Genomic DNA, 56,623 nt, shown 5'->3' with positions numbered 1-56,623 from the left:
GATCAAGAAGGCCAGCCCCTCGAAGGGCCTGATCCGGCCGGACTTCGATCCGCCCGCGCTGGCCCGCGCCTATCAGGCGGGCGGCGCGGCCTGCCTGTCGGTGCTGACCGATGCGCCCTCCTTCCAGGGCGCGCCCGAGTTCCTGATGGCGGCGCGCGAGGCCTGCGAGTTGCCGGTGCTGCGCAAGGACTTCCTGCACGACCCCTACCAGGTCGCCGAGGCGCGTGCCTGGGGGGCGGACTGCATCCTGATCATCATGGCCTCGGTGGACGACACGCTGGCCGCCGAGCTTGAGGATGCAGCGAGCCACTGGGGCATGGATGCGCTGATCGAGGTCCATGACGCGGAGGAACTCGACCGCGCCCTGCGGCTGAGATCGCCCCTGATCGGCATCAACAATCGCAATCTCAAGACCTTCGACGTCGATCTTGAGACGACGCTGAAGCTCGCGCCGCGCATCCCGGCCGAGCGGGAGGTGGTCTGCGAAAGCGGGCTGTTCACCGCCGACGACCTCGGCCGGATGATGAAGGCAGGCGTGCGCCGCTTCCTGATCGGCGAAAGCCTGATGCGGCAGGCGGATGTCACCGCGGCCACCCGTCAGATCCTGGGGGCCGCATGACGCTGACCCATTTCGACGCCGCCGGTCAGGCGCATATGGTGGATGTTTCCGGCAAGGAACCCACCGCGCGCGAGGCCGTGGCCGAGGCGCTGGTTCTCATGTCCCCCGAAACGCTGGCGCTGGCTCAGGGTGGCGCGGCCAAGGGCGACGTGCTGGGCGTGGCGCGGTTGGCCGGGATCATGGGGGCCAAGCGGACGGCCGAGCTGATCCCCCTCTGCCACCCCCTGCCGCTGGACAAGGTGGCGCTGGACCTTGAAGCGGACGCTGCCCTGCCCGGCGTGCGCATCACCGCGACGGCGCGGACCACCGGCCGCACCGGCGTTGAGATGGAGGCGCTGACCGCCGCCACCGTCGCCGCGCTGACCGTCTATGACATGCTCAAGGCCGCGCAGAAGGACATGCGGATCGAGGGCGTGCGTCTGCTGAAGAAGACAGGGGGCAAGTCCGGCAGCTTCGAGGCCGCGCCGTGAGCCTTCTGTCCGTCGATCAGGCGCTGGAACTGGTCCTGGCCCTTGCGCGCCCGCCCTGCCCCGAGGACGTGGATATCCAGGACGCGTTGGGCCGGGTGCTGATGCTGGACGCCGTGTCCGCGATCACCCAGCCGCCCTTCGACGCGGCAGCGATGGATGGCTATGCCGTCCGCAGCGCGGACCTGCCGGGTCCCCTGCGCGTCGTGGGCGAGTCCGCCGCTGGTCGCCCCTGGCAGGGCACCCTCGGCGCGGGCGAGGCGCTGCGCATCTTCACCGGCGCCCCGGTGCCGGCGGGCACCGACCGCGTCGTGATGCAGGAAGACACGGCGCGCGACGGCGATCAGGTCACGATCACGGGGAAGCCGGGCCGCACCCATATCCGGCCGCGCGGCAACGACTTTGCCGAAGGCGAAACGCTGCCCGCCGGACGCAGGCTCTCGGCCGTCGACCTTGGGCTTCTGGCGGCAATGAACGTGCCCCGCGTCACCGTCGCGCGGGCGCCGCGGGTGGCCGTGCTGGCCGGGGGGGATGAGCTGGTGCGGCCGGGAGAGGTTCCGGAACCCGGCCAGATCATCAGCTCGAACGACATCGCGGTCGCGGCACTGGCCCGCGCCGCAGGGGCCGAGGCGCATATCCTGCCGCTGGCACGCGACACCGAGGAGAGCCTGCGTTCCGCCTTCGAGGAAGCGCGGGGCGCGGACCTGATCGTGACCATCGGTGGCGCCTCGGTCGGCGACCACGACCTGGTCGGTCGGGTCGCCGAGGGGCTGGGAATGGAGCGTGCCTTCCATCGCATCGCCATGCGGCCGGGAAAGCCGCTGATGGCGGGACGGCTGGGCACGTCGGCCCTGCTGGGTCTGCCCGGAAACCCGGTATCGGCCATCGTGACGGCGCTGCTGTTCATGCAGCCGCTGATCCGGCGGATGCAGGGGCAGGCCGAGGCAGGCGCGCCGTTGCGGCATGGCGTCCTGGGTCGCAGCCTGCCGCCCGAGGGCGACCGGCAGCATTACCTGCGTGCGCGCCTTGGCGAAGGCGAGCGCGGAGTGGTCGTCGAGCCGTTCGAGGACCAGGACTCGGCCAGGTTGAAGCTGATGGCCGAAGCGGATGCGCTGCTGGTCCGGCCTGCGGGCGATCCCGCGCGCGAGATCGGCGCGCAGGTATGCTACATTCCCCTGAGCCGTTAACCGAATCTTCACCCGAATCAGGTTAGCCGTTGACCTGAAAGGTGAACGTGTCTAGAACAATCAATGAACTAGACCCGTCATTCGAGGGGACGATACGCCGTGCTGACCAAGAAACAGATCCAGTTGCTGGAGTTCATCCAGGCCCGCATGGCGCGTGACGGCGTTCCCCCGTCCTTTGACGAAATGAAGATGGCGCTGGACCTGCGTTCGAAGTCGGGGATCCACCGGCTCGTGACCGCGCTCGAGGAACGGGGCTTCATCCGCCGCCTGCCCCATCGCGCCCGCGCCCTGGAAATCCTGCGCCTGCCCGATGCGCTGATGCGGGGCGAAGGCGAGGAAGGCGGCTTCCGCCCCCGCGTGATCTCGAACGACCGCCCCCTGCCCGCCCCCCGTCCGCGCGGCGCGATGCCGATCGTCGACAGCCCTGCGGTCGAATTGCCGGTGATGGGCCGCATCGCGGCTGGTGTCCCGATCGAGGCGATCTCGGAAGTGTCGCACCACATCGCGGTGCCCGGCTCGATGCTGTCGGGGCGCGAGCATCACTATGCGCTCGAGGTCAAGGGCGACTCGATGATCGAAGCGGGGATCAACGACGGCGACGTGGTGGTGATCCGCGAACAGGACACGGCCGAGAACGGCGACATCATCGTCGCACTGGTCGAGGGTGCCGAAGCCACGCTGAAGCGTTATCGCCGCCGGGGCGGCATGATCGCGCTGGAGGCCGCGAACTCGGCCTATGAGACGCGCGTCCTGCCCGAGGACAAGGTCCGCATCCAGGGCCGCCTGGTCGGGCTGATCCGCAGCTACTGAGGCCATCGTCCCCCCGTTCGCCTGAGGGCACGGCGGGCTGAAGGGCTTACTGCAAGAAGACAAGGCGCTTTCCCGCAACGGACGGGCGCACGGAACTCGCGGCGTAAAGCCCGAAGGCGGAGTCTGCTGCTGTCCTTTCCTTGCGAGGCATCCGATCGCTGCTGAACATCTGCGGACAGACGGACGCGCTGCGACATCCGGCTCGCGAGACGTATCTCGGCGAATGGTAGCCCAACCATTCGCCGAGGCCTTCCTGCGCGTTCAGGCACCGCCACCACCATGTTGTGACATGAGGTTGAGGCGGTCCGCCCGAAGAACAGCGCTGATCAGGCCTCATCTAACCCCGGTTCGAACAGGTCTGAGCTTTTTCGGACCTGCTGAACAGATCAGGTCATCTCGGCTTCTGGCCTCTTGCGACACGGCCGCTTTCCCGTGCGCTGCCGGACTATCCGCCGACCCTCGCTTCTCCCGGCAGGGCGTGCGGGATCATGCCCGGACCCTCGCGGCGGCCCCAAGGGCGATGCTGCTGGGGTCAGGCGATCGCGGGCAACCACAGTACAGCAATCGTTGCAACCGAGATCGCCGCGACGCCGATCATGTCGACTAGAACATCAGGCAGATCAAACATGCGTTTCATGGGAGCCTCCGTGGATGTTGATGCTTTGTTCTCATTTTAAGGCAACCTTGTAAAGAACTTTAAGAGAACATTTGCAGTTCAGGGTACTCCCCTGTCCCTATCGCTCTGGCAGCCACCCCTCAGCCGAAGGAAGCTGTGCAGGGAAACCGACCTCTGTTTCCCAAATGGGCGGCGCGGTCCCATGGGTTGCTCAAACGTCGTGCTTGCTCGCGTGGGCTTGTGCCATTCGGCTGACCGGCTCAGGCCTGTTCGGGCAACGCCGCATCGCTGTCGGATCGCGTCAGGCCCTCCCCATACCTGTCGCCCGGCTGCGGGGTGCCTCGGGTGCGACAAGCGGTCTTCATGGGGCTGCGTCGTGATCGTACCGGACTCTCCGGCGCCCCAGGAAGCTGCCAGAACGCGCCCGGCGATATCCGAGGCCACTGATCAGATGTGGAACGGCGACGCGCAGACTGGCGACTGACGCGCTGCCTTTCGCCATCTGGGAAACGCAGTAGCGACCGCCGACGAGCCAGGGCGCGCGGTTCGAGAACTCCTCGAAACCGCCATCGCGGATTCCATGCGCGCGGAGCCTGCCCTTTCCCAGATCGGCCGAGCCGGGACAGCTTGGTGCAGAAGCATCGCCCTGCCTGACTCGGTCCCGCCCCCTGGACCGCCGGGCCGTCTTGCCACAAGGAAGGCCTCGGCCTAGGCAGCGTTCCCGCCGCGGCCCCCGGGCTGATGACACTATCCGGCCGCCATGAGCCCGATGGCGCGGTCCTGTTCCATCAGCCACAGCAGCAGACGGATCGCCTGGCCGCGCTCGCCCGAAAGCTCGGGGTCCTGGTCCAGCAGCAATCGCGCGTCCTGGCGGGCGGTGGCCAGCAGATCGGCTTGCCGTTCGAGGTCCGCGACCCGGAAGCGCGGCAGGCCGGATTGCGCCGTGCCGATCACGTCGCCCGCGCCGCGCATCGCCAGGTCCTCTTCGGCGATGCGGAAGCCGTCCTCGGTTTCGCGCAGGATCTGCAACCGGCGGCGGGCGGATTCGGACAGCGGCTCGTGGTAAAGCAGCAGGCAGCTCGAGGCGCCCTCGCCCCGGCCCACCCGCCCACGCAACTGGTGAAGCTGCGCGAGGCCGAAGCTTTCGGCGCGCTCGATCACCATGATTGTCGCTTCGGGAACGTTCACCCCGACCTCGATCACGGTCGTGGCGACCAGCAGTTGCGCGCGCCCGGAAGCGAAATCGGCCATGGCCGCATCGCGCGCCTCGGGCGGCATCTGGCCGTGGACCAGCCGGACGCGGTCGCCGAAGCGCGCCCGCAGCATCTGGAAGCGGTCCTCGGCGGCGGTCAGGTCCACCACCTCGCTTTCCTCGACCAGCGGGCAGACCCAATAGGCCCGCGCGCCCCGGTCCATGGCGGTCTGAAGACGGGCCGCCACGTCCTCGATGCGCGAGTCCGGCAGGACGGTCGTGACCACCGGCTTGCGGCCCGGCGGCTTTTCGTCCAGCACCGACAGGTCCATGTCGCCGTATTGCGCAAGCGCGAGGCTGCGCGGGATCGGGGTCGCCGTCATCACCAGCATGTCGGGGCGCAGGCCCTTGGCGGCCAGTTCCAGACGCTGGGCCACGCCGAAGCGGTGCTGTTCGTCGATCACGGCCAGCCGCAGGTCGTGGAAGGTCACGCCCGGCTGGAACACGGCATGCGTCCCGACCAGCACGCCGATGCGGCCTGCCGCAAGATCGGCCAGCACGGTTTCCCGCGCCTCGCCCTTGTCGCGGCCCGTGAGCAGCGCGATGCGGATGCCGGCCGCCTCGGCCAGAGGCGTCAGCGCGGCCAGATGCTGGCGGGCGAGGATCTCGGTCGGCGCCATCAGCACGCCCTGCCCGCCCGCCTCGACGGCGGCGAACAGCGCGAGTGCCGCGACCAGCGTCTTGCCCGAGCCCACGTCGCCCTGAAGCAGGCGGTTCATGCGCTGGGGACTTGCCATGTCGGCGGTGATCTCGGCCACGGCACGTGCCTGCGCGCCGGTCGGCGGCCAAGGCAGCGCCTTCAGGACACGCGCCTGCAGGCGTCCCTCGGCCTGCGTCACGCGGCCAGCCGTGCGGCGGCGGTCGCGGCGCACCAGCGCCAGCGTCATCTGGTGGGCGAGCAGTTCGTCATAGGCCAGCCGTTCGCGCGCAGGCGACAGCAGCGACAGGTCGTCCATGCCCCTGGGATCATGCGCGGCACGGATCGCCGCCGACCAGTCGGGCCAGCCGCGCTGCAGAATCAGCGTCGGCTCGACCCATTCCGGCAGGGACGGGGCGCGGTCGATCGCGGCGGCGGCGGCGCGTGCGACGACGCGCTGCGTCAGGGCGCCCGCCAGCGGATAGACCGGCTCGAAGCCCGAGGGCGGAGGGTCCGAGGGCGACAGGATGTGGTCGGGGTGGACCATCTGGGCGAGGCCGTCGAACAGCTCGACCTTGCCGGAAATCACGCGCGTGGCGCCGATGGGAAGCTGGGATTCTATCCATGGTGCGCGGGCGTGGAAGAAGACCAGCGCGAGGTCGCCCGAATCGTCTGCGCAGATCACACGCCAAGGGCGGCCCTTGCTTGCGGGCTGGTGGTGGCGCAGCACACGGACCGTGACGGTGGCGATCTCGGACGGGCGCAGGTCGGCCAGGCGCGCGACCGTGCGGCGGGCGATCCCGGCCGTGGGTAGATGGAACAGCAGGTCGCGTGGACGGGTGACGTTCAGCGCGGCAAAGGCCTCGGCGGCCTTGGGGCCGACGCCGGGCAGGGTCTCGACGCCCGCGAACAGGGGAAACAGGATTGGCGGGCGGCCCTTCGGCGCGGCCGGGCGGCCGGAGGAAGCGGCGGAGGCCGGATTACGGGACGCGGAAGGTCCCTTGTTCGGGTCGGCGGGCGAGGCCGCCGGGGCGGGCTGGGCGAACAGGTCGTCCTGCCCCGCCCCGCCGCCCTGCGCCCTGTCCAACTGCGAAGGTTCCACCGTCCGCCGGTCGGTGTCGCCCGGCGGACCGGTCCCGCTCAGCCCCGGGCGATTGCCAGCCATTGGTCCTCGTCGATCACGCGGATGCCGAGTTCGGCCGCCTTCGCCGCCTTCGATCCCGCGCCCGGCCCGGCCACCAGCAGGTCGGTGCGCGAGGAAACCGAGCCCGCAACCTTGGCGCCCAGCGCCTCGGCCCGCGCCTTGGCTTCGGCGCGGGTCATCTTTTCCAGCGAGCCGGTGAAGACGACCGTCAGGCCCGCGATGGCGCTGTCGGCCTTGGCCACGGGGGCCGCGGGCTCGATGGTCAGGTGGGCCGCCAGCCGGTCGATCACGGCGCGCTCGGCGGGCTGGGCGAAGCTGGCGGTCAGCGACTCGGCCAGGACGGCGCCGATCCCTTCGATGCCGGTCAGGTCGTTCCAAGCGGCGCGGGATTCTGACGGCACGGGTGGGTTGGCGGCCCAGACGGCGGCACGCACGGCCGACACCGAGGCGCGGCGGCCCTGCGTGGCAGCGGCAGCGCGTTCGGTGGCGACCGCCTCGTCGGCGGCGCGGTGGCGCGAAGCGGCGGGGGCGGCAGCATCCAAGGCCGCGACCAGCGCCTCCCATGTGCCATAGTGGCGGGCGAGCGTGGCGGCGGCGACCTCACCCACGTGGCGGATGCCGAGCGCATAGATCAGGCGGGCCAGCGGAATCGTCCGGCGCTCCTCGATGGCGCGGAACAGGTTTTCCGCCGAGCGTTCGCCCCAGCCCTCCCGGTTCTTCAGCCGCGCCAGCCCCTTCGCGTCGCGGGCGGCGAGGGTGAAGATATCGGCGGGCTCGCGGATGGGCAGGGTCGGGTCGGCGAAGAAGGCCTCGACCTGCTTGACGCCCAGCCCCTCGATGTCGAAGGCGGCGCGGGACACGAAATGGCGCAGGCGCTCGATGGCCTGCGCGGGGCAGCCGAGCCCCCCCGAGCAGCGGCGGACCGAGTCGCCCGGCTCGCGGATCGCCTCGCTGCCGCATTCGGGGCAGGTCGTGGGGAAGGCGTAGGGTTCCGGGTTGGTGCGACGGGACAGGTCCACGTCCGCGATCTTGGGGATCACGTCGCCCGCGCGATAGACCTGCACCCAGTCGCCCTCGCGGATGTCGCGGCCCTCGCGGATGGGCTGCCCGCGCGAGTCGTGGCCGGCGACATAGTCCTCGTTGTGCAGCGTGGCGTTCGAGACGACGACGCCGCCGACCGTGACCGGCGTCAGGCGCGCGACGGGGGACAGCGCGCCGGTCCGTCCGACCTGGATCTCGATGCGGTCAAGGCGGGTCCAGGCAATCTCGGCCGGGAACTTGTGCGCCAGCGCCCAGCGCGGGGTGGTGGCGCGGAAGCCGAGCCGTTCTTGCAGGGCGATGTCGTCCACCTTGTAGACGACACCGTCGATGTCGAAGCCCAGCGTGGCGCGGCGCTGTTCCAGGTCGGACCAGACCGCCATCAGCTCATCGACGCTGTGGCAGAGGCGCGGGTTCGTGGTCGGAAAGCCGAGCCCGGCCAGCCGCGCGACGGCCCCGGACTGGGTGGGGGCCAGCGGCGCGCTGACCTCGCCCCAGCCATAGGCGAAGAAGCGCAAGGGGCGGCGGGCGGTGACCGCCGGGTCAAGCTGGCGCAGCGATCCCGCCGCCGCGTTCCGGGGGTTGGCGAAGGTGCGGTCGGCGCCGCTTTCGTTCAGGCGCGCGAAGTCCTCGTGGCCCATGTAGACCTCGCCCCGCACCTCCAGCACCTCGGGGGCGCCGGTCAGGCTGTGCGGGATGTCGGCGATGGTGCGGGCGTTGGCGGTGACGTTCTCGCCCACCGTGCCGTCGCCGCGCGTGGCGGCCTGCACCAGTTGCCCGCCCTCATAGCGCAGGGACAGCGAGAGGCCGTCGATCTTGGGCTCGGCGGTCATGGGGACGGGCGCGTCGGCGGGCAGGTTCAGGAAGCTGCGGACGCGGGCGACGAACTCGGCCACCTCCTCGCGCGAGAAGGCGTTCCCCAGCGACATCATGCGCTGGGCGTGGCGGACCTTGGCGAAACGCTCCGACGGGGCCGCGCCCACGCTCTGCGTGGGACTGTCGGGCGCGGCAAGCTCGGGATGCGCGGCTTCCAGCGCGGCAAGGCGACGTTTCAGCGCGTCGTATTCGGCGTCCGAGATGATCGGCGCGTCGTCGCGGTGATAGGCGAGGTCGGCCTCGGCCACGCGCGCGCGCAGCGCCCCGATCTCGGCGGCGGGGTCCTGCAAGTGATCCGCCGTGCTGTCCAGCCCTGCCATGTCGTCCCGCCTGCGATGGGGTCCCCACGCGCGGGGACGCCTGCCGGGTTTACCGAGGCGCGGGCGCGCTTGTCCAGCCGGAGGCCCCCGGGGGGCGATGCCTTCACCGTGACGCGAGCGAAACTTGCACGAGGCCCGGGCGCACCCGACATGGCCTTGCATGACATTGACCCGCCGCAGCCTGCTCGCCCTTGGCCTTGCCGCCGCCCCCGCCCTTGCCCTGCCCGTTCGCGGCGGGGCGCAGGAGACGCTGGATGCGATCCTCGACACAGCCGGCGAACATGACCAGTTGCGCGCCATTGCCATCTGGCGGGGTGGCGAAGTGGCAGCGCGGGGCTATGGCGGCTTCACGCCCGACCGTCCGACCAACATCAAGTCGGCCTCGAAGTCGATCGTTTCGGCGCTGGCCGGCATCGCCATCGAGCGCGGCGTGCTGAAGGGCGCAGACCAGCCCGTGGCCGAGGTGCTGCGCGACGACTTTCCCGCCAGCCCCGACCCGAGGCTGTTCCGCGTGACGCTTGGCAACCTCCTGTCGATGCAGGCGGGGCTGGAGCGCCAGTCGGGCCGGAACTACGGCGCATGGGTCAGCAGCCGGAACTGGGTGCGCGCGGCGCTGGCGGCGCCCTTCGTGGCAGAGCCGGGCGGGCGGATGCTGTATTCCACGGCGTCGAGCCATCTCGTCTCGGCCATGCTGACGCGGGCGGCGGGCCGCTCCACGCTGGCGCTGGCGCGCGAGTGGCTGGACATCCCCGGCTTCGAGATCGGCGGGTGGGAACGGGACCCGCAGGGCGTCTATCTGGGCGGCAACGAGATGGCGATGAGCACGCGTTCGCTGCTGGCCTTCGGCGCGGCTTACGCGGAAGGCGGCGCGGGCGTGATCCCGCCGGGCTGGATCGCGGAAAGCTGGCGGCCGAGGACGCAGTCGATGTTCACCGGTTCGGGCTATGGCTACGGCTGGTTCCTGGCGCGGATGGCCGGGCGGCCGGTCAACTATGGCTGGGGCTATGGCGGGCAGATGATCTATGTCGCCCCCACCCTGAGGGGCCGTCCCGCGGTGGCGATCGCGATGACCTCGGACCCCGACCAGCCCTCGGGGCGCACGGGCTACCGCGACGAGCTGCACGGGCTGGCCGCGCGGCTGCTGACGGCGCTTGGTTGACGGGCTGGCGGCACACGGATAGTCGCCCGGACATGGCGCGCGCACCCCTTCTGCAACTCACCGACATTTCTCTGACCTTCGGCGGCAATCCCGTCTTCGAGGGGCTGTCCCTCACCGTCCAGCCCGGCGACCGGGTGGCGCTGGTCGGGCGGAACGGCTCGGGCAAATCCACGCTGATGAAGGTCATGGCCGGGCTGATCGAGCCCGACCGGGGCGAGGTCATCGTCCCCACCGGCACCACCGTCGGCTACATGGAACAGGACCCGGACCTGTCCGGCTTCGCCACGCTGGGCGATTTTGCCGCCGCGGGCCTGCCGCCGGGCGAGGGCTATCGCGTCGAGATGGCCGCCGAGGGGCTGAAGTTCGACCCCCATCGCCCCGTGGCCACCGCGTCGGGCGGCGAGCGGAGGCGGGCGGCGCTGGCGCGGCTGCTGGCCGAGGCGCCGGAACTCATGCTGCTGGACGAGCCCACCAACCACTTGGACATCGAGGCGATCGGCTGGCTGGAACAGCAATTGTCCGAGACGCGGGCGGCTTTCGTGCTGATCTCTCACGACCGCGCGTTCTTGCGGCGGCTGACGCGGGCGACCCTGTGGATCGACCGGGGCGAGGTGCGCCGTCAGGAACGCGGCTTCGACGCCTTCGAGGAATGGCGCGAGGAAACCTGGGCCGCCGAGGACGAGGCGCGCCACAAGCTCGACCGCAAGATCAAGGCCGAGGCACGCTGGGCCGTGGAAGGCATCAGCGCCCGGCGCAAGCGCAACATGGGCCGGGTCCGCGCGCTGCAGGCGATGCGGGCGGAACGCGCGGCCCAGATCCGGCGGCAGGGCACCGCGGCGATGGCGCTCGACTCGGGGACGCAGTCGGGCAAGCGGGTGATCGAGGCGAAGGGGATCTCCAAGGCCTTCGGCGAGCGGGTGATCCTGCGGCCCTTCGACCTGCGCGTGCTGCGGGGCGACCGCGTGGCCTTTGTCGGCCCGAACGGCGCGGGCAAGACCACGCTGATCAAGATGCTGACGGGCGAGATCCCGCCCGATACCGGCACCGTCGCCCACGGCACCAATCTGGAGATCGCCGTCTTCGATCAGGCGCGCGCCTCGATCGACGACAGCGCGACCCTGTGGGAGGCGCTGACGAACGATCCGTCCATGCGGGTCTCGGGGCGGTCCGACCAGGTGATGGTGCGCGGGCAGCCGAAGCATGTCGTGGCCTACCTGAAGGACTTCCTGTTCGACGACGCGCAGGCGCGGGCGCCGGTCGGCAGCCTGTCGGGCGGCGAGAAGGCGCGGCTGCTGCTGGCCCGGATCATGGCGCGGCCCTCGAACCTGCTGGTGCTGGACGAGCCGACCAACGACCTGGACATCGAGACGCTGGACCTGCTGCAGGACATCCTTGGCGAATATGACGGCACGGTGCTGCTGGTCAGCCACGACCGCGACTTCATCGACCGCGTGGCGGACACGACCGTGGCGATGGAGGGCGATGGACGCGCCGTGATCTATGCGGGAGGCTGGAGCGACTATCGCGCCCAGCGCGGCGAGGATGCGCCCGAGCCTGCGGCGGCCGCCCCTGCCCGCCCGGCTTCCGCCCCCGAGGCCCGGAAGTCCGAAGCGCCGCGCCGGAACGGCCTCAGCTTCACCGAGAAGCACCGGCTGGAATCGCTGCCCGCGATCATCGAGCGGCTGGAAGCCGAGATCGCGAAGCTGAACGAATTCCTGGCCCAGCCGGACCTGTTCCAGACTGCCCCCGCCAAGTTCGCCAAGGCGTCCGAAGGGCTGGCCGAGCGGCAGGCGGCGCTGGCGGCGGCCGAGGAGGAGTGGCTGGAACTGGCCGAGCGCGCCGAGGCCTGACGCGCGGCAACCGGGGCTCTGCCCCGGACCCCGGGGTATTTCGGTCAGGAAGAAGAACAAGGGGGGGCAGAAGTCGGAAATCGTTGACTCTGGCGCCCCGACCCGCCATATACCTGCGACCGGCCGGGCTTGCGCCCTTGGCCGGCTGTTCATTTTAACACCACCCCGCAAGGGTGCGCTGTCCGAGGCTGGGGCCGCAAGGCCCGACGAACGCCGGGAAACCGGGGCCACAGGGCGCGGCAAGGGAAAGAGACGAAACGATGTTCGCAGTCCTGAAGACGGGCGGCAAGCAGTACCGGGTCCAGCCCGGTGACGTGCTGCGCGTCGAGAAACTGGCCGCCGAAGCCGGCGACAAGGTCCGGTTCGACGAGATCCTGATGATCGGCTCGACCATCGGCGCGCCCCTGGTCAGCGGCGCGGGCGTGGTGGCCGAGGTCATCGACACCATCAAGGCCGACAAGGTCATCACCTTCCACAAGCGCCGCCGCAAGCACTCGTCGCAGCGCACCCGTGGCCATCGCCAGCAGCTGACCCTGCTGCGCGTGACCGAGCTGCTGGAAACCGGCGCCGACACGTCGGACGTCAAGGCCGCCATCGGCGCGCGTGCCGCCGGCCGTGCGGCTGCCACCACCGCTCAGGAGATCTGATCCATGGCACACAAGAAAGCAGGCGGCTCGTCCCGGAACGGCCGCGACTCCGCCGGTCGCCGTCTTGGCGTCAAGCTGTTCGGTGGCCAGTCGGCGCTGGCCGGCAACATCATCGTGCGTCAGCGCGGCACCCAGTGGTGGCCGGGCCAGAACGTCGGCATGGGCCGCGACCACACCCTGTTCGCCCTGACCGAAGGCACCGTGTCCTTCCGCAAGGGCCTGAAGGGCCGAACCTATATCTCGATCCAGCCCGCGGCCACCGCGGCCGAGTAAGCCGACCGGCGCACAAGCATCGCAACGGGGATCGGCGCAGCCGGTCCCCGTTGTCGTTTCGGAATGCCGCCGCCCGGGAACGCGGCGGCCACAGGGAAGCACTGATGGACCAGTCCAATCTTCTGGCTGACGACAAGACCGAGGCGCTCCGGACGGCGGGCGCCACCCAGTCCGATCCATACGCCCCGATCCCTGCCGGGCGATTCGTGCTGCGACCGCTGCGCGCGTCGGATGCGGGGCTGATCCGGCACTATACCGCGGATCGCCGCGTGGCCGAGGGAACCCGGGCCATCCCCCATCCCCTGCCCCCGGGCGCGGCCGAGCAGTACGTGGCGCGCGCCATGGCGCCGAACCGGACCGAGGATGTCTGGGCAATCGACACCAGCGCCTCGGGCCTTGGTGAACTGCTGGGCGTGGTTTCGCTGACCCGGATCGAGCCCGAGCAGTCCGAGCTTGGCTTCTGGATCGGCTCGGGCTTCTGGAACACGGGTTTTGCGACCGAAGCCGTGCAGGCGTTGGTCAAGGCCAACCCGCACAACTCGCGCACCCTGTTTGCCGAAGCCTTCCAGGACAATCCCGGCTCGGCCAAGGTGCTGACGAACGCGGGCTTCGCCTATCTGGGCGACGCGGAAAGCTGGTCGGTCGCCCGCGACGCGCGGGTGCCGACCTGGACCTACCTGCGCAAGATGACCTGAGGGTCAGACCCCGAGCGAGATCGCGTTCGTGCCGCCGGTGACGGTGACCGAACCAATGTCGCGCAGCGCGGTCGAACTGAGGGGGAAGGCCACGGTCAACGTATCGACGGCAGGCTGCGCGGGCATCCGCGCGGCCGCGCTGTCGGCCGGGGGCGGCGAGCCCACCAGCCGCAGCCGCAGCACCCCGTCGGCATCCGGGCGCACCCGGCCCGCGGGCTGCGGCGTCTCGGCCACCAGCGCGACATCCCACCACCCCTTGGTCGGGGCGACGGCCGTCACGACCAGAAGCCGCCCTTCCGCCGTCTGCTCCCACTGCGCCGAAAGCACCCGTGCGATGGGCAGGCGGGTGTCGGCCTTTTCCTGGTAGCCCTTCGGCGGGGCGAGGGTTTCAGGGGCACGGGGCGCCGGCTCTCCTCCGAACCAGCGCAGGGGGTTGAGGCTGCTGTTGCCGCAAGCCGTCAGGATCAGACAGGCGGCGATCGGCCAGAGTGCACGGTTCATTGATCGCCCTTCCCAAGCTTGCGTCGGGCACTTGATAGGCCATCGCCTCCGGTCCCGGAAGGGGGCGCTTTGACCTGCGCGCGCCAAGGCGCTATCCAGATCCGCCGCACCAGCCCTGCAGGACTTCTCGCCATGGCCACGCCCGCCTTCGAAGACATCGCCGAGACCTTCGAGTTCCTCGACAACTGGGAGGACCGCTACCGCCACGTGATCGAGCTGGGCCGCGCCATGCCGCCCATGGACGCGGCGCTGCAGGTGCCCGCGACCAAGGTCGAGGGATGCGCAAGCCAGGTCTGGATCATGCCGCAGATCGAGCAAGGGCGTTTCGACTTCCAGGGCGACAGCGACGCGCTGATCGTGCGCGGGCTGATCGCCGTGCTGCACGCGCTTTATTCCGGGCTGCCGGTCGAGGAAGTGCCGAAGGTCGACGCCCCGGCCGAACTGGGCCGGCTGGGGCTGGACGCGCATCTTTCGGCGCAGCGCTCGAACGGTCTGCGCGCGATGATCAAGCGCATCCGCGACACGGCGGGCGCCGCGACCTGAGATCTCAGGCCGGCTGCGCCAGCGCGCGGTCGATGGCGGCAACCAGCCGGGGATCGTCCGCCGCCACATCGGGCGCGAAGCGGCCCACCACGGTCCCGTCGCGGCCGATCAGGAACTTCTCGAAGTTCCACTGCACCTCGGGCGCCGGGTTCAGCGCGATCCCGAAGCCTTCCAGCCGGGTCCGCCAGGGACCATCCCCTTCCGCTTGGGGCGCATCGGCGATCAGCCGTGCATAAAGCGCATGCTTCTCGGCCCCGGCCACCGTCGTCTTGGACGCCAGCGGGAAGCTCACGTCATAGCGGGTCTGGCAGAAGTCCAGGATCTCGGCGTCGCTGCCCGGCTCCTGCTGCTTGAAGTCGTTGGCGGGGACGCCCAGGACCACCAGCCCCTTGTCCTTCTTCGCGCGGTACAGCGCCTCGAGCCCCTCGTACTGCCCGGTCAGCCCGCATTTCGAGGCCACGTTCACGACCAGCACGACCTTGCCGCGCCAGTCGGCAAGGCGAGCCTCGTCGCCGTCGTTCATCCTGATCTCGATGTCTGCAAGCTCGGTCATCGGCGGGTTTCCCTTTTGGTGATCCAGCCGCCGCCCAGAACGCGGGTCGAGCCGGCTTCGTAGAAGACGCAGGCCTGGCCGGGGCTGACGCCCTCCTCGGCCTGGGCCAGGACCACCTCGGCGGTGGTGCGCCCGGTGGGGCGCAGGATGGCGGGCGCGGGCGGCCGGGTCGAGCGGATGCGGACCGCGATCTCGCGCTCGGCCATGTCGGTCAAGCCGCCGTCGCCCAGCCAGTTGACCTCGGCCACGGGCACGACCTGCGTCGCCAGCGCCTCGCGCGGGCCCACGACGACATGGCGCGCCTCGGGGTCCAGGCGCACGACATAAAGCGGATCGCCCAGACCGCCGATGCCGAGACCGCGGCGCTGGCCGATGGTGTAGTGGATCACGCCGCGGTGGCGGCCCAAGACGTTGCCCTGCAGGTCCACGATGTCGCCCGGATCGGCGGCGCCGGGGCGCAGCTTCTCGATCACCGCGGCATAGTTGCCCTCGGGAACGAAGCAGATGTCCTGGCTGTCGGGCTTGTCGGCCACGGTCAGCCCGTGCTGCGCGGCCAGCGCCCGCGTTTCCGCCTTGCTGGCCAGCCCGCCCAGCGGAAACCGCAGGAACTCAAGCTGCTCGCGGGTGGTCGAGAACAGGAAATAGCTCTGGTCGCGGTTCGGGTCGGCGGCCATGTGCAGCTCGGCCCCGTCCGGCCCTTCCATCCGCCGGATGTAGTGCCCCGTGGCCATGCAGTCCGCGTCAAGTTCCCGCGCGGTTTCCAGCAGGTCGCGGAACTTCACCCGCTCGTTGCAGCGGATGCAGGGAACGGGTGTCGCGCCGGCAAGATAGGCGTCCGCGAACTCCTCGATCACCGACTCGCGGAAGCGGTTCTCGTAGTCCAGCACGTAATGGGGAATGCCGATGCGTTCGGCCACGCGGCGGGCGTCGTGGATGTCCTGGCCCGCGCAGCAGGCGCCCTTCTTCTTCAGCGCCGCGCCATGGTCGTAAAGCTGCAGGGTGACGCCGATCACGTCATACCCTTCGGACTTCAGCAGGGCGGCCACCGCGGAACTGTCCACGCCGCCCGACATGGCGACCACCACCCGCGTCTCGGCGGGAGGACGGGCGAAACCAAGGCTGTTGAGGACGCGCGTGGCGCCGCGCGGATCGTGCATTGTCACGGAGGGTATCCGTCCAGGGCGGAACATTCGGGAAAGATGGCGGGAACATAGTGAAAATCCGAAATGTTTCAACCCGGCCGTTCACCGCGCCTTAAGCCCGGCCATGGCAAGCAACGCAGGTCATGAACGTCCTGGGGGATCCGACATGTTCGTTCGAAAATCCGCGCGGCCGCGCACCGCAACGCTGGGGGACGGCTCGGTCCTGACGCTGGCCGACCTGCCCTCGGGGACGGAACGCTGGGTCGCGCGCCGCAAGGCCATCGTGGTGGACGCGATCGGCCACGGACTTCTCAGCCGTGACGAGGCGGTGGACCGCTACGGCCTGACCGAGGAGGAACTGGAAGGCTGGATCTCGACTGCATCGCGCCTGGGCTCCGCTGGCCTGAAGATCAAGGCGATCAAAAAAAATCGCCTGGCGGCAACCGCAAGTGGATCAATTCGTGACTCGCTAACCTGATATTAACCTATAGGTCTCATTCGTAGGTCATCACGGGCGGCGAATAGGGAGATCAAGCCATGCGGATCCTGCTGATCGAGGACGATCCGACCACGGCACGCAGCATCGAGCTCATGCTCAGCCACGCGAACTTCAACGTCTATCTGACCGACATGGGCGAGGAAGGCGTGGATCTGGCGAAGCTGTATGACTATGACCTGATCCTGCTGGATCTGGACCTGCCCGACATGAACGGGATGGAGGTTCTGCGCCAGATCCGGCTGTCGCGCGTCGATACCCCGATCCTGATCCTGACCGGCTCGGACGATACCGAGGTCAAGCTGCGCGGCTTCGGCTTCGGGGCCGACGACTACATGACCAAGCCCTTCCACCGCGAGGAACTGGTCGCCCGCATTCAGGCGATCATTCGACGGTCCAAGGGCCACAGCCAGGCGGTGATCCGCACCGGCCGCATGGTGGTCAACATCGACGCCCGCTCGGTCGAGGTCGATGGCCGCGCGGTGAACCTGACGGGCAAGGAATACCAGATCCTGGAGCTGCTCAGCCTGCGCAAGGGGACGACCCTGACCAAGGAGATGTTCCTGAACCATCTTTATGGCGGACTGGACGAGCCGGAACTGAAGATCATCGACGTCTTCATCTGCAAGCTGCGCAAGAAGCTGTCCGAGGCTCTCGGGGGCGAGAATCACATCGAGACGGTCTGGGGCCGCGGCTATGTCCTGCGCGATCCGCAGGAATCGACCAATGCCGAGCGCATCGCGGTGGGGATGTAGGTCCGTTCTCTCACGGGGGTCCTGAGCGGCGGTCCTCGTCCGGAGCAACGGGCCTTGAGGAAGCCGGGCTGATCCGGGCAGGTCTCCTGCCCCTTTCCTGCCACCACAGGGAAAGGGGGGCTTGCACAGGATGGGCCCCTCGGCCATGCGATTGGCCAGGGCCCACGGGCAGGACCAGGGGAAAGGCCGCGCGATGCCGCAGAAGATCATCATCGACACGGACCCGGGGCAGGACGATGCCGTGGCGATCCTGCTGGCCCTGGGCGCGCCCGAGCTGGAGGTGCTGGGCCTTACCGTCGTGGCCGGGAACGTGCCGCTGGACCTCACCCTGGGCAACGCCCTGCGCATCTGCGAACTGGCAGGTCGGACCGACCTTCCCGTCCATGCCGGTTGCGGGGGACCGCTGGAAGGGCAGCTGGTCACGGCCGAGCACGTCCATGGCGCCTCCGGCCTCGACGGCGTGGACCTGCCCGAGCCGACAATGTGCGCCGCCCCGGGCCATGCCGCCGATTTCCTCATCGAGACGTTGCGGCGCGAACCTGCGGGCAGCGTGACGCTTGTGCCCATCGGGCCGCTGACGAACATCGCCGAGGCGTTCCGCCGCGCCCCCGATGTCGTGCAGCGCGTCCAGCGGATCGTGCTGATGGGGGGTGGCACCTTCGGCAACGTCACGCCGGCGGCCGAGTTCAACATCCACGTCGACCCGGTCGCCGCAGGCGAGGTGTTCGCCTCGGGCACGGAACTCGTCGTCCTGCCGCTTGACGCGACGCACAAGGCGCTGACCAGCCCCGACTGGATCGAGGCGATGCGCGCATGCGGCCCCGTCGGCCGGGCCGTCGCAGGCTGGACCTCCTCCTACGAGCGTTTCGACCGCGAGAAATACGGCGCACAGGGCGCTCCGCTGCACGACCCCTGCGCCGTGGCCTGGGTGATCGAGCCGGGGATCTTCTCGGGCCGCCGCATCAATGTCGAGATCGAGACCGAAGGGCGCTGGACCCGCGGCATGACCGTGGCGGACTGGTGGGGCGCCCTGGAGCGCAAGCCCAATGCGTTGTTCATCCGCGACCTGGACCGGGACGCGCTGTTCCGGCTGATGACCGACCGGATCGGGAGGCTGGACAAGCGGTAAGCCACCGAGCGGGTCCGGGGGGCCGCCCCGGGAAGGCCTTCATGGCCGGTCCTGAGGACGTGGCCAGGTTCCCTTGCGGCTTTCCCGTTTGCATGACTTGGCCAGCCCGCTGTTTTCTCGGGCTTGTCAGGACCGCCAACGGCCCCGTCCGGCGGGTCTCACCTCTGGGCTGCTGTGTCCATCGAACCATGCTGCCAAGCTGCATGAACATGCCCTGCGCACCCTTAAGGAAGTCGCCTGATCTGCTAGCGAAATGAGTGACGAACCGGCCGCAGTCGCGGATGCTTTGGACGGCAAACCCTTCGCCAGGAACCTTTGCCTGAAGCTTGGTTACAAGCGCCCCATTCATGGCGATCGTCGAGTTGAGGAGCATGGTACAGTCCGGCGTCGATCAGGAGGTACCACCCATCCCCGCGCCTTGACCTTTCATGGATCTCGCAGGCATTGGCACCGGGCCTGTAAACGGCAAGCTTGTCCCTGGCCCCCCACGGAGAGCCCCCATTTCGCTGGTCAGCAGAAGCAGATGGGTAGCTGAAAAGCGAGGCAGGCCTTGCCGCGATGGTGCTGCCCTTCGCACACAGGATGTTCTCGGGGCTCAGGAACGAGCGGTCGAGTGTGCCGTCCGCAGCGAAGTTCGTCACAACGTCGCGGGTGGGCGGGTTCAGGGACATTATCAACCACGACGATCTCATAAGCGACGTCCCGGGCGAGACGGCGCATCGCCCTGATGGCCAGCCTGACCTGACCCGGCGGGTTACGCGCGAGGATCAGAATGGAAACAAGCGGTGCCTAGCCCTTTCCTTTGGGTCTACTGATTGCCTTGCAGAAGCTGGGAGCCTTCTTCGGCAAAGACAGCCATAAAATCCCGAGATGCCGAACGCGCGCCGATCCGGGCGAAAACAGGTGAACTCATCACGCCGCGCGGTCATGTCACCCGCGCCGCCCCCGACGGTGGCCGCCGGCATTTCGGGCCTTGCAGCCACTGGACAGAACCGCCGCCCTTGTGCATGTCCCCTGGCCATGTCAGCCAGCCCGTCCCCGCCCGCATCCGGCGCCACCGCCCTCCCCCTGCCCGCCCCTCATCGTCACAGCCGACTCGAGGATGCGCAGGGCATCCTGTTCGGCTCGGTCATGGCTGCCTTCGGGGCCATGCTGCTGGGCAGCGCGGGGCTGATCACCGGACAGTTGGCCGGGCTTGCCCTGCTGGTCGCGCAGGCGACGGGATATGGCTTCGGGCCGGTCTACCTCGTCCTCAGCCTGCCCTTCTACGGCTTCGGCTACCGGCGGATGGGTCTGGGCTTCCTGCGCCGCACGATCGCTGCGGTCCTGCTGATGGTGGCGACCTCGATGCTGCTGCCGCGGCTGGTTTCCTTCGACGCGCTGCATCCGGGGGCCGCGGGGGTGCTGGCGGGCTTCGTGTCAGGTGCGGGGCTGCTGGCCCTGTTCCGCCATCGCACCAGTCTTGGCGGGATCGGGGCCGTGGCGCTGGATCTTCAGGACCGGCTGGGGATCAAGGCGGGCTGGGTGCAGATGGGCTTCGACACGGCACTGTTCGCCGTGGCGCTGGCGGTGATGCCCTGGGACCGTGTCGCCTGGTCGGCGCTGGGGGCGGCGGTGCTGAACCTCGTGATCGCCATCAACCACCGCCGCGACCGCTATATCGTCTGACCTCAGGCGGGCAGGCCCAGCGCCCGCTTGACGTTGGCCGTCCAGCCCAGCAGCCGCTGGTCGCCCGCGACGATGGCGGGGCGCTTCATCACCGAGGGGCGCGCGCCCATCATCGCCACCGGCTCCTCGGCGCGCTCGGCCTCGGACATGGCGCGCCAGGTGAGGCTTGCACGGTTGACGAGCTTGTCGCCGAAATCCGCAAGCAGGCTCTCGCGCTCGGCTTGGGACAGGGGCGCATCCTTGACGTCGCGGAACTCCACCGCCCAGCCCGCCTCTTCCAGCGCCGCCTGCGCCTTCTGGCAGGTCGAGCAATGCGAAAGGCCGTACATGGAAAGCCGTCGGTCCGGGTCCGCCATCAGATCACCGGCACGAAGGGCACGCCGCAGGCAGCCAGCGCCAGCAGGGCGGACAGGGCAAGAAGGGTCTTCATCGTCGTTTCTCCGTTTCAAAGATCGCCATGGCCGGCGTGGCTGCCGGCAGAGTCATGCAGCCGCGCGCGCACCCGGCGCATCGCCAGCCAGACAGCCAGGATGACCACCGGCGTCAGCGTCGCGATCACGATGCTGCGCTCGACTCCCGCCGCTTCCGCCAGCGGGTAGACGGCATAGCCCAGAAGGCCCACGGCATAATAGCTGATCGCCACCACCGACAGCCCCTCGACCGTGTGCTGCAGGCGCAGTTGCAGGTCGGCGCGGCGGTCCATCCGTTCCAGCAGCGCCTGGTTCTGGCCCTTGCGCTGGACATCGACGCGGGTGCGCAGCAACTCGCCCGCGCGGGCGGCGCGGTCCACCATCGCGTCCAGCCGCCGTTCGGCCGACTGAACGGTGCGCATGGCGGGCTGGAAGCGGCGCACCATGAACTCGGTCAAGGTCTGGCGGCCCTGGAAGCGGGTTTCGCGCAGGGAGGCGATGCGGTCGTGGACGATGGCCTCGTAGGCGCGGGTCGCGCCGAAGCGGAAGCCGTGCTGCGTGGCCTCGGATTCCAGCCTCAGCGACAGGCTCAGCAACTCGTCCAGCATCGGCTCGGCCGGGCCCCTCTCGTCGCCAAGGCGCTCGACCAGGGCGGTCAGGCGGGTCTCCAATGCGTTCATGGTGGCGTTCAGGGCCCGGACGCGGGGCAGGCCCAGCATCGACATGGCACGGTAGGTTTCCAGTTCCAGCAGCCGCTGGACGATGCGGCCAAGGCGACCTGCCCCGGCGTCCGGCGCGGCGAAGACGGCAAAGCGCATCCAGCCCGAGGGATCGATGCGGAAGTCGGTGGCGATCACCGCCGCTCCGTCCAGCACCTGCACCGCGACCAGCCCGTCGGCGGCGAACCACGCCGCCAGCAGCGGCGCGATCGCCTCGGGATCGTCGGGCATGGGGGCAAGGTGGACCATCGCCGCCGCCACCCGGCGGCCCGGTGCGCGGGCCTGCCAATGCGCCGGGAAAATCTCGGCCAGCGCGGGATCGAACGGCCGGGCGGGCTGGCCCGGGGTGAAACCCGCGTAGCTGACAAACTCGGTATGGCTTTCCCAGCGCAGCTCGTGCCGCCCCAGCTGCGCGGCGTAATGCCCGGCCCCCGCCTGCGGCGCGGGCGCCCCGTGCCGCGTGACAAGCTCGGACAGGTGGGCAAGATCCAGGCTGCGATCCCGGTTCGCGGCGTCGCGCGGTTCCTTGAAGGCGATATAGACCGCCGTGCAGGGCACCGTCAGTCGTGGCGAGGGGCGGGCGTGCAGCTCGTTCACCATCTCGTAGCGCAGCGGATGGTCCAGCAGCGGCGGTGCCGGGTCCGGCTGATGAAGAAGCTGCGGGGGATGGGGCGGAGGCTGGATCATGGCGCGACGAAAGCCGCAAACGGGACCGGCGCGCAAGCCGTCACTTCCGATGAGGCGTTCGTGATCGCCGCCGCCGTTGCGCGAGGGGGACGGTTTAGGCAGAGTCGGCTGAAAAAACGGCGGGACAGGATATGAAACGCACCCTGAAACTGACGATGGCCGCGCTGCTGGTCGCGCTGGCGGCCTCTTGTGCGCCCAGCAAGTTCAAGACCTACAACGGCCCGCCGGTCACGCAGATCGTGGTGAACAAGTCGGCGCGGCAGATGCTGTTCCTCAGCGGGTCGAACATCATCGGCGCCTACAACATCGGCCTCGGGAACGAGCCCATCGGGCACAAGGAGTTCTCGGGCGACGGCAAGACACCGGAAGGGCTTTACTACATCGACCGCAGGAACCCCGACAGCCGCTACCACCTGTCGCTGGGCGTGTCCTATCCGAACCTTCAGGACGCGACCTTCGCGCTGACGCAGGGCAAGGACCCGGGCAAGGACATCTTCATCCATGGCCAGGGCCCCGAGGGCCGCGTGTTGGCGCCCTTGAAGCGGGACTGGACGGCGGGCTGCATCGCCGTGACCGACGACGAGATGGAGGACATCTACGCCATGGTCCGCGACGGCACGCCGATCCTGATCAATCCCTGAGGCGTCCGGCCCGAGGCCGGAAAACGAAGAACCCCCGCGCGATGGCGGGGGTTCTTTTTCTTTCAAGGGGTGCCTCAGTCGATCAGCGGCAGCAGGGCGTCGATGGACTTCTTGGCGTCGCCATAGAACATCCGCGTGTTTTCCTTGTAGAACAGCGGGTTCTCGATGCCCGAATAGCCCGTGCCCTGCCCGCGCTTGCTGACGAACACATGCTTGGCCTTCCAGACCTCCAGCACCGGCATGCCGGCGATGGGGCTGTTGGGATCGTCCTGCGCGGCCGGGTTCACGATGTCGTTCGAGCCGATGACGATCACCACGTCGGTCGAGGGGAAGTCCTCGTTGATCTCGTCCATTTCCAGGACGATGTCATAGGGGACCTTGGCCTCGGCCAGCAGCACGTTCATGTGGCCCGGCAGGCGGCCTGCGACGGGGTGGATGGCGAAGCGGACCTCTTTTCCGGCGGCGCGCAGCTTGCGGGTGAGTTCCGACACCGACTGCTGCGCCTGCGCCACGGCCATGCCGTAGCCCGGAACGATGATGACGCTGTCGGCCTCGTTCAGGGCCGCGGCCACGCCCTCGGCGTCGATGGCGACCTGTTCGCCCTCGATCTCCATCGCAGGACCCGTCTCGCCGCCGAAGCCGCCGAGGATCACGCTGATGAAGCTGCGGTTCATCGCCTTGCACATGATGTAGCTGAGGATCGCACCCGAGGAACCCACCAGCGCGCCGACCACGATCAGCAGGTCGTTGGACAGCGTGAAGCCGATCATCGCCGCGGCCCAGCCCGAGTAGCTGTTCAGCATCGAGACCACGACCGGCATGTCGGCGCCGCCGATCCCCATGATGAGGTGCCAGCCGATGAAGCCCGCGACCAGCGTCAGCAGGATCAGCCACAGCATCGTGGGGCCCCAGCCCGCGACGCAAAGGATGAGCAGCAGCAGAGACAGGATCGCGGCGCCCAGGTTCAGCATGTGCCCGCCGGGCAGCTTCTTCGGCTTGCCGTCGATCTTGCCGGCCAGCTTGCCATAGGCCACGACCGAGCCGGTGAAGGTCACCGCGCCGATGAAGATGCCCAGCGCGACCTCGACCTTGAGCATGGCGATCTCGGCCGGGGACTTGTGCGCCAGCACGGCGGCAAAGCCGGTGAAGACGTCTGTGGCCTCGTTCAGGCGGGCGCGCAGGACGCGGCCCAGCTCGATCTGGGCGTTGAGGCCGATGAACACGGCGGCAAGGCCCACGAGGCTGTGCATCGCCGCGACCAGCTGCGGCATCTCGGTCATCTGCACGCGCGTGGCCAGCACGTAGCCGCCGACGCCGCCCAGCGCGATCATCAGGATCGACAGCCACCAGTTGCCCCAGCCGGGGCCGAACAGGGTGGCCAGAACCGCCAGCGCCATGCCGACGATGCCGTACCAGATCGCGCGCTTGGCGCTTTCCTGGCCCGACAGCCCGCCCAGCGACAGGATGAACAGGACGGCGGCCACGACATAGACCGCGCTGGTGAAGCCATAGGCCGGCAGTGCCTCGACCATCGAGGCGGGTGCCACGACCGGGTCCATGCCGGCGGGCGAGGTGGTGATTACGGTGGTCTCCATCGACGCCCCTTACGACTTCTGGAACATGGCAAGCATCCGGCGCGTGACCAGGAAGCCGCCGAAGATGTTGACGGCCGTCATCAGCACGGCCAGCGCGGCCAGGATGACGATCAGCGCCGAACCCGAGCCGATCTGCAGCAGCGCGCCCAGGATCACGATCGACGAGATCGCGTTGGTGATCGCCATCAGCGGCGTGTGCAGCGAGTGGCTGACGTTCCAGATCACCTGGAAGCCGATGAAGACCGACAGCACGAAGACGATGAAATGCTGCAGGAACGAGGCCGGGGCGAACAGCCCGACCAGCAGCATCAGCACGCCGCCCGTGACCAGCATGCCGATCTGGCTGCGGGTCTGGCGGCGGAAGGCCAGCGCCTCGGCGGCGCGGCGCTCCTCGGGGGTCGGCTCCTTGACCTTGGGCTTGGGCTTGGCCGCGGCGATGGCCTGGACCTTGGGCGGGGGCGGCGGCCAGGTCACGTCGTGATCGCGCGTGACGGTCGCGCCGCGGATCACGTCATCCTCCATGTCGTGGACCAGCGTGCCGTCCTTGGCGGGCGTCAGGTCGGCCAGCATGTGGCGGATGTTGTTGCCGTAAAGCTCGGACGCCTGCGCGCCCATGCGCGACGGGAAATCGGTGTAGCCGATGATCGTGACGCCGTTCTCGGTCACGATCCTGGCGTCGGGCACCGTCAGGTCGCAGTTGCCGCCGCGCTCGGCCGCAAGGTCCACGATGACCGAGCCCGGCTTCATCATCCGGACCATGTCCTCGGTCCAGAGCTTCGGCGCCGGGCGGCCCGGAATCAGCGCCGTGGTGATGACGATGTCCATCTCGGGCGCAAGCTCGCGGAACTTCTCGAGCTGCTTGGCAAGGAACTCGGGCGAGGACGGCTTGGCATAGCCGCCCGTCTCGGCGCCGTCCTGGCTGTCCTGGAAGTCGAGGAAGACGAACTCGGCCCCCATGGACTCGATCTGCTCGGCCACCTCGGGGCGGACGTCGAAGGCATAGACCTGCGCGCCCAGCGACGTCGCGGCGCCGATGGCGGCAAGGCCCGCCACGCCCGCGCCCACGACCAGCACCTTGGCCGGGGGCACCTTGCCCGCGGCGGTCACCTGACCGGTGAAGAAGCGGCCGAAGTTGTTGGCGGCCTCGATCACCGCGCGGTAGCCGGCGATGTTGGCCATGGACGACAGCGCGTCCATCTTCTGCGCGCGGGAAATCCGCGGGACCATGTCCATCGCGATGGCGTTCACGCCCAGGTCGCGCGCGCGTTCCAGCAGCTCGGCGTTCTGGCCGGGATAGAAGAACGAGATGAGCGTCTGCCCTTCCCGCATCCGGGCCAGTTCCTCATCCGTCGGCGGACGGACCTTGACGACGACATCCACCGCCTCGGTCAGCGCGGCGGCGTTCGGATGAACGGTCACCCCGGCCCGTTCATAGGCCGCATCCGAAAAGCCCGCGCGGGCGCCTGCGCCCGTTTCGACATGAACCTCATGCCCGAGCTTCTGCAGATGCCCGGCCGAGGACGGTGTGACAGCGACACGCGCCTCACCGTCGAAAGTTTCCTTCAACCCGCCAATTCTCACCGAGCCGGCCCCCCTCTCGTCCTGTGCTGCGACCGCATTATCATCGCGCAACAATCTTTCACAAGCGGGTGAGGCTTGGGACAAGGTCGGCAATCGGCAGGGCCTGCCGCGAGACAAAAAGAACCGCCGCGCAGTGGCGCGGCGGTCCCGTTTTCCTGCCCGGATGACCGGGGAAGAAGGATCAGTTCGTCGAAGGCGTGGTGACCGGAACGGTGGTCGTGGTCGAGGCAGCGGCATCGGCCGCGTCGCTGGCGGCTTCGGCGGCCGTGTCGGCAGCGGCGTCCGCCGCAGCGCCGGTCGCGGTGGCGGCATCCTGCGCGGCTTCGCCCGCGGTCTCAGCAGCTTCGCCCGCGGCAGTCGCGGCGGCATCGGCCCCGGTCGTGGCGGTGGCAGCGCCCGTGGTGGCGGTGCCGGTCGTCGCCGTGTCGGCGCCCGTGGTCGCAGCCGGAGCGGGGGTGGCCGCCGTGTCGGTCGTGGTGGTGGTCGTGGTGGTCGCCGAGTCGGTGGTGGTCGTCGCAGGCGCCGTGGTGGTGGTGGTCGCCGTTTCGGTATCGACCGCCTCGTCATTGCCCATGAAGCTGGACAGCAGCCACCAGGCAAGCGCCAGGGCCAGCAGGATACCGATGATCAGCGGCAGCGGCGAGGCCTTCTTCTCGACGGGCTCGACATAGGTCTCGGTCACGACGGTGTTGCGACCGCTGGGATCGACGGGGCGATGCGGATCGGTGGCGTCAGTGCGGCGCGGATCGTTCGGGTCGTAGTTGGCCATGACTGGTCTCCTTGAAGCTGCATGATCTTGCGGGATCGCCTTGCCTTCTATCCTCTGCACGCGCAACTGAGGCCTTGGCTTGCGACCCGGTAATCAGGCGCTTAACACTCGGCTTTGACACAAGTTCCGCGCGTGCGGGACTTTTTTGGGACGGGGGATATGATGGCAGAAACCCGCTTTCTTCGCGATTACAGCCCTTATCCGTTCAGGGTCCGGAAAACTCGTCTCGATGTGACATTGGCGCCACAAGGCACGGTTGTTTCTTCGAGGATCGAGTTCGAGCGGGCCGGACCGGGCCCGCTTGTCCTGGACGGTGGCGCGGGACTGCGGACCAGGTCCGTGACGATCGACGGCGCGCCCCTGGATGCCGCGCATCTGATCATGACGGGCGAGACGCTGACCATCGCGGAAGCCGCCTTGCCCGCCCGTTCCTTCACCTTCGGGGCCGAGGTCGAGATCGACCCCGAAGCCAATACGGCGCTGGAGGGGCTGTATCTGTCGGGCGGCATCTTCTGCACCCAGTGCGAGGCCGAGGGCTTCCGCCACATCACCTGGTATCCCGACCGCCCCGACGTGATGGCGCCCTTCCGGGTGACGGTCCGGTCCGACCTGCCGGTGCTGCTGTCGAACGGCAACCCCGTCGCGCAGGGCGAGGGCTGGGCCGAATGGCATGATCCCTGGCCGAAGCCCGCCTATCTGTTCGCACTGGTCGCGGGCGACCTGAAGGCGGTGTCGGACAGCTTCACCACCATGTCGGGGCGCAAGGTTGCCTTGAACGTCTGGGTGCGGCCGGCCGATCTGGATCGCGCGGACTTCGCCATGGAAGCGCTGAAGAAGTCCATGCGCTGGGACGAGACGGCCTATGGCCGCGAATACGACCTGGATGTGTTCAACATCGTGGCCGTCGACGACTTCAACATGGGCGCGATGGAAAACAAGGGGTTGAACATCTTCAACTCGAAACTGGTGCTGGCCTCGCCCGAGACCGCGACCGATGTCGACTATGAGCGGATCGAGGCGGTGATCGCGCACGAGTATTTCCACAACTGGACCGGTAACCGGATCACCTGCCGCGACTGGTTCCAGCTCTGCCTCAAGGAAGGGCTGACGGTCTTCCGCGACCAGCAGTTCACGGCGGACGTGCGCTCGGCCGCGGTGAAGCGGATCGAGGACGTGGTGACGCTGCGAGGGCGGCAGTTCCGCGAGGACGCGGGGCCGCTGGCGCATCCGCCGCGGCCGGACCGTTATGAAGAGATCAACAACTTCTACACCGCCACCGTCTACGAGAAGGGCGCCGAGGTCATCGGGATGCTCAAGCGGCTGGTCGGCGACGAAGGCTACCGCAAGTCGCTGGACCTGTATTTCGACCGCCACGACGGGCAGGCCTGCACCATCGAGGACTGGCTGAAGGTCTTCGAGGACGCCACCGGCCGCGACCTGGCGCAGTTCAAGCGCTGGTACACGGACGCGGGCACGCCGAAGCTGTCGCTGTCCGAGGACTGGGACGGCGAGGCCGGCCGCCTGACCCTGCGCTTCATCCAGGCGACGGCACCGACGCCGGGCCAGTCCGACAAGCCGCCACGCGTGATCCCCATCGCCGTTGGCCTGATCTCGCAGAACGGCGACGAGGTGATGCCCACCCGCGTGCTGGAGATGACGGAAGCCCGCCAGGACTTCGGCTTTGACGGCCTCGGCTCGCGCCCCGTCGTGTCGCTGTTGCGCGGCTTTTCGGCGCCGGTGACGGTGGACCGGGCGATGACCGCGGCCGAGCGCGCGGTCCTGCTGGCCCATGACACCGACTCTTTCGCCCGCTGGCAGGCGGGGCACGATCTCGCGATGGACGCGCTGGTGGCCATGGCGCAGGGCGGCAGCGCCGATCCGGTCTTCACCCATGCGCTGGGCGGCGTGCTGGATGACGCCAGCCTGGACCCGGCATTCGTGGCGCTGGTCCTGCGCCTGCCCGGCGAGGACGAGATCGCGGCCGAGATCGCGACGCGCGGCACCACCCCCGACCCCGACGCGATCCATCGGGCGCGCGAGGCGCTGGCCGCGGAACTCGCGTCCGAGCACGAGCGGAGCCTGTCGGACCTTTACGACCGCATGGAGGTTCCCGGCGCCTATTCGCCCGAAGCCGAGCCCGCGGGACGGCGCTCGCTGCGGCTGGCCGCGCTGGGGCTGCTGTCACGGCTGGACGGAGGGCAGCGGGCGCAGGCGCTGTGGGACTCGGCCTCGAACATGACCGAGAAGATGGGCGCGCTGGCGGTGCTGGTCCGGCTGGACCGCGCCGGGGCCGCCCTGGCCGGGATGGAGGCGCACTTCGGCGACAACCGGCTGGTCATGGACAAGTTCTTCAGCGTGCAGCCCATGGCCGCCCCGCCCGCCCGCGCGGTGCCGGTGGCGAAGGCGCTGGCCGACCGGCCCGACTTCGACTGGAAGAACCCGAACCGCTTCCGCTCGCTGATCGGGGGCCTTGCGGCGAACCATGCGGCTTTCCATGCCCTCGACGGGTCGGGCTATGATTTCGTCGCGGACTGGCTGATGCGGCTGGACCCGGTGAACCCGCAGACGGCAGCGCGCCTTTCCACGGTCTTCGAGACCTGGCCCCGCTATGACGCGGACCGCCGGGCGCGCGCCCGCGCGGCGCTGGAGCGGCTGGCCGCCCTGCCGTCGCTGTCGGGCAACACCGGCGAAATGGTGCGGCGCATTCTTGCCGCGGGAACCTGATGGCGCTTGCGAGCGTCAACTCTCGGGGGATAGGTGCACGCCATGAGCCAAGCGCCCAAGAACACGCATGACCGGGACCTGCTGCCTGCCCGGATCGAGATGCAAGAGCGGCTGGACCCGCTGATCGCCGAACGGGCGCCCTGGTTGTATTCCGGCAAGCCGCATCACACGCTGGCCAAGCACCTGATGATGCGCCTGCTGCGCTATCCCCGGTCGATCGAGCTGGCGGCCGAGTTCCGCGACCTGCCGACCGAGGAGATCATGCGCCGCATCTCGGCGCTGATCGTGCGCGATCTGCGCGTGGACGGGCTGGAGAACATCCCCGCCACCGGCCCCGCGCTGATCGTGGCGAACCATCCCACGGGCATCGCCGACGGGATCGTGCTGCACGCGGTCGTCTCGGCCGTGCGCGACGACCTGTTCATCTATGCCAACCACGACATGATCCGCGTCCTGCCCCAGACCGAGGAGCTGATCGCCCCGGTCGAGTGGCGGATGGAGAAGCGCAGCCACGCCAAGACGAAATACACGATGGACTATACCCGTGCCGCGCTGGGCCAGGGGCGGATCGGGCTGATCTTCCCCTCGGGGCGCCTGGCCAAGCGGCACGGGCTGAAGCTGCACGAGCGGCCCTGGATGGCCAGCGCCGTGATGATCGCGCGCAAGTTCGGCGCGCCGGTCATCCCGCTGCATATCCGGGCGCGCAACTCGGCGCTGTTCTACCTGCTGGACGCGATCCACCCGACGCTGCGGGACGTGACGCTGTTCAACGAGGTGCTGAACAAGGCGGACCACACCTACCGCATCACGATCGGAAAGCCGATCGACCCGGCAAGCCTGCCCGCGAAGTCCGAGGAAGGAATCGAGGCGCTGCGCCGCGCGGTCCTGGACCTGCCCGCGCCCGGACCCAATGCCGCGCACATGTCGCACCTGCGCGAGGTGCGCCGGCGCCGGGCGCAGATCCGCCAGCCGATGGGCGAGAAGCTCTAGCCTTTCGCCCGGCCGGACCGCCGGACCGGGGCGCTGCCCCGGGCCCCGGGATATTTGAGCAAAGAAGAAAGGGCTGGCGCGGCGTGGTGGCCCCCGCGCTTGCGCATCCGCGCGGCGGGCGTCATCTGTGGCGCGTGATGAGCGACCTTCCTACCCCCGACACGCAGCGCCTGCCCTTTCTCCGGCCCGGCCCCGAATGGCTGCTGACCCCCGGCCTGATCCCCCACCCCGAGGCGGTTGCGTGGATGGAGGCGCGAGTCGCAGCCATCCAGGCGGGCGAAGCGCCCGAGGCCGTCTGGCTGGTCGAGCATCCGCCGCTTTACACGGCGGGCACCTCGGCCCGGCCCGAGGACCTGACCGATCCGGGCCGATTCCCGGTCTTTCCGACGGGACGGGGCGGGCAATACACCTATCACGGGCCCGGCCAGCGCGTGGCCTATGTCATGCTGGACCTCAACCGCCGCGGCCGCGACATCCGCGCCTTTGTCCAGTCGCTGGAAGCCTGGGTGATCGCCGCCCTGGCCGAGTTCGGGCTGCGGGGCGAGATCCGCGAGGGCCGCGTCGGTGTCTGGATCGCCCGGCCTGACAAGGCCCCCCTGCCGGACGGCTCGGTGCGCGAGGACAAGATCGCCGCCATCGGCATCAAGCTGCGCCGCTGGGTCAGCTTCCACGGCATCTCGATCAACGTCGAGCCGGACCTGTCGCATTACGGGGGCATCGTGCCCTGCGGGATCAGCGGCCATGGCGTGACCAGCCTTGTCGATCTCGGCCTGCCGGTGACGTTGGCCGACCTGGATCACGCGCTGATGACCAGCTTTTGCAAGGTCCTCGGTGAACCAAATCCGGATCTATGACCTTTGTTCTCTTGCGGAAACGCGTGGGATGATATGCCCTGCGCCAGAGAGAGAGAGACCGCTCTCGTCACGAATGATCCGTTGAGGAAGGACGATCCGATGAAGACCAGCCTGCTTGCCACTCTCGCGACCTTCGCCCTTGCCATGCCCGCGCTGGCTCAGGACGCGGCCGGCGATGCCGCCAAGGGCGAGGCGGAGTTCAAGAAGTGCAAGGCTTGCCACATGATCCAGGCGCCGGACGGCACAGACATCGTGAAAGGCGGAAAGACCGGACCCAACCTGTATGGCGTGGTCGGCCGCCCCTATGCCGCCGAAGAAGGCTACAAGTATGGCGAGGGCCTGATCGAACTGGCCGAGAAGAATCCCGACCATGTCTGGGACGCCGAGCACCTGATCGCCTATGTCACCGACCCGACCGCCTATGTGAAGAAACACACCGGCGACAAGGCCGCGAAGTCGAAGATGACCTTCAAGCTGGCCAAGCACCAGGCCGACGTCGTGGCCTTCCTGGCGCAGCACTCGCCCGATGCCGGCGCTGCGGGCGCGGCCCCGGCGGCTGGCGCGGCCCCGGCCGCCGACGCTGCGCCGGCCGGCGGCGATACAGCGGCTCCGGCGGCTCCGGCTGCGGCGGCTCCGGCGGCTCCGGCTGCGGCCACGAACTGACGCGGCGCTGCCGTTCCCGTCCCTGAGGGACGGTTCCATCCTGCCCCCGTCCGCGCCTGCGGGCGGGGCTTTTTTGTCGCACGGCCCCTTGCGCGACGCATTGCCGCAACCGGAATCCTGATCTAGAACGGCCTCAGCCAGTCCGCACGGCCAGCCGCCGCGACGGCACGATTCTGAGGAGAGCTTCGCATGGCAGATGCCGCCGTTCACGGCCATGGTGCGCAGCATGACACCCGCGGCTTCTTTACCCGCTGGTTCATGTCCACCAACCACAAGGACATCGGTGTCCTTTACCTCTTCACCGCGGGCCTCGTGGGGCTGATCTCGGTCAGCTTCACCGTCTACATGCGGATGGAGCTGCAGCATCCCGGCGTGCAGTACATGTGCCTTGAAGGCGCGCGCTTCATCGCTGCCGGCGTGGACGAGGTCTGCACTCCGAACGGGCACCTGTGGAACGTGATGATCACCTATCACGGCGTCCTGATGATGTTCTTCGTCGTGATCCCGGCGCTGTTCGGCGGCTTCGGCAACTACTTCATGCCGCTGCACATCGGTGCGCCGGACATGGCCTTCCCGCGGCTGAACAACCTGTCCTACTGGCTGTATGTCTGCGGCGTGGCGCTGGGCATCGCCTCGATCCTGGCTCCGGGCGGCAACGACCAGCTCGGCTCGGGCATCGGCTGGGTGCTGTATCCGCCGCTGTCCACGACCGAGGGCGGCTATTCGACGGATCTGGCGATCTTCGCCGTCCACGTCTCGGGCGCCTCGTCGATCCTGGGCGCGATCAACATCATCACCACCTTCCTGAACATGCGCGCCCCCGGCATGACGCTGTTCAAGGTGCCGCTGTTCGCCTGGTCGGTCTTCATCACCGCCTGGATGATCCTGCTGTCGCTGCCGGTGCTGGCGGGCGCCATCACCATGCTGCTGATGGACCGCAACTTCGGCACCAACTTCTTCAACCCGGCCGGCGGCGGCGACCCGGTGCTGTACCAGCACATCCTGTGGTTCTTCGGCCACCCCGAGGTCTACATGATCATCGTGCCCGGGTTCGGCATCATCAGCCACGTGATCTCGACCTTCTCGCGCAAGCCCATCTTCGGCTACCTGCCGATGGTGCTGGCCATGGCCGCGATCGCCATCCTGGGCTTCGTCGTCTGGGCGCACCACATGTACACGGCCGGCATGTCGCTGACCCAGCAGGCCTATTTCATGCTGGCGACCATGACGATCGCAGTGCCGACCGGCATCAAGGTCTTCTCGTGGATCGCGACGATGTGGGGCGGCTCGATCGAGTTCAAGACGCCCATGCTGTGGGCCTTCGGCTTCCTGTTCCTGTTCACCGTGGGCGGCGTCACCGGCGTTGTCCTGTCCCAGGCTCCGCTGGACCGCGTTTATCACGACACCTACTATGTCGTGGCGCACTTCCACTACGTGATGTCGCTGGGCGCGGTCTTCGCCATCTTCGCCGGCGTCTACTACTGGATCGGCAAGATGTCGGGCCGCCAGTATCCGGAATGGGCGGGCAAGGTCCACTTCTTCGCCATGTTCCTCGGCTCGAACCTGATCTTCTTCCCCCAGCACTTCCTGGGCCAGCAGGGGATGCCGCGCCGCTACATCGACTACCCGGATGCCTTCGCCTACTGGAACAACATCTCGTCGATCGGCGCCTACATCTCCTTTGCCTCGTTCCTGTGGTTCATCGGCGTGGTCTTCTACACCCTGTTCGCCGGCCAGCGCGTGACCCAGAACAACTACTGGAACGAGTTCGCCGACACGCTGGAATGGACCCTGCCCTCGCCGCCGCCCGAGCATACTTTCGAGCAGCTGCCCAAGCGCGAGGACTGGGACCACGCCCGCGGGCACTGATCCCTCGAACCTGAACCCCGCGGCCCCGGAGCGATCCGGGGCCGTTTTCCGTCGCAGATTCCGGATGCTGACCCCATGCCCTACGCCTGGCAGCCCGACGACCCCGATGGCACCCGCCACCTGCTGATCTGGCGCCACCGCTCGCTGACGCCCGAGGGCTTCGCCTGGGTGATCGGGCTTGCGGCGGCGGCGCTAACGCTGCCCATGCTGGCAGTCGTGGGCTCGGCCGTCATGTGGGGGCTGCTGCCCTTCGCGCTTGCGGCGCTGGCGGGGCTGTGGTGGGCGGTCCAGCGCGGCTGGAAGGGCGGCGGCTCGTTCGAGGAGGTCGCGCTGAGCCCCGCGCGGATGTCCGTCACCCGCCACGATCCCGGCCGCCCGTCCCGCAACTGGCAGGGAAATCCCTACTGGGTGCGGCTGACGCTGCGTCGCGACGGTCCGGTCGAGGATTACCTGACCCTGACCGATGGTCGCCGCGAGATCGAGCTGGGCGCCTTTCTCAGCCCCGAAGAGCGCCGCAGTCTGCGCTCCGACCTTGCCGCCGCGCTGTCCGACCTGATCCGCCCCGCCCAGGGCCGGCTTCAACCCTGAGCGGCAGCGCCGCTTTCGCTCGCACCCCGTTCGTGGCAGAGAGGCGCCAGCGTCCCTGCGAGTGCCCGATGTCCCAGATTTCCGTCAGAACCCGCGCAGACCGGCGCCGCGCGGCCTTCCGCCGCAAGGCGGGTCGGGCAGCGCGCCTTTTCGTGCTGCTGACGGTGCTGATCGACGCGACCGGCATGGGGCTGATCTTCCCCGTCATGCCCGACCTGCTCGAGGAGCTGACCGGCCAGAACCTGTCCGGCGCCGCCGTCTGGGGCGGCATCCTCGGCACGGCCTATGCCGCGATGCAGTTCCTGTTCGGCCCCGTCGTGGGCAACCTTTCGGACGCCTACGGCCGAAGGCCCGTCATGCTGACGGCGCTCTTCGTGATGACGCTGGACTACGTGCTGCTCGCGGTCGCCCATACCGTCACGCTGATCCTGATCGGCCGCATCGTGGGCGGCATCCTGGCCGCGACCCATGCGACGGCGGCGGCCTATATGGCCGACATCTCGACGCCCGAGGAAAAGGGCCGCAACTTCGGCCTGATCGGCGCGGCCTTCGGCGTGGGCTTCGTGCTGGGACCGGTCATCGGCAGCCTCGCCTCGACCATCGACCTGCGGGCGCCCTTCTGGATCGCGGGCGGGCTCGCCTTCGCCAACATGGTGTTCGGCTATTTCGTCCTGCCCGAAACGGTCATGCGGTCGATCCGGCGTCCCTTCAGCTGGCGCCGGGCCAATCCGCTGGCGTCCTTCTCGGCCGTGGGCAAGCTGCCGGGGATCGCGCCGCTGCTGGCCGTCTTCGCTCTGTTCAACCTCGCGGGCTATGTCTATCCGGCGGTCTGGAGCTTCTTCGGCAAGGCCCGCTTCGGCTGGGACCCGCTTCATATCGGGCTGTCGCTGGCGGCCTTCGGCATCGCCATCGCCTTCGTGCAGGGCGTGCTGGTCGGCCCCGCCATCCGGCGCTTCGGGCCGGGACGCACGGTGGTGCTGGGCTTCGTGCTGGAGATCGCGGCCTTCGTCTTCTACGGCTTCGTGACCAGCCCTCTGTGGGCCATGGCGCTGACGCCGCTTGCCGCGATCGCGGGCCTGGGCGGCCCGGCGCTTCAGCAGATCATGTCGAACCTCGCCCGCGACGACCAGCAGGGAGAGTTGCAGGGCGTCCTGTCCTCGGTCGCGGCCATCGCGATGGGCGTCTCGCCACTGATCATGACCGCGATCTTCGCCTTCTTCACGCGCGAGAACACCCTGATCTATGCGCCGGGGATGCCGTTCCTGGCCGCTGCCGCGATGATGCTGGTGGCGCTGGCGATCTTTGTCCGGGCCCGGCGATCCCGGCACCGGCCGGCTGGAAGGACCACGTCATGACCCCTTGCCCGAAGGCCACCGCACCATGAGCGGCGCCGGCTCGCCCGAGATGCGACGGCTGGGCCGGATGGCCCGCCTTGCCATTCAGCCCTTCGCGCGCCGTCCCCGGCTGATCCGCGCGCTGATGGCAACCGGGCTGTTGTCCCGGGACTTTCCCCTGCCCCGGCGGACGCGGCAGGAACTGGACACGGCCGAGCGCAAGCTTCAGGGGCGCTCGGTCTGGACGCTCACCCCGAAGGACGCGGCCCCGGACGCGCCCTTGATCCTTTACCTGCACGGCGGCGCCTATGTCTGCGGCATCGCCCCGCCGCACTGGCAGTTCCTGACGACGCTGGCCCGCGGCGGCGCCGTGGTCGAGGTGCCGCTTTACGGGCTCGCGCCCCGGCACGACTTCCGCCACGCTTACGGCTTGCTGGACGCGCTTTGGGCCGAGATCGCCCGGCGCCACCCGGACCGCCCCGTCACGCTGATGGGCGACTCTGCGGGCGGCGGGCTGGCGCTGGCCTTCGCGATGCACCTGAGGGACACGGGCCGGTCGCTGCCGGGGCGGCTGGTGCTGATCGCGCCCTGGGCAGACATCACCTGCAGCGACCCCGAGGTGCACGAGCACCGGCATGACGACCCCATGCTGGCCCGTGCGGGCGCACTGCTGGCGGGCGAGGCCTGGGCCAACGGCGTAGTCCCGCACGACCCCCGCCTCAGCCCCATCAACGGCGAGATGGCGGGCCTGCCGCCGACCGACCTGTACCAGGGCACCCGCGACATGCTGCGCCCCCAGGTCGAGGCGCTGGCGGAAAGGATGCGGGCGGCGGGCGTCCGGGTGGACCTGACGCTCTGCCCCGGCGGGCTGCATGTTTATCCGATCTTCGACACCCCGGAAAGCAACACGGCCACCCAACGCATCTCGGACCGGCTGCGGGGCTGATCCCTTGCCAGAGGCCCGGGTTTCGCTTATATGCGCGCCTAAGTCTTGTGAACGACATGGCCAGAACAGGCCGCTTTGGAACGGGTCGGGCGTTGTGCTGCGACCCTTTCGCGTTACGCAGGGCAGACCGGCGGAGCCAACCGCTTGGCCAGCAACCCGACTAAAGGACACACCTGCCGAATGGCGAAACAAGCATCCATGGAGGAATTCGAAGCCCTCCTCAACGAAAGCTTCGAGATCGACACCCCGGACGAAGGTTCGGTTGTCAAGGGCCGGGTCATCGCCATCGAGGCGGGCCAGGCCATCATCGACGTCGGCTACAAGATGGAAGGCCGCGTCGATCTGAAGGAATTCGCCAATCCGGGCGAAGAGCCGAACCTGAAGGTCGGCGACGAGGTCGAGGTCTATCTGGACCGCGTGGAAAACGCCCGCGGCGAGGCTTCGATCTCGCGCGAGAAGGCCCGCCGCGAGGAAGCCTGGGACCGCCTGGAGCAGGCCTACGCCAAGGAAGAGCGCGTCGAAGGCGCCATCTTCGGCCGCGTCAAGGGTGGCTTCACCGTCGATCTGGGCGGCGCCGTGGCCTTCCTGCCCGGCTCGCAGGTTGACGTCCGCCCCGTGCGCGACGCCGGCCCGCTGATGGGTCTGAAGCAGCCCTTCCAGATCCTCAAGATGGACCGCCGCCGCGGCAACATCGTCGTGTCGCGCCGCGCCATCCTGGAAGAAAGCCGCGCCGAACAGCGCGCCGAGGTCATCTCGAACCTGCACGAAGGTCAGGTGGTTGACGGCGTCGTCAAGAACATCACCGAATACGGCGCCTTTGTCGACCTGGGTGGTGTGGACGGCCTGCTGCACGTCACCGACATGGCGTGGCGCCGCGTGAACCACCCGTCCGAGATCCTGTCGATCGGCGAGACCGTCAAGGTCCAGGTCGTCAAGATCAACAAGGACACCCACCGCATCAGCCTGGGCATGAAGCAGCTCCAGTCCGATCCGTGGGACACGGTGGCCGAGAAGTTCCCGATCGGCTCGGTCCACAAGGGCCGCGTGACCAACATCACCGACTACGGCGCGTTCGTCGAGCTGGAAGCCGGTGTCGAGGGTCTGGTCCACGTTTCGGAAATGTCCTGGACCAAGAAGAACGTCCATCCCGGCAAGATCGTCTCCACCTCGCAGGAAGTGGACGTCATGGTGCTGGAGATCGACGAGCAGAAGCGCCGCGTGAGCCTGGGCCTCAAGCAGACCCAGCGCAACCCGTGGGAAGTCTTCGCCGAAACCCACCCGGCCGGCACCCCCATCGAGGGCGAGGTCAAGAACATCACCGAGTTCGGTCTGTTCGTGGGCCTGGAAGGCGACATCGACGGCATGGTCCACCTGTCCGACCTGTCGTGGGACCAGCGTGGCGAGGACGCCATCCAGAACTACCGCAAGGGCGACGTCGTCCGCGCGGTGGTCCAGGAAGTCGACGTGGACAAGGAGCGCATCTCGCTGTCCATCAAGGCGCTGGAAAACGACACCATGTCCGAGGCCGTTGACGGCGTGAAGCGGGGCGATGTCGTCACCGCCACCGTCACCGCGATCGAGGACGGCGGGATCGAGGTGGAATACAACGGCGTCAAGTCGTTCATCCGCCGCTCGGATCTGGCCCGCGACCGCCAGGACCAGCGCCCCGAGCGTTTCTCGGTCGGCGACAAGGTCGATGTGCGCGTGACCAACATCGACACCAAGACCCGCCGTCTCGGCCTGTCGATCAAGGCCCGCGAGATCGCCGAGGAAAAGGAAGCGATCGACCAGTATGGCTCGTCCGACTCGGGCGCCTCGCTGGGCGACATCCTCGGCGCGGCGCTGAACCGCCGCGGCTGAGCGACCTGCTTGCCTGCACCTTCGGGCCGTCCCTTCCGGGGGGCGGCCTTTCTCATGCGGCAAGGGGTGGAGTTGGCGCAGAAAACCTGCAACCTTATCAGTCCGGTCGCGTTGGGAACCCATGCCATTGCCGCGCGCGGACCAAGCCAAAGATAGAACAGGGCGACCATGATCCGTTCCGAATTGATCCAGAAGATCGCCGAGGAAAACCCCCACCTCTTTCAGCGCGATGTCGAACGGATCGTCGCCACGGTCTTCGACGAGATCATCTCGGCCATGTCGCGGGGCGAACGGGTCGAGCTGCGCGGCTTCGGCGCCTTTTCCGTCAAGCAGCGCCAGTCCCGTCAGGGCCGCAATCCCCGCACCGGGGAATCGGTCCAGGTCGATGAAAAGCACGTTCCCTTCTTCAAGACCGGCAAGCTGCTGCGCGACCGGCTGAACGGGCTGGACAACTCGGACGGGTGACACGCCGCGCCCCGCGAGGCGGTTGCGCCCGCCGCCGCGATGAGGGAAATTGAGGCCGCTCAACCGGCCCTTCGGGGTCCGCAGGAAAAGGTCCTTCCGATGCGCTATGTCCGCATGCTGCTTGTCGCGCTGCTGGCCATCATCCTGGTCGGGGTGGCGCTGGCCAACCGGCAGCTGGTCACGGTCAGCCTGTTTCCGGGGCGGCTGGACCGCTACATGGGCGGCGACTGGCAGGTGCAGATGCCGCTGTTCCTGGTCATCATCCTGGCGCTGCTCGCGGGCATGATCCTGGGGCTGATCTGGGAATGGATGCGCGAAACCGCCGTGCGGCAGGAATCCGCGCGACGCGCGCATGATCTGCAGGTGCTGGAACGCGAGGTCCGCGGCCTGCGCGTGACGCATCATGCGCCGCGTGACGAGGTTCTGGCGATCCTCGACGCGCCCAAGCCCGGGCCTGCGCCTGCCCCCACGCCCGCCGCGGCCAACACGGCCCTGCCCGCCACTTCGGCCACGCTGCCCGCGCGCCGCTGACCGATGGCCCAGGTCAAGATCTGCGGCATCACCCGGCCGGCGGACCTTTCCGCCGTGGCCGAGGCCGGTGCGCGCTATGCGGGCTTTGTCTTCTTTCCCAAGTCGCCCCGCAACCTGTCGGTCGGGGATGCCGCCGCCTTGGCCGCCGAGGCGCCGCCGGGGGTGGCCCGCGTCGGGCTGTTCGTGAGCCCCGACGATGCGGCGCTGGACGCGGTGCTGGACCGGGTGCCGCTGGACATCATCCAGCTTCATGGCAGCGAAACGCCCGCGCGGGTGGCCGAGGTGAAGGCGCGCACCGGTCTTCCGGTGATGAAGGCCGTGGGGATCTCCGTGCCGTCGGACCTGGATGCGCTCTGGGACTACGGGCTTGTCGCGGACCTGCTGCTGGTGGACGCCAAGGCCCCGCCCGATGCGGCCCTGCCCGGCGGCAATGGGCTGTCCTTCGACTGGCGGCTGCTTGCGGGGCGACGGCTGCTGAAGCCGTGGATGCTCGCGGGGGGCCTGACACCCGCGAATGTGGCCGAGGCGGTGCGGCTGACCGGCGCGTCAGTCGTGGATGTCTCCTCCGGGGTCGAGGCGGCGCCGGGGCAGAAGGACCCCGCGCTGATCCGCGACTTCGTGATGGCGGCCCAAGGCTAGGCCGCGCGGCTTTACCGGGGCGTTGATCGGGCCTACAAGGCGCTTCTGATCGCGGAGAACCATCATGGCCGAAGACCTCATCAACAGCTTCATGACCGGCCCCGACGAACAGGGACGCTTCGGCATCTTTGGCGGCCGCTTCGTCAGCGAAACGCTGATGCCCCTGATCCTCGACCTTCAGGCGGAATACGAGAAGGCCAAGACCGACCCTGTCTTCAAGGCCGAGATGGACGAGCTGTGGACGCATTACGTCGGCCGCCCCTCGCCGCTGTACAAGGCCGAGCGGCTGACCGAGCGGCTGGGCGGCGCCACGATCTACATGAAGCGCGAAGAGCTGAACCACACGGGCAGCCACAAGATCAACAACGTGCTGGGCCAGATCCTTCTGGCGCGCCGCATGGGCAAGACGCGGATCATCGCGGAAACCGGCGCGGGCCAGCATGGCGTGGCGACGGCCACCGTCTGCGCGCGCTTCGGCCTGAAATGCGTGGTCTACATGGGCGCCGAGGACGTGCGCCGCCAGCAGCCCAACGTCTTCCGCATGCGCCTGCTGGGGGCCGAGGTCGTGGCCGTCCAGTCCGGCCGCGGCACGCTGAAGGACGCGATGAACGACGCCCTGCGCGACTGGGTGACGAACGTGCGCGACACCTTCTACTGCATCGGCACGGTGGCAGGGCCGCATCCCTACCCGGCCATGGTGCGCGACTTCCAGCGCATCATCGGCGAGGAAACCAAGGTGCAGATCCTCGAACGCGAAGGACGCCTGCCCGACACGGTCATCGCGGCGATCGGCGGCGGGTCCAACGCCATGGGCATCTTCCACCCCTTCCTCGACGACCGTTCCGTGCGGATCATCGGGGTCGAGGCCGGCGGCAAGGGCGTGGACGAGACGATGCAGCATTGCGCCAGCCTCACCGGCGGGCGCCCCGGCGTCCTGCACGGCAACCGCACCTACCTGCTGCAGGACGACGAGGGGCAGATCCTCGAAGGCCACTCGATCAGCGCGGGGCTGGATTATCCCGGCATCGGGCCGGAGCACGCCTGGCTGCGCGACATCGGTCGCGCGGAATATGTCAGCGTGACGGATGACGAGGCGCTGGCCGCCTTCACCCTCTGCTGCGAGACGGAAGGGATCATCCCGGCGCTGGAACCCAGCCATGCGCTGGCCCACATCGCCAAGATCGCGCCCGAGCTGCCGCCCGAGCACCTGATCGTGATGAACCTCAGCGGCCGGGGCGACAAGGACATCTTCACGGTCGCCCGTCACCTGGGCGTGCAGGTCGAGGCGTAGGCCTCAGCGCGTCAGCACCAGCACGTTCAGGACCGACTCGCGGTAGGGCAGCGGCAGGACAAGCCGCGCCCGCCCTTCGCCCGTGACCTCCAGCACGCCCACATCGGGCAGGGTCTCGCCGGCCTGCGTGTCGAACTCGGGCGGGAAGTCCCCGTAGGGCCGGGGCGCCTCGCCCTGCACGAAGGTCGAACCGAGATAAACCCAGCGTCCGTCCATCGCCCGGATCGTGCCCTTGGTCCGCTGCGAGCCGGTGAGCTTCTCGAAGCGCAGCAGGTTACCCTCGGCCTCGATCCGGCACCGGAACGGGGGATAGGCGACCAGCGGCAGGGTGCCGCCCATCTTGACCATGCTGCAGCGCCAATCCCCGGCAAGCGATCCCGCCTGCGCGGGATCGGCCGGCATCGGGGGGCTGCGCAGGGCATCGGTGGCGATCACCACGTCCTCGTCGCTGCCGGTGGCCAGCACCTGCCGCAGCGCCCGGCCCATTGCCGTTTCAAGCTGATCCAGCCGCGCCCGGTCGTCGGGGCGGATGTCCTGCGCCCCTGCGGCCGAGCCAGCCATGGCCGCCGCCAGGGCCAAGGCGATCGCCTTATTTCGCCGCATCGATCGCGTGGGCGCGCAACAGTTCCAGCGGCACGATCTCGGTCGCCCGCAGATGGGTCGAGGCGAGGACGACCTGCGGGGCGGCGAACTCCTGCGCCGCCTGCAGGAACCGGTCCGCGCAAACGCACCAGCGGTCGCCCGCCTTCAGCCCGGCAAAGCCGTATTCGGGACGCGGCGTGGACAGGTCGTTGCCGAGGTATTTCGAGAAGGCCAGAAATTCCCGGGTGGCGATGACGCAGATCGTGTGGCTGCCGTGATCCTCGGGGCCGGTGTCGCAGCAGCCGTTGCGGTAGAAGCCCGTCAGCGGCCGCGTCGAGCAGGGTTGCAGCGGCTCTCCCAGGACATTCAGCGAGGGTTCCATGGCGGGCTCCTCAGGAAAAGCGGCGACGCAGCGCCTCCAGGGGATCAAGCGGCGGGGCGGGCTCGGGTTCCGCCGCGGGGGCCGCCGGCCGTGCGACGGGCTTCGCCCTGGGCGGCGCGACACGGGCCGCCAGCGCCGTGCCGAAGGCTGCGCCGTCGCCCCGCGCCAGCGCCTCGGCGCCGTCCGAGATCCCGCGCAGCAGGTCTTCGACCATCCCCTCCTCGGCCCTGGCGAAGTCGGACAGAACATAGCCGCTGACCTTGTCCTTGTGGCCGGGATGGCCGATGCCGATCCTGAGACGGCGATAAGCCTCGCCGATATGCTGGTGGATCGAGCGCAGCCCGTTGTGACCCGCGTGCCCGCCACCCGTCTTCAGCCGGCAGGTGCCCGGCGCGAGGTCCAGTTCGTCATGCAGCACCACGACTTCGGCCGGGGTGAGCTTGAGATAGCGCATCGCCTCGCCCACCGACTGGCCCGACAGGTTCATGAAGGTCTGCGGCTTCAGCAGGGTCACGCGGTTTTCGCCCAGCCGACCCTCGGCCACGAGGCCTTGGAAGCGCGCCTTCCAGGGCGAGAAGCCGTGGTCGGCGGCGATCCGGTCCAGCGCCATGAAGCCGATGTTGTGCCGGTTGCCGGCGTATTTTGCACCGGGGTTGCCCAGTCCCACCATCAACAGCATCGGCAACTCTTTCGTATTCGACCCATCCCTTGCGGTGGACCTCGCCCGTAACTAAGACTCTGTCAAGTTTTCGCCCCTATGACGGGTTCGATCGGGGATGGTCGGCGGCGAATCGGAAATCAGCAAGTGACGGGGCGAGATGCAGGATCCGGCAGAATACTACATGAACACGCTTGTCCCGATGGTTGTCGAACAGACCAGCCGGGGCGAACGCGCCTATGACATCTTCTCGCGCCTGCTGAAGGAGCGGATCATCTTCCTGTCCGGGCCGGTGCATGACGGCATGTCCACGCTGGTCTGCGCCCAGCTTCTGTTCCTCGAGGCGGAGAACCCGTCCAAGGACATCAGCATGTACATCAACAGCCCTGGCGGCATCGTGACCTCGGGCCTGTCGATCTACGACACCATGCAGTACATCCGCCCGCGCATCTCGACCCTGGTGATCGGCCAGGCGGCCTCCATGGGCTCGCTGCTGCTGGCGGCGGGGGAAAAGGGCGCGCGCTATTCGCTGCCGAACAGCCGGATCATGGTCCACCAGCCCTCGGGCGGCTTCCAGGGCACGGCCTCGGACATCCTGATCCACGCGCAGGAAACCGAGAAGCTCAAGCGCCGGTTGAACGAAATCTACGTCAAGCACACCGGCCGGACGCTGGACGAGGTGGAGCAGGCGCTGGAACGCGACCGCTTCATGTCGCCGGACGAGGCGAAGGACTGGGGACTGATCGACGAGATCCTCGAGGCGCGCGGCAAGGCCGTCCCCGAGGGCTGACGCCCGCAGCTCGCTTTTTTTGTGAGGAAAGCGGGATTGTGACCGACGACCGCCCTATCTAACATGGGCGGACAGAACAGAAGGCGCCTGTCCGGCGCAGGCCGAACCGCGCGGGGTCCGTTTCGACCGCGCGGTCCCTGAAAGGCAAGGATGACGACGATGGCGAACCAGCCCGGCGGCGACAGCAAGAACACGCTCTACTGCAGCTTCTGCGGGAAAAGCCAGCACGAGGTCCGCAAGCTGATTGCGGGCCCGACCGTGTTCATCTGCGATGAATGCGTCGAGCTGTGCATGGACATCATCCGCGAGGAAACCAAGAGCGCCGGCCTCAAGACCGGCGACGGCGTCCCCTCGCCGCGCGAGATCATGGCGGTGCTGGACGATTACGTGATCGGCCAAGAACACGCCAAGCGCGTGCTGTCGGTCGCGGTCCATAACCACTACAAGCGGCTGAACCACAGCTCGAAGTCCGACATCGAACTGGCGAAGTCGAACATCCTGCTGATCGGCCCCACGGGCTGCGGCAAGACGCTGCTGGCGCAGACGCTGGCCCGCATCCTGGACGTGCCCTTCACGATGGCCGACGCCACCACGCTCACCGAGGCGGGCTATGTCGGCGAGGATGTCGAGAACATTATCCTCAAGCTGCTGCAGGCTTCGGAATACAACGTGGAACGCGCCCAGCGCGGCATCGTCTACATCGACGAGGTCGACAAGATCACGCGCAAGTCCGACAACCCCTCGATCACCCGCGACGTGTCGGGCGAGGGCGTGCAGCAGGCGCTGCTGAAGATCATGGAGGGCACGGTCGCCAGCGTTCCTCCGCAGGGCGGACGCAAGCATCCCCAGCAGGAGTTCCTGCAGGTGGACACGACCAACATCCTGTTCATCTGCGGCGGCGCCTTCGCGGGCCTCGACCGGATCATCGCCCAGCGCAACAAGGGCACGGCGATGGGCTTCGGCGCGACCGTCAAGGAAAACGACGACCGCGGCGTGGGCGAGGTCTTCAAGGACCTGGAACCCGAGGACCTGCTGAAGTTCGGCCTGATCCCCGAATTCGTCGGCCGCCTGCCGGTGATCGCCACGCTGACCGACTTGGACGAGGACGCGCTGATCGCCATCCTGACCAAGCCCAAGAACGCGCTGGTCAAGCAGTATCAGCGGCTGTTCGACCTCGAGGACGTCAAGCTGACCTTCACCGAGGATGCGCTGAAGGCCATCGCTCGCCGTGCCATCAAGCGCAAGACGGGCGCCCGCGGGCTGCGGTCGATCATGGAGGACATCCTGCTCGACAGCATGTTCGAGCTGCCGGGCCTGACCAGCGTGACCGAGATCGTGGTGAACGAGGAGGCCGTGGACAATCCCTCGGCGCGCCCACTTCAGATCCATGCCGATCCCAAGAAAGAGCCTGCCGCCGCAGGCTGAGCCCTGCCCCGCGCGAGCCTCATGGAACGGCCTGCACCCGTGCAGGCCGTTCTTTTATTCGAGGCATGATCTGCAACTGGCGGTGCCTCCGGCTCTTTGAACAGGCTGCCGACCGGCGCGGTCCGGTCAGGTGGCCTTCGGCCGGTCAAGCTTCACGTCCCTGCTTTTGGAGCTTGCGAAAGCGTGCGGGGCAGCCCCCCGCGACTTGGGGCACTCGGCGCCCTTCCGGCTGCGGCTATTCCGCCACCCGTTCCGCCGGGGCCACCTTGAGGCCCAGAAGACCGCGCACCTCGGCAGAGATCTCGGGGGCGAGATAGAGATACTCGGGTGAATAATGCCCCACGCGGGTCAGCCCGGCCAGATTGCCCAACTGCACGATACCGTCGCTCAGGGTGCAAAGCCCGTCCAGCCGAAGTTCCCCCAGCAACCTGTTGACATGAACCGAGGTCATTCCGTTGATCTCGGCCAGATCGGTCTGCGACAGCGGCAGTTCGTAATACGTGGTGCCACAAAGGCCGCGCGCGTAAAGGCGTACGAACATCTCGGTCAGGAAGTTGGCGACCCGCGCCTTTCCGGCCAGCCGGCCCAGGCGGAAGATCCAGTAGCGGTCGATCGAGGCATCGATCAGCGAAATCCTCCAGAGCTTGTGGTACAGGTCGGGCCGGTCCAGCCCGATCTGGTCAAGCTGTCCATGGCTGGTCGGCCGCATCTCGCACGGGGACAGCGCGTCGATGTCGTGATCCAGGTATTTCAGCAGGTAGGCCGCGATATCGAAATAGTCGCCCACGATCTGGATGCCCACGAACTGCCGCCGCCCCTGGCGGTCCAGGCTGTAGCGCCCCAGCATCCCGCGGGTCAGGTAAAGGCTCTGGTTCAGGACCACGTTGGCACGGATCACCCTTGAGCGGCTGCGCGCGGTGATCGGCGGCCCAAGCAGGCTGGCGAGCAGCTGAGCCTCGGGCTCCGAGAAGATGTCCGGATAGGCGTGGTTCAGCAACATGAGGGCACTCCGGCGTTCAGGTGGCGTCAGACAGCGATTCCGAGAGCGGGGCCAACCGGGAACTCCACCCTCTTAACTAAGTTATCACTTTTAGATGATGTAAAACGCGTCACCCCCTGTTCTAGTCTCTTGTCATGAGTACTCGCAAGTCGCACGGCAGCGCTGCTGCACTCGGTGCACTGTTTCAACCGGTCCTGAGACCACTGGGCTTCGATCGTGATTAATCGGGCCTTGTCTCGGTTTGTTCGGGGAAAGGCCTCGGACATCGGGGCTAGAGCATTGAATCCTCGAAAGGCTCGGGACTCGGGGCGAAGGTTCTCGGGCAGTGCGGCACCGATCTGCAACACTCGACGCGCTGCCGGGTCCTCGTCGATGGACAGCAAGGAACCATTCACAACCGACCGGGCTTGTCCGGGTCGCCAGCCGCCCAGCCGGCCCATGCCGCTGTGCCCGTAAAGGATAGATGATGCACGACGCTTCCCCGATCGCCCCTGTTCTTTCCTCGGCCTTCGCCGACAATCATGGCGCGCATGCCCCCCTTATCTGCTTTTCGCACCTGCGCTGGGATTTCGTTCTGCAACGTCCGCAACACCTGATGGGACGCTTCGCGCGGACGCGGCGCGTGCTGATGTGGGAAGAGGCGATCCCGACCACCCACCACCTGCCCTATCTGGAATTCCATGCCTTCGAGGGCACCACCGTTCAGTCCATCCGCCCCCGCGTCCCCGACCGGTGGAGCCGGGAGGAGCAGGAGGCGGGGCTGGCGCGGCTGCTGGACCAGATGCTGGCGCTGACGGGCATCCACAAGCCGGTCCTGTGGTTCTACACGCCCATGATGTGGCCGATCGCGCGGCATGTGGACGCGGCAGCCGTCGTCTATGACTGCATGGACGAGCTGTCGGCCTTCCGCTTCGCCCCCCCGGAACTGCGCCAGCGCGAGGATGAGCTGATCGCCGCCGCAGACGTGGTCTTCACCGGCGGCTGGTCGATCTGGGAAGCCAAGCGCAACCGGCATGACAACATCCATCCCTTCCCCTCGTCCGTGGACACGGCGCATTTCGCCTCGGCCCGCCAGCCGCAGGCGGCCGAGCCGCATGACATGGCGCGCATCCCCCGTCCCCGCCTGGGCTATTATGGCGTCATCGACGAGCGGCTGGACTTCGGCCTGATCGCCGCCCTGGCGAAGGCCCGGCCCGACTGGCAGATCGTGATGGTGGGGCCCCTGGCCAAGGTGTCCGAGGCCGACCTGCCCCGCGCCCAGAACATCCACTGGCTGGGCCAGAAGAACTATGCCGAACTGCCCTCGTATCTGGCCGGCTGGGACGTGGCGCTGATGCCCTTCGCCATCAACGAGGCCACGCGCTTCATCTCTCCCACCAAGACCCCGGAATATCTGGCAGGAGGGCGGCCGGTCGTCTCGACCCCGGTCCGCGACGTGCTGCGCCATTACGGCGACCTGGCGGCCGTTCACGTGGCCGAGGGGCACGAGGCCTTCATCGCGGGCTGCGAGGCGGCGATGCAGCAGTCGCGCGCCGGGGGCGAGTGGCGCGACCAGGCGGACCGCACGCTTGCCTCGATGAGCTGGGACGCGAGCTTCGCGGCCATGTCCGCCGCCGTTGCCGCCGCGGCCCGCCGCCGGGTGGAACCGACGCCCGTGGACCGCTTTCCCGCCCCCGGCATCCGCCGCGGCGCAAGCGGCTATGACGTGACCATCTGCGGCGCGGGCTTCGCCGGTTCTGTGCTGGCACGCAAGCTGGCCGAGGATTCGGGCCAGCGCGTGCTGGTCGTGGACAAGCGCGAACATATCGCGGGCAACGCCTATGACCACCGGGACGCGGCGGGGATCCTCGTCCACCGCTATGGCCCGCACATCTTCCACACCAACAGTGATGAGGTGGTGTCCTTCCTGTCCCGCTTCACCGACTGGCGCCCCTATGAACATCGGGTGCTGGCGCAGGTGGGGGACAAGCAGGTGCCGATGCCCATCAACCGCACCACGCTGAACCAGCTTTACGGGCTGTCCCTGTCCACGGACGAGGAAGCCGCCGCCTTCCTCGCCTCTCGCGCCGAACCTGTGGCGGACATCCGCACCTCGCGCGACGTGGTGGTGAACGCTGTCGGACGCGAGCTCTACGAGACCTTCTTCCAGGGCTACACCCGCAAGCAGTGGGGGCTGGACCCCAGCCAGCTGGACAAGACCGTGACCTCGCGCGTGCCCACGCGGACGAACACCGACGACCGCTATTTCACGGACAAGTTCCAGGCGATGCCGCGCGAGGGCTTCACCCGGATGTTCGAGCGGATGCTCGACCATCCCCGCATCGACATCGCGCTGTCCACGGACTTCCACGAACTCAAGCGCGCGGACCGGGGTCCCCTGACGGTCTATACCGGACCGATCGACGCCTATTTCGGGCACCGCTTCGGGCACCTGCCCTATCGCAGCCTGGCCTTCCGGCACGAGACGCTGCCGATGCGGAAGATGCAGCCGGTCGCCGTGGTGAACTATCCTGCCGAGGACGTGCCCTGGACCCGCATCACGGAATACAAGCACCTGACGGGGCAGGTGCATCCGATGACCTCGGTCACCTACGAATACCCCTCGGCCGAGGGCGAGCCCTATTATCCGATTCCGCGTCCCGAGAACCAGGAACTGTTCCGCCGTTACGACGACCTCGCCCGCGCGGAACGCGGCGTGATCTTCGCGGGCCGGCTGGGCAGCTACCGTTATTACAACATGGACCAGGTGGTCGGGCAGGCGCTGGCGGTTCACCGCCGGATCGCGGCCGAGCTTCGTCCTGCGGCAGCGGCGGCGCTCGGGGCGGAATAAGGCTTGCGCGCCCTGCTTGTGACGGACAGCCCCGAGCCCTCGGGGGTGGGTGAACATATGCTGACCTTGGCCGCCGCACTGGCGGCCGAGGGCGTTTCGGCGGAACTGGCCTTTCCCCATCATGCGGCCGGACTGCGGCTGGCCGGCCGCGCGCGCGCGCGCGGGCTGGCGGCGCGCACGGTGGCGGGGTGCTGGCACAAGGCAATCGCAACGGCGCGGCCCGATCTGGTGCATGTCCATGCGGGCATCGGCTGGGAAGGCCACGGCCTGACCGCAGCCGCCCGTGCGGCCGGTGCCGCGGTGATCCGCACCGAGCATCTGCCCTGGCTGCTGACGGATCCGTGGCAGATCGCGGATTACGCGGCGGCCTCGGATCATGTGGACGCGGTCATCGCGGTCTCGGGCGAGGCTGGCGCGGGCTGGCGCTGCGCGGCGCGGCGGATGCCCGGCCCCCGCCTGCCGGTGGCCGCCGTGGCGAACGGGATCGACGCCGCCCCCCTTCCCCGCCGCAAGGGCACGGGCGCCGCGCCCGTGATCCTCTGCGTGGGCCGCTTCACCGCCCAGAAGCTGCATTGCACGCTGGTCCTGGCGCTCGCGCGGCTGCACAAGGCCGGACTGCCCGCGCGGCTGCAGCTTGTCGGCTCGGGGCCCCTTCAGCCAAGGCTGGAACGGCTGGCGGCACGGCTGCGCCTGACGGATGCCGTCGATTTCCTGGGGCGGCGCGACGACGTGCCCGCGCTCATGGCGCAGGCCGACCTGCTGGCGCTGCCCTCGGCCTTCGAGGGGCTGCCGCTCGTGCTGCTGGAAGCGATGGCGGCGGACCTGCCCGTCGTCGCCACCCGCATCGGTCCCAGCGTCGAGGCACTGGGCGCGGATCATCCGTGGCTGGTCCCACCCCGCCGGTCGCGCGATCTGGCCGATGCGCTGGCCGATGCCCTCGACAATCCCGAACGGCGCGCCATAACTGCGCGCAGGCAGGCGGCACGCTTCGCCGAGCGGTTCACGGCGGGACACATGGCCGCCGGCACCGCCCGCATCTATCGCGCCGCCCTGCGGCACAGAACCGGGGACAGAATGGACAAAGTGAGACTGGGTTTCATCGGCGCGGGCGGCATCGCCCATCGCCATTTCGGCGTGCTGGAAACAATGCCCGACGTGGCGGTGGTCGCCATCACCGACCCTGACGCGGGTCGCGCCGAGGACGCCGCCCGCCGCATGGGCGCGCGGACCTATCCCGATCACGAATCCATGCTGGCCGAGGAAGAACTGGACGCCGTCTATATCTGCGTTCCCCCCTTCGCCCATGGCCCGGCCGAACGCGCCTGCATCGCGCGCGGCCTGCCCTTCTTCGTGGAAAAGCCGATCACGCTGGACCTGGACCTGGCCGAGGAGATCGCCGCCGAGGTCGCGGCCGCGGGCCTGATCACCGCCGTGGGCTATCACTGGCGCTATCTCGACACGATGGACGAGGCGCGCGCGCATCTGGCCCGCAACCCCGCCCACCTGATGCAGGGCTTCTGGATCGACCAGACGCCGCCCCCCGAATGGTGGTGGCGCGAGGACCGCTCGGGCGGGCAGGTCGTGGAACAGGCGACCCACATCATCGACGCGGCGCGTTTCCTTGCGGGCGACGTGACGGATGTCTTCGGCCTGGCCGCGCATCGTGAACGCGGCGACTTCCCCGGCCTCGACGTGCCGACGGCGACGGCGGCGACGCTGCGCTTCGCCAGCGGCGCGGTGGCGAACCTCGCCTCGACCTGCCTTCTGCGCTGGAACCACCGCGTCGGGCTGCATGTCTTCTCAGACGCCATGGCGCTGGAAATCACCGACCATGACCTGATGGTGGACGTGGGCCAGGGGCGCCCCGTGCGGCACGCCGAGGGTGATCCCGTCTGGCGCGAGGACCGCGACTTCGTCGAGGCGGTCATGGGCCGCCAGAACCGCATCCGCTGCGATTATGCCGAGGCACTGGAGACTCACCGCGTGGCCCTTGCCATCACCCGTTCGGCCCAGTCGGGCGCCCTTGTGAAGATGGAGGGGCTGCGGGCTGACCCGCAGCCCATCTTTCGTTCATCCGTTGCGTAAGATGCCGACCCTGCCGCATCAGCACCGCACCATCCGCAGCCTTGGCATCGAGCGTCAGGGCGAGCCCTTCTTCTTCCATTACGACGAGGGCCCGGCCGACCATGGCCGCGTCCGGCTGGACCTGCTGTACACCGGCCTTTCCGCCGGGACCGAGCTGACCTTCATGAAGGGGACGAACCCCTACCTGCACAGCCGCTGGGACGACTGGCAGGGCCTGTTCATCCCCGGCGAGCCCTCGGCCCGCTTCCCGGTGAACTTCCTGGGCTACATGGAATCGGCCCGCGTGGTGGACGCCCGCGCGCCGGGGTTCGGCCATAGCGACGTGGTGGGAACGACCTTCGGCCACAAGACCGGCCACACCGCCGATCCGGCCCATGACCTGCTGCTGAAGCTGCCGCGCGCGATGGATCCGATCCTGGGGATCTTCGTGGCGCAGATGGGACCGATCGCCGCCAACGGCATCCTGCACGCGGATGCCGAGCAGTTCGGCGCCAACGTTCCCTTCCTCGGCGCGGGGATCGAGGGGCGGCCGGTGCTGGTCTGGGGCGGCGGCACGGTGGGCCTGTTCTGCGCGATGTTCGCGCGCATGGGCGGGGCCTCGGACATCGTGGTCGTGGACCCCTCGCCCTTCCGGCAGGAGATCGCGCGGCGCATGGGCTTCGAGGCGATGGGCGAGGATGACGCCGTGCGCCACGCCAAGACGCTGTGGCACCACAAGATCGGGGGGCGCGGGGCGGAATACGTCTTCCAGACGCGCGCGCGGCCCGACAGCCTCAACCGCTGCCTGCAGGCGCTGCGCCCGCAGGGCACGGTGATCGACCTTGCCTTCTACCAGGGCGGCATGGACGGGCTGCGCCTGGGCGAGGAGTTCCACCACAACGGCCTGTCGATCCGCTGCGCGCAGATCAACCGGATGCCGCGCGCGGTCGCCGGGGCCTGGGACCAGCGCCGCCTGGCGCAGGAAACGGTCCGCCTGCTGGAACGCGACGGCGAGGCCATCCGGGCCCACATGATCACCCATGTCGTGCCCTATGACGACGCGCCGAACTTCCTGCGCCACCTGGTGCATGAACGGCCCGAGTTCCTCCAGATCGTGTTCGACGCGACATGAGCCTGCGCGAGGAACAGGACGCGGCGCTGCTGACCGACGCGCCGGACGCGGGGGCGGAGCCCACGCCCCATCACGGCGCCCATGCGCCCGAACCGGTGTGGGGCGGCATTCCGCCCCACCACTTCCCCCAGCCCCACCCGGATGCGAACAAGATCCGCATCCTGTTCGTCTTCGCCTGGCTGGTGGTCGGGGGCGAGGAGACCGAAGTGCGGCTGCTGGCGCGCCACCTGCCGCGCGACCGCTACCGCATCGACGTCATCCCCTGCTTCCGCAAGGAAGGGATGCCCGACCAGACCCACGACCAGCTGCGCGCCCTGGGCATCCATGTCGATACCGCGCCCTATGACATGGGCTTCGAGGACACGGTGGATTACCTGCGGCGCAAGCTGCCGGGCTATGACGTCGTGATCTCCTGCCAGGACGTGGCCGACATCTATCCGGCGCTGGAACGCCTGAAGCTGCGTCCGCCGCTGATCGAGCATGGCGGGCTGGTGCGCGAGGCGCTGTCGGGCCCCAAGCACTTCACCTACCGCTACGTCGGCGTCTGCGACAGCATCCGCGAGGCCGCCGCCTCGAAGATGCCCGACCGGCGGCACCATGCGCGGGAAATCCCGTCGATGGTGGACCTGTCCGAGTTCCGCCCCGAGGCGCGCGAGCCCATGCGCCACGCGCTGGGCGTCGCCCCGGACGAGGTGCTGATGGGCTGGGTCGGGCGGCTCGACCGCAAGAAACGGGTCGAGGATTTCATCGACGCCGCCGCCCGCGTGGCCGCCGTGGAACCCAGGGCCCGCTTCGTCGTCGTGGGCGGGCCGGACGCCTTCATGCCGGAATACGCGCATGAACTGCACGGCCGCGCCCATGCGGCGGGCCTGTCGCATCGCATGATCTTCACCGGCGACCGCCGCGACGTGCCGGACCTGATGGCGGCGATGGACGGGCTCTGCTGGCTGAGCGTCGGCGAGGGGATGCCCCATGTCATCGCCGAGGCCGGCGCCGCGCGGCTGGCCGTGATCGCCACCCCCGACAACGGCGCCTGCGAGCAGATCGTGGACGGCCAGTCCGGCCTGTTCGTCCCCTACGAGAATCCGGACGCGGTGGCCGAGGCCATGCTGCGCCTGATCCGCGAGCCTGTCCTGCGCCGGCGGCTGGGTGCGGGCCTGCGCGCCCATGTCGAGGCGACCTATTCGACCGATGTCGTGGTCCCGCAATGGCAGGCGCTGATCCACGAGGTGCTGGACGAGGTTCCGGCCGCGCCCACGCCCTCGCTGTTCCGCAGCCTCGTCCTGGGCGGCTGGGAATGTTCCACCCATCGGCGCGGCTGGGGTCCGCACCGCGACGTCATGGCCGCGGTCGGCCATGACCGGCACGCGGCGCAGGATTACCGGCAGCTCGGCTCGCTGGGCATCCGCAGCTGCCGCGACGGCGCGCGCTGGCACCTGATCGACCGGGGCGGCGCTTACGATTTCTCGAGCTTCACGCCCATGGTCGAGGCGGCGCGGGACACGGGCACCCAGGTCGTCTGGGACCTGCTGCATTACGGCTGGCCCGAGGACATCGACATCTACCGGCCCGAGTTCGTCCATCGCTTTGCGCGCTATGCCCGGGCCATGGCCGAGCATGTCCGGGGGCTGACGGACGAGGTGCCCTTCTGGTGCCCGGTGAACGAGATCAGCTTCCACGCCTGGGCGGGCGGGGACGCGCGCTACCTCAACCCCTATGGCGCCGGTCGCGGCTGGGAGCTGAAGTGCCAGCTTGCCCGCGCCTCGATCGCCGCCATGGTCGAGCTGCGCGCCGTGGACCCCCGCGCCCGCTTCGTCCATGCCGAGCCGCTGATCGCCATCCACCACGTGGACTGGTCCGGCCGCCCCCGGTGGGAAGCCCATGGCTGGCACGACGCCCAGTTCCAGGCCTTCGAGCTGCTGGGCGGCTGGATGTGGCCGCAGATCGGCGGCGATCCGTCCTTTGTCGATATCGTCGGCGTCAACTACTACTGGAACAACCAGTGGAACCACGGCGGCCTGACGGTGGACGTGGATGACGTGATCTATCGCCCGCTTTCGGACCTCCTGTTCGAGGTCTCGGCCCGCTACGGCCGGCCCATGCTGATCTCCGAAACGGGAACCGAGGGCGACCGGCGCGGCGCGTGGTTCGACTACGTGGCCGCCGAAACCGCCCGCGCCCGCACCCGGGGCGTGCCGGTCGAGGGCATCTGCCTTTACCCCGTGGCCGACCATCCGGGCTGGGACGACGACCGGATGTGCCCGAACGGGCTGCTGGGCATCGACCCCTCGAACGGCGCGCGCAGTGTCGATCCGGGGCTGGCAGCGGCGATCCGCCGCTCGGGCCTGGTGGCGCGCCGCTAGTTCCGATGGCCGCGCCCTTTCGGGGGCGCGGCCGCTTGCCTCACTTCAGCCGGGTCCAGGTCTGGGACTTGCAGATCAGCCCGCCCGCGACGCAGCCCGACAGCTTCATCGAGCCGCCGCTGACCTGCGCCTTGCCGTTGTAGACCTTGTTGTCGGCGGGCCGCAGGACCTTGCCCGCATACGCCCCCTTTCCCGAAGGCGTCATGCCGATCACGATCTGCTTGCCGATGTTCGGCGACTGGTATGCCTCTTTCCCCTTGAACGCCTTGACGATGGTCCCGCAATAGGCGCCCCCGCAGGGCGCGATCTGGACCAGCGCGACCGCGCCCTCGTCGGGCTGGGTCTGCCAGACCCCCTCGATCGGGTCGGCGGCCAGCGCGGCGCCTGCAACCAGCGCGAAGGCGGCGGCGAGCGTAATGGTTCTCATGGGTTCCTCCCTTGTCTCCCTGTCAGCGATTGGCCTCCGGGGCGGGCCCCGGGGCAAGCGTGACGTGAAGTCAGGGCGCACTTTCACCTGTGGCCTGCCTGTGGCATGGGGGGCCGACTGTCAGACCGGAGCCCGAGCGATGATCCTTTACCCCGCCATCGACCTGAAGGACGGCGCCTGCGTGCGGCTTCTGCGCGGGGACATGGAGGCGGCGACCGTCTTCGGCACCGACCCCGCCGCGCAGGCGCGGGCCTTCCGGGACGCGGGCGCGCGCTGGCTGCATCTGGTGGACCTGAACGGCGCCTTCGCGGGCAAGCCGGTGAACGGCGAGGCCGTCCGCGCGATCCTGGCCGACGTGGACATCCCCGTCCAGCTGGGCGGCGGCATCCGCGACATGGCCACCATCGAGGGCTGGCTGGAGGCGGGCGTCCGCCGCGTGATCCTGGGCACCGTCGCCGTCGAGAACCCTGCGCTGGTCGAACAGGCGGCCCGCCGCTTCCCCGACCGGATTGCCGTCGGCATCGACGCCCGAGCGGGCCGCGTGGCGACGCGGGGCTGGGCCGAGGAAACCGAGATCATGGCGACCGACCTCGCCCGCAGCTTCGAACAGGCCGGCGTGGCCGCGATCATCTATACCGACATCGACCGGGACGGCGCGATGCAGGGGCCGAACGTCCCCGCGACGGCGGCGCTGGCGCGGGCCGTGTCGATTCCCGTCATCGCCTCGGGCGGGGTGTCCCGGTTGTCGGATCTCGTCGAACTGCGCGACACGGGGGTGATCGCGGGGGCAATCTCGGGCCGGGCGCTTTATGACGGGGCGCTGGACCTGGGCGAGGCCCTTGCGGCGCTGGGCTGAAAAGGGCCGGGGCACGCGCCGCGTGGCGGCGTTGCATGGGTATTTGGGTCAGGAAGAAGCCCGCATGTTCCGTGACGTGACCGGTCGGCCGGAATGCACCGGCAATCCGAGCGGCCGCTTGCCTTCCGGCGACCCCGTGCCTAGATAGGCGCGTTCCGAAACATAAGGCTGCCGCCCGTGGAAAACGTCGTCCTGACCGTGCATCTCATCCTCGCCCTGCTGCTGATCGGCGTGGTGCTGCTGCAGCGGTCCGAGGGCGGCGGGCTGGGCATGGGCGGCGGCAGCGGCGTCATGACGGGCCGGCAGGCGGCGAACGCGCTGACGCGCGGCACCTGGATCATCGCCTCGGCCTTTCTGGTCACCTCGATCGCGCTGACCGTGATCGCGGCGCGCAACTCGGTCGGCGCGTCGGTCGTGGACCGGATCTCGCCCGCGCGTGACAGCGCGCCCGCGACGGGCCTGCCGACCCTGCCCACCTATACCCCGCCGCCGGGCGTGGGCCAGCCGGTCCTGCCGCCGGGCGCCGTTCCCGCCGCCCCGGCGGCCGAGGCGCCCGCGACCCCCGCAGAGGCCCCGGCCCC

51 protein-coding genes (1 of these 51 cut by a window edge) are annotated in these 56,623 nt (G+C 68.8%); 36 read left to right on the top strand and 15 right to left on the bottom strand.

What is annotated here, in order from left to right:
• The 4 genes from trpC to lexA all read left to right on the top strand — a co-directional run.
• Positions 1-619, top strand: partial view of an indole-3-glycerol phosphate synthase TrpC gene (gene trpC / locus CK240_RS05285; protein WP_095639303.1) — the 3' portion only. It extends 170 nt beyond the left edge of the window; the window shows 619 of its 789 coding nt (coding positions 171-789); its start codon lies off the left edge, out of view; the stop codon is at positions 617-619.
• Positions 616-1,089 (top strand): cyclic pyranopterin monophosphate synthase MoaC, encoded by a 474-nt coding sequence (moaC, locus tag CK240_RS05280; protein WP_095639302.1) that lies wholly within the window; start codon positions 616-618, stop codon positions 1,087-1,089. Before trpC ends, moaC begins: the two co-directional genes overlap by 4 nt.
• On the top strand, positions 1,086-2,273 hold the full coding sequence (locus CK240_RS05275) for a molybdopterin molybdotransferase MoeA (protein WP_095639301.1): 1,188 nt from the start codon (positions 1,086-1,088) through the stop codon (positions 2,271-2,273). Before moaC ends, CK240_RS05275 begins: the two co-directional genes overlap by 4 nt.
• Positions 2,274-2,372: 99 nt before the next feature.
• Entirely contained in the window at positions 2,373-3,083 is a 711-nt protein-coding gene (lexA, locus tag CK240_RS05270; protein WP_095639300.1) for a transcriptional repressor LexA, read from the top strand.
• A 1,363-nt stretch (positions 3,084-4,446) separates the two neighbouring features.
• On the opposite strand, the gene recG is transcribed toward lexA, so the two are convergent.
• Together recG and ligA are read right to left on the bottom strand one after the other, a co-directional pair.
• A complete protein-coding gene (gene recG / locus CK240_RS05265; RefSeq protein WP_095639299.1) occupies positions 4,447-6,753 on the bottom strand; it encodes an ATP-dependent DNA helicase RecG in 2,307 nt (768 codons plus the stop codon).
• Positions 6,729-8,966 carry an NAD-dependent DNA ligase LigA gene (ligA, locus tag CK240_RS05260; protein ID WP_095639298.1) on the bottom strand — a complete coding sequence of 746 codons (2,238 nt, stop codon included), beginning with the start codon at positions 8,964-8,966 and terminating at the stop codon, positions 6,729-6,731. The genes recG and ligA overlap by 25 nt, the downstream gene beginning before the upstream one ends.
• A 160-nt stretch (positions 8,967-9,126) precedes the next feature.
• Here ligA and CK240_RS05255 point away from each other — a divergent pair, with 160 nt between their 5' ends.
• From CK240_RS05255 to CK240_RS05235, 5 genes are all read left to right on the top strand, one after another.
• Positions 9,127-10,125, top strand: a complete 999-nt coding sequence (locus tag CK240_RS05255) for a serine hydrolase domain-containing protein (protein WP_167649970.1) — start codon at positions 9,127-9,129, stop codon at positions 10,123-10,125.
• 32 nt (positions 10,126-10,157) lie between these two features.
• Positions 10,158-11,975 (top strand): ABC-F family ATP-binding cassette domain-containing protein, encoded by a 1,818-nt coding sequence (locus tag CK240_RS05250; protein WP_095639296.1) that lies wholly within the window; start codon positions 10,158-10,160, stop codon positions 11,973-11,975.
• 260 nt (positions 11,976-12,235) lie between these two features.
• Positions 12,236-12,622 (top strand): 50S ribosomal protein L21, encoded by a 387-nt coding sequence (gene rplU / locus CK240_RS05245; protein ID WP_095639295.1) that lies wholly within the window; start codon positions 12,236-12,238, stop codon positions 12,620-12,622.
• A 3-nt stretch (positions 12,623-12,625) separates the two neighbouring features.
• Positions 12,626-12,895: a 50S ribosomal protein L27 gene (gene rpmA / locus CK240_RS05240; RefSeq protein WP_095639294.1), complete on the top strand. Its 270-nt coding sequence runs from the start codon at positions 12,626-12,628 to the stop codon at positions 12,893-12,895.
• A 104-nt stretch (positions 12,896-12,999) separates the two neighbouring features.
• The gene (locus tag CK240_RS05235; protein WP_095639293.1) at positions 13,000-13,590 is read left to right on the top strand and encodes a GNAT family N-acetyltransferase; all 591 of its coding nucleotides are present in this window, start codon (positions 13,000-13,002) and stop codon (positions 13,588-13,590) included.
• A 3-nt stretch (positions 13,591-13,593) separates the two neighbouring features.
• Here the strand turns inward: CK240_RS05235 and CK240_RS05230 are convergent, their stop codons facing one another.
• Positions 13,594-14,091: a hypothetical protein gene (locus tag CK240_RS05230; RefSeq protein WP_095639292.1), complete on the bottom strand. Its 498-nt coding sequence runs from the start codon at positions 14,089-14,091 to the stop codon at positions 13,594-13,596.
• Between the two features lie 132 nt (positions 14,092-14,223).
• On the opposite strand from CK240_RS05230, the gene CK240_RS05225 reads away from it, so the two are divergent.
• Complete coding sequence (locus CK240_RS05225; RefSeq protein ID WP_095639291.1) at positions 14,224-14,634, top strand: SufE family protein; 411 nt, start codon at positions 14,224-14,226, stop codon at positions 14,632-14,634.
• Between the two features lie 4 nt (positions 14,635-14,638).
• Here CK240_RS05225 and CK240_RS05220 read toward each other — a convergent pair whose 3' ends face one another.
• Together CK240_RS05220 and mnmA are read right to left on the bottom strand one after the other, a co-directional pair.
• Positions 14,639-15,187: a glutathione peroxidase gene (locus CK240_RS05220; RefSeq protein WP_095639290.1), complete on the bottom strand. Its 549-nt coding sequence runs from the start codon at positions 15,185-15,187 to the stop codon at positions 14,639-14,641.
• Positions 15,184-16,344, bottom strand: a complete 1,161-nt coding sequence (mnmA, locus tag CK240_RS05215) for a tRNA 2-thiouridine(34) synthase MnmA (protein ID WP_095639289.1) — start codon at positions 16,342-16,344, stop codon at positions 15,184-15,186. Before mnmA ends, CK240_RS05220 begins: the two co-directional genes overlap by 4 nt.
• Positions 16,345-16,495: 151 nt before the next feature.
• Here mnmA and CK240_RS05210 point away from each other — a divergent pair, with 151 nt between their 5' ends.
• From CK240_RS05210 to CK240_RS05195, 4 genes are all read left to right on the top strand, one after another.
• Positions 16,496-16,807: a DUF1153 domain-containing protein gene (locus CK240_RS05210; protein WP_095639288.1), complete on the top strand. Its 312-nt coding sequence runs from the start codon at positions 16,496-16,498 to the stop codon at positions 16,805-16,807.
• Positions 16,808-16,866: 59 nt separating this feature from the next.
• Positions 16,867-17,580, top strand: a complete 714-nt coding sequence (gene ctrA / locus CK240_RS05205) for a response regulator transcription factor CtrA (RefSeq protein ID WP_095639287.1) — start codon at positions 16,867-16,869, stop codon at positions 17,578-17,580.
• A gap of 193 nt (positions 17,581-17,773) precedes the next feature.
• The gene (locus CK240_RS05200) at positions 17,774-18,709 is read left to right on the top strand and encodes a nucleoside hydrolase (RefSeq protein WP_095639286.1); all 936 of its coding nucleotides are present in this window, start codon (positions 17,774-17,776) and stop codon (positions 18,707-18,709) included.
• 1,020 nt (positions 18,710-19,729) lie between these two features.
• A complete protein-coding gene (locus CK240_RS05195; RefSeq protein WP_095639285.1) occupies positions 19,730-20,377 on the top strand; it encodes a YitT family protein in 648 nt (215 codons plus the stop codon).
• A 2-nt stretch (positions 20,378-20,379) separates the two neighbouring features.
• Here the strand turns inward: CK240_RS05195 and CK240_RS05190 are convergent, their stop codons facing one another.
• Together CK240_RS05190 and CK240_RS05185 are read right to left on the bottom strand one after the other, a co-directional pair.
• Positions 20,380-20,733: an arsenate reductase family protein gene (locus CK240_RS05190; RefSeq protein ID WP_240517296.1), complete on the bottom strand. Its 354-nt coding sequence runs from the start codon at positions 20,731-20,733 to the stop codon at positions 20,380-20,382.
• Positions 20,734-20,822: 89 nt separating this feature from the next.
• Positions 20,823-22,193: a DUF3422 family protein gene (locus tag CK240_RS05185; protein WP_095639283.1), complete on the bottom strand. Its 1,371-nt coding sequence runs from the start codon at positions 22,191-22,193 to the stop codon at positions 20,823-20,825.
• Between the two features lie 131 nt (positions 22,194-22,324).
• Here CK240_RS05185 and CK240_RS05180 point away from each other — a divergent pair, with 131 nt between their 5' ends.
• On the top strand, positions 22,325-22,834 hold the full coding sequence (locus CK240_RS05180; RefSeq protein WP_095639282.1) for a L,D-transpeptidase family protein: 510 nt from the start codon (positions 22,325-22,327) through the stop codon (positions 22,832-22,834).
• A 74-nt stretch (positions 22,835-22,908) separates the two neighbouring features.
• Here the strand turns inward: CK240_RS05180 and CK240_RS05175 are convergent, their stop codons facing one another.
• The 3 genes from CK240_RS05175 to CK240_RS18915 all read right to left on the bottom strand — a co-directional run bounded on the left by CK240_RS05175 (position 22,909) and on the right by CK240_RS18915 (position 26,779).
• Positions 22,909-24,366, bottom strand: a complete 1,458-nt coding sequence (locus CK240_RS05175; protein ID WP_095639502.1) for an NAD(P)(+) transhydrogenase (Re/Si-specific) subunit beta — start codon at positions 24,364-24,366, stop codon at positions 22,909-22,911.
• A gap of 72 nt (positions 24,367-24,438) precedes the next feature.
• On the bottom strand, positions 24,439-26,010 hold the full coding sequence (locus tag CK240_RS05170; protein ID WP_095639281.1) for a Re/Si-specific NAD(P)(+) transhydrogenase subunit alpha: 1,572 nt from the start codon (positions 26,008-26,010) through the stop codon (positions 24,439-24,441).
• A gap of 181 nt (positions 26,011-26,191) precedes the next feature.
• Positions 26,192-26,779, bottom strand: coding sequence for a hypothetical protein (locus CK240_RS18915; RefSeq protein WP_095639280.1), 588 nt, complete (start codon positions 26,777-26,779; stop codon positions 26,192-26,194).
• A 162-nt stretch (positions 26,780-26,941) separates the two neighbouring features.
• Here CK240_RS18915 and pepN point away from each other — a divergent pair, with 162 nt between their 5' ends.
• The 13 genes from pepN to trpB all read left to right on the top strand — a co-directional run bounded on the left by pepN (position 26,942) and on the right by trpB (position 41,533).
• Positions 26,942-29,503, top strand: coding sequence for an aminopeptidase N (gene pepN, locus CK240_RS05160; protein ID WP_095639501.1), 2,562 nt, complete (start codon positions 26,942-26,944; stop codon positions 29,501-29,503).
• Between the two features lie 42 nt (positions 29,504-29,545).
• Positions 29,546-30,493 carry a lysophospholipid acyltransferase family protein gene (locus tag CK240_RS05155; protein ID WP_240517295.1) on the top strand — a complete coding sequence of 316 codons (948 nt, stop codon included), beginning with the start codon at positions 29,546-29,548 and terminating at the stop codon, positions 30,491-30,493.
• A gap of 137 nt (positions 30,494-30,630) precedes the next feature.
• Positions 30,631-31,347: a lipoyl(octanoyl) transferase LipB gene (lipB, locus tag CK240_RS05150; protein ID WP_095639499.1), complete on the top strand. Its 717-nt coding sequence runs from the start codon at positions 30,631-30,633 to the stop codon at positions 31,345-31,347.
• Positions 31,348-31,446: 99 nt separating this feature from the next.
• Entirely contained in the window at positions 31,447-32,010 is a 564-nt protein-coding gene (locus tag CK240_RS05145) for a c-type cytochrome (protein WP_095639279.1), read from the top strand.
• 189 nt (positions 32,011-32,199) lie between these two features.
• On the top strand, positions 32,200-33,879 hold the full coding sequence (locus CK240_RS05140; protein ID WP_095639278.1) for a cytochrome c oxidase subunit I: 1,680 nt from the start codon (positions 32,200-32,202) through the stop codon (positions 33,877-33,879).
• 75 nt (positions 33,880-33,954) lie between these two features.
• A complete protein-coding gene (locus tag CK240_RS05135; protein WP_095639277.1) occupies positions 33,955-34,467 on the top strand; it encodes a DUF2244 domain-containing protein in 513 nt (170 codons plus the stop codon).
• A gap of 68 nt (positions 34,468-34,535) precedes the next feature.
• Entirely contained in the window at positions 34,536-35,822 is a 1,287-nt protein-coding gene (locus tag CK240_RS05130) for a TCR/Tet family MFS transporter (RefSeq protein ID WP_095639276.1), read from the top strand.
• A gap of 25 nt (positions 35,823-35,847) precedes the next feature.
• A complete protein-coding gene (locus CK240_RS05125) occupies positions 35,848-36,747 on the top strand; it encodes an alpha/beta hydrolase (protein WP_135058795.1) in 900 nt (299 codons plus the stop codon).
• Between the two features lie 144 nt (positions 36,748-36,891).
• Positions 36,892-38,607, top strand: coding sequence for a 30S ribosomal protein S1 (gene rpsA, locus CK240_RS05120; RefSeq protein ID WP_276303765.1), 1,716 nt, complete (start codon positions 36,892-36,894; stop codon positions 38,605-38,607).
• A gap of 168 nt (positions 38,608-38,775) precedes the next feature.
• A complete protein-coding gene (gene ihfB / locus CK240_RS05115; RefSeq protein ID WP_095639273.1) occupies positions 38,776-39,072 on the top strand; it encodes an integration host factor subunit beta in 297 nt (98 codons plus the stop codon).
• 99 nt (positions 39,073-39,171) lie between these two features.
• Entirely contained in the window at positions 39,172-39,603 is a 432-nt protein-coding gene (locus CK240_RS05110) for a LapA family protein (RefSeq protein WP_095639272.1), read from the top strand.
• A gap of 3 nt (positions 39,604-39,606) precedes the next feature.
• Positions 39,607-40,242: a phosphoribosylanthranilate isomerase gene (locus tag CK240_RS05105; RefSeq protein WP_095639271.1), complete on the top strand. Its 636-nt coding sequence runs from the start codon at positions 39,607-39,609 to the stop codon at positions 40,240-40,242.
• A 64-nt stretch (positions 40,243-40,306) separates the two neighbouring features.
• On the top strand, positions 40,307-41,533 hold the full coding sequence (gene trpB / locus CK240_RS05100) for a tryptophan synthase subunit beta (protein ID WP_095639270.1): 1,227 nt from the start codon (positions 40,307-40,309) through the stop codon (positions 41,531-41,533).
• Between the two features lie 3 nt (positions 41,534-41,536).
• Here trpB and CK240_RS05095 read toward each other — a convergent pair whose 3' ends face one another.
• Genes CK240_RS05095 through pth form a run of 3 tightly spaced genes read right to left on the bottom strand, consistent with a single transcriptional unit; the run spans position 41,537 to position 43,176 of the window.
• Positions 41,537-42,112 carry a DUF4893 domain-containing protein gene (locus CK240_RS05095; RefSeq protein ID WP_205957763.1) on the bottom strand — a complete coding sequence of 192 codons (576 nt, stop codon included), beginning with the start codon at positions 42,110-42,112 and terminating at the stop codon, positions 41,537-41,539.
• Between the two features lie 10 nt (positions 42,113-42,122).
• Positions 42,123-42,497, bottom strand: coding sequence for a DUF2237 family protein (locus tag CK240_RS05090; RefSeq protein ID WP_095639268.1), 375 nt, complete (start codon positions 42,495-42,497; stop codon positions 42,123-42,125).
• A 10-nt stretch (positions 42,498-42,507) separates the two neighbouring features.
• The gene (pth, locus tag CK240_RS05085) at positions 42,508-43,176 is read right to left on the bottom strand and encodes an aminoacyl-tRNA hydrolase (RefSeq protein WP_095639267.1); all 669 of its coding nucleotides are present in this window, start codon (positions 43,174-43,176) and stop codon (positions 42,508-42,510) included.
• A gap of 139 nt (positions 43,177-43,315) precedes the next feature.
• Between pth and CK240_RS05080 the strand changes: the two genes are divergently transcribed.
• Together CK240_RS05080 and clpX are read left to right on the top strand one after the other, a co-directional pair.
• Positions 43,316-43,945, top strand: coding sequence for an ATP-dependent Clp protease proteolytic subunit (locus tag CK240_RS05080; protein ID WP_095639266.1), 630 nt, complete (start codon positions 43,316-43,318; stop codon positions 43,943-43,945).
• A 159-nt stretch (positions 43,946-44,104) separates the two neighbouring features.
• Complete coding sequence (clpX, locus tag CK240_RS05075) at positions 44,105-45,370, top strand: ATP-dependent Clp protease ATP-binding subunit ClpX (protein ID WP_095639265.1); 1,266 nt, start codon at positions 44,105-44,107, stop codon at positions 45,368-45,370.
• 235 nt (positions 45,371-45,605) lie between these two features.
• Here the strand turns inward: clpX and CK240_RS05070 are convergent, their stop codons facing one another.
• Positions 45,606-46,370: a Crp/Fnr family transcriptional regulator gene (locus CK240_RS05070; protein WP_095639264.1), complete on the bottom strand. Its 765-nt coding sequence runs from the start codon at positions 46,368-46,370 to the stop codon at positions 45,606-45,608.
• 466 nt (positions 46,371-46,836) lie between these two features.
• Between CK240_RS05070 and glf the strand changes: the two genes are divergently transcribed.
• The 4 genes from glf to CK240_RS05055 are packed head-to-tail and all read left to right on the top strand — an operon-like array spanning position 46,837 to position 54,759.
• Complete coding sequence (gene glf / locus CK240_RS05065; RefSeq protein WP_205957762.1) at positions 46,837-49,200, top strand: UDP-galactopyranose mutase; 2,364 nt, start codon at positions 46,837-46,839, stop codon at positions 49,198-49,200.
• A gap of 3 nt (positions 49,201-49,203) precedes the next feature.
• Entirely contained in the window at positions 49,204-51,285 is a 2,082-nt protein-coding gene (locus CK240_RS18910; RefSeq protein WP_205957761.1) for a glycosyltransferase, read from the top strand.
• Between the two features lies 1 nt (position 51,286).
• A complete protein-coding gene (locus CK240_RS18905) occupies positions 51,287-52,396 on the top strand; it encodes a zinc-dependent alcohol dehydrogenase (RefSeq protein WP_240517313.1) in 1,110 nt (369 codons plus the stop codon).
• Positions 52,393-54,759 carry a glycosyltransferase family 4 protein gene (locus CK240_RS05055; RefSeq protein ID WP_095639263.1) on the top strand — a complete coding sequence of 789 codons (2,367 nt, stop codon included), beginning with the start codon at positions 52,393-52,395 and terminating at the stop codon, positions 54,757-54,759. The genes CK240_RS18905 and CK240_RS05055 overlap by 4 nt, the downstream gene beginning before the upstream one ends.
• 40 nt (positions 54,760-54,799) lie before the next feature.
• Here the strand turns inward: CK240_RS05055 and CK240_RS05050 are convergent, their stop codons facing one another.
• Positions 54,800-55,186, bottom strand: coding sequence for a DUF2147 domain-containing protein (locus CK240_RS05050; RefSeq protein ID WP_095639262.1), 387 nt, complete (start codon positions 55,184-55,186; stop codon positions 54,800-54,802).
• Positions 55,187-55,325: 139 nt separating this feature from the next.
• On the opposite strand from CK240_RS05050, the gene hisA reads away from it, so the two are divergent.
• Positions 55,326-56,042, top strand: a complete 717-nt coding sequence (hisA, locus tag CK240_RS05045) for a 1-(5-phosphoribosyl)-5-[(5-phosphoribosylamino)methylideneamino]imidazole-4-carboxamide isomerase (protein ID WP_095639261.1) — start codon at positions 55,326-55,328, stop codon at positions 56,040-56,042.
• A 177-nt stretch (positions 56,043-56,219) separates the two neighbouring features.
• Positions 56,220-56,623, top strand: a 404-nt coding sequence (gene secG / locus CK240_RS05040; protein ID WP_095639497.1) for a preprotein translocase subunit SecG, incomplete at its 3' end; no start/stop codon positions are given.

The sequence above is a fragment of the Paracoccus salipaludis genome (genome assembly GCF_002287065.1).
GTDB classification, from domain to species: Bacteria; Pseudomonadota; Alphaproteobacteria; order Rhodobacterales; family Rhodobacteraceae; genus Paracoccus; species Paracoccus salipaludis.
This window is presented reverse-complemented; position numbering and strand designations above follow the sequence as displayed.

Excerpts from the sequence above, each read along its gene's own strand:
- moaC (WP_095639302.1), top strand. The coding sequence starts at position 616 with ATGACGCTGACCCATTTCGACGCCGCCGGTCAGGCGCATATGGTGGAT.
- recG (WP_095639299.1), bottom strand. The coding sequence starts at position 6,753 with ATGGCTGGCAATCGCCCGGGGCTGAGCGGGACCGGTCCGCCGGGCGAC.
- ligA (WP_095639298.1), bottom strand. The coding sequence starts at position 8,966 with ATGGCAGGGCTGGACAGCACGGCGGATCACTTGCAGGACCCCGCCGCC.
- CK240_RS05255 (WP_167649970.1), top strand. The coding sequence starts at position 9,127 with ATGACATTGACCCGCCGCAGCCTGCTCGCCCTTGGCCTTGCCGCCGCC.
- CK240_RS05250 (WP_095639296.1), top strand. The coding sequence starts at position 10,158 with ATGGCGCGCGCACCCCTTCTGCAACTCACCGACATTTCTCTGACCTTC.
- rplU (WP_095639295.1), top strand. The coding sequence starts at position 12,236 with ATGTTCGCAGTCCTGAAGACGGGCGGCAAGCAGTACCGGGTCCAGCCC.
- rpmA (WP_095639294.1), top strand. The coding sequence starts at position 12,626 with ATGGCACACAAGAAAGCAGGCGGCTCGTCCCGGAACGGCCGCGACTCC.
- CK240_RS05235 (WP_095639293.1), top strand. The coding sequence starts at position 13,000 with ATGGACCAGTCCAATCTTCTGGCTGACGACAAGACCGAGGCGCTCCGG.
- CK240_RS05230 (WP_095639292.1), bottom strand. The coding sequence starts at position 14,091 with ATGAACCGTGCACTCTGGCCGATCGCCGCCTGTCTGATCCTGACGGCT.
- CK240_RS05225 (WP_095639291.1), top strand. The coding sequence starts at position 14,224 with ATGGCCACGCCCGCCTTCGAAGACATCGCCGAGACCTTCGAGTTCCTC.
- CK240_RS05220 (WP_095639290.1), bottom strand. The coding sequence starts at position 15,187 with ATGACCGAGCTTGCAGACATCGAGATCAGGATGAACGACGGCGACGAG.
- mnmA (WP_095639289.1), bottom strand. The coding sequence starts at position 16,344 with ATGCACGATCCGCGCGGCGCCACGCGCGTCCTCAACAGCCTTGGTTTC.
- CK240_RS05210 (WP_095639288.1), top strand. The coding sequence starts at position 16,496 with ATGTTCGTTCGAAAATCCGCGCGGCCGCGCACCGCAACGCTGGGGGAC.
- ctrA (WP_095639287.1), top strand. The coding sequence starts at position 16,867 with ATGCGGATCCTGCTGATCGAGGACGATCCGACCACGGCACGCAGCATC.
- CK240_RS05200 (WP_095639286.1), top strand. The coding sequence starts at position 17,774 with ATGCCGCAGAAGATCATCATCGACACGGACCCGGGGCAGGACGATGCC.
- CK240_RS05195 (WP_095639285.1), top strand. The coding sequence starts at position 19,730 with ATGTCAGCCAGCCCGTCCCCGCCCGCATCCGGCGCCACCGCCCTCCCC.
- CK240_RS05190 (WP_240517296.1), bottom strand. The coding sequence starts at position 20,733 with ATGGCGGACCCGGACCGACGGCTTTCCATGTACGGCCTTTCGCATTGC.
- CK240_RS05185 (WP_095639283.1), bottom strand. The coding sequence starts at position 22,193 with ATGATCCAGCCTCCGCCCCATCCCCCGCAGCTTCTTCATCAGCCGGAC.
- CK240_RS05180 (WP_095639282.1), top strand. The coding sequence starts at position 22,325 with ATGAAACGCACCCTGAAACTGACGATGGCCGCGCTGCTGGTCGCGCTG.
- CK240_RS05175 (WP_095639502.1), bottom strand. The coding sequence starts at position 24,366 with ATGGTCGAGGCACTGCCGGCCTATGGCTTCACCAGCGCGGTCTATGTC.
- CK240_RS18915 (WP_095639280.1), bottom strand. The coding sequence starts at position 26,779 with ATGGCCAACTACGACCCGAACGATCCGCGCCGCACTGACGCCACCGAT.
- pepN (WP_095639501.1), top strand. The coding sequence starts at position 26,942 with ATGGCAGAAACCCGCTTTCTTCGCGATTACAGCCCTTATCCGTTCAGG.
- CK240_RS05155 (WP_240517295.1), top strand. The coding sequence starts at position 29,546 with ATGAGCCAAGCGCCCAAGAACACGCATGACCGGGACCTGCTGCCTGCC.
- lipB (WP_095639499.1), top strand. The coding sequence starts at position 30,631 with ATGAGCGACCTTCCTACCCCCGACACGCAGCGCCTGCCCTTTCTCCGG.
- CK240_RS05145 (WP_095639279.1), top strand. The coding sequence starts at position 31,447 with ATGAAGACCAGCCTGCTTGCCACTCTCGCGACCTTCGCCCTTGCCATG.
- CK240_RS05140 (WP_095639278.1), top strand. The coding sequence starts at position 32,200 with ATGGCAGATGCCGCCGTTCACGGCCATGGTGCGCAGCATGACACCCGC.
- CK240_RS05135 (WP_095639277.1), top strand. The coding sequence starts at position 33,955 with ATGCCCTACGCCTGGCAGCCCGACGACCCCGATGGCACCCGCCACCTG.
- CK240_RS05130 (WP_095639276.1), top strand. The coding sequence starts at position 34,536 with ATGTCCCAGATTTCCGTCAGAACCCGCGCAGACCGGCGCCGCGCGGCC.
- CK240_RS05125 (WP_135058795.1), top strand. The coding sequence starts at position 35,848 with ATGAGCGGCGCCGGCTCGCCCGAGATGCGACGGCTGGGCCGGATGGCC.
- ihfB (WP_095639273.1), top strand. The coding sequence starts at position 38,776 with ATGATCCGTTCCGAATTGATCCAGAAGATCGCCGAGGAAAACCCCCAC.
- CK240_RS05110 (WP_095639272.1), top strand. The coding sequence starts at position 39,172 with ATGCGCTATGTCCGCATGCTGCTTGTCGCGCTGCTGGCCATCATCCTG.
- CK240_RS05105 (WP_095639271.1), top strand. The coding sequence starts at position 39,607 with ATGGCCCAGGTCAAGATCTGCGGCATCACCCGGCCGGCGGACCTTTCC.
- trpB (WP_095639270.1), top strand. The coding sequence starts at position 40,307 with ATGGCCGAAGACCTCATCAACAGCTTCATGACCGGCCCCGACGAACAG.
- CK240_RS05090 (WP_095639268.1), bottom strand. The coding sequence starts at position 42,497 with ATGGAACCCTCGCTGAATGTCCTGGGAGAGCCGCTGCAACCCTGCTCG.
- pth (WP_095639267.1), bottom strand. The coding sequence starts at position 43,176 with ATGCTGTTGATGGTGGGACTGGGCAACCCCGGTGCAAAATACGCCGGC.
- CK240_RS05080 (WP_095639266.1), top strand. The coding sequence starts at position 43,316 with ATGCAGGATCCGGCAGAATACTACATGAACACGCTTGTCCCGATGGTT.
- clpX (WP_095639265.1), top strand. The coding sequence starts at position 44,105 with ATGGCGAACCAGCCCGGCGGCGACAGCAAGAACACGCTCTACTGCAGC.
- CK240_RS05070 (WP_095639264.1), bottom strand. The coding sequence starts at position 46,370 with ATGTTGCTGAACCACGCCTATCCGGACATCTTCTCGGAGCCCGAGGCT.
- glf (WP_205957762.1), top strand. The coding sequence starts at position 46,837 with ATGCACGACGCTTCCCCGATCGCCCCTGTTCTTTCCTCGGCCTTCGCC.
- CK240_RS18905 (WP_240517313.1), top strand. The coding sequence starts at position 51,287 with ATGCCGACCCTGCCGCATCAGCACCGCACCATCCGCAGCCTTGGCATC.
- CK240_RS05055 (WP_095639263.1), top strand. The coding sequence starts at position 52,393 with ATGAGCCTGCGCGAGGAACAGGACGCGGCGCTGCTGACCGACGCGCCG.
- CK240_RS05050 (WP_095639262.1), bottom strand. The coding sequence starts at position 55,186 with ATGAGAACCATTACGCTCGCCGCCGCCTTCGCGCTGGTTGCAGGCGCC.
- hisA (WP_095639261.1), top strand. The coding sequence starts at position 55,326 with ATGATCCTTTACCCCGCCATCGACCTGAAGGACGGCGCCTGCGTGCGG.